Source organism: Paenibacillus sp. JT22N7 (genome assembly GCF_059383875.1).
This window is the reverse complement of sequence record NZ_JBXENY010000001.1, coordinates 346,029-403,013: the sequence shown is the minus strand read 5'-3', so window position 1 is coordinate 403,013 and position 56,985 is coordinate 346,029. Positions and strand designations below refer to the sequence as shown.

57 protein-coding genes, 1 tRNA gene and 1 pseudogene (2 of these 59 running past the window's edge) are annotated in these 56,985 nt (G+C 48.9%); 13 read left to right on the top strand and 46 right to left on the bottom strand.

Translation table 11 applies throughout. The annotated features are described in order from the left end of the window. The 6 genes and pseudogenes from AC50Y5_RS01765 to AC50Y5_RS01740 form a co-directional block, all read right to left on the bottom strand. On the bottom strand, positions 1 to 360 hold the start of the coding sequence (locus tag AC50Y5_RS01765; protein ID WP_056030035.1) for an AraC family transcriptional regulator. Its footprint begins 1,599 nt before the window's first position; the window shows 360 of its 1,959 coding nt (coding positions 1–360); the start codon lies at positions 358 to 360; the stop codon falls past the left edge of the window. Positions 361 to 507: 147 nt separating this feature from the next. After that, positions 508 to 939, bottom strand: a pseudogene (locus tag AC50Y5_RS01760) (DNA alkylation repair protein); the annotation flags it as partial. Positions 940 to 961: 22 nt separating this feature from the next. Continuing rightward, positions 962 to 1,504: a Crp/Fnr family transcriptional regulator gene (locus AC50Y5_RS01755; protein ID WP_494858035.1), complete on the bottom strand. Its 543-nt coding sequence runs from the start codon at positions 1,502 to 1,504 to the stop codon at positions 962 to 964. Next, positions 1,488 to 2,018: a PadR family transcriptional regulator gene (locus AC50Y5_RS01750; RefSeq protein WP_494858033.1), complete on the bottom strand. Its 531-nt coding sequence runs from the start codon at positions 2,016 to 2,018 to the stop codon at positions 1,488 to 1,490. The genes AC50Y5_RS01755 and AC50Y5_RS01750 overlap by 17 nt, the downstream gene beginning before the upstream one ends. A gap of 66 nt (positions 2,019 to 2,084) precedes the next feature. Continuing rightward, positions 2,085 to 3,242, bottom strand: coding sequence for a YhgE/Pip domain-containing protein (locus tag AC50Y5_RS01745; RefSeq protein WP_494858031.1), 1,158 nt, complete (start codon positions 3,240 to 3,242; stop codon positions 2,085 to 2,087). A gap of 204 nt (positions 3,243 to 3,446) precedes the next feature. After that, positions 3,447 to 4,322 carry an RNA polymerase sigma-70 factor gene (locus AC50Y5_RS01740; RefSeq protein WP_494858029.1) on the bottom strand — a complete coding sequence of 292 codons (876 nt, stop codon included), beginning with the start codon at positions 4,320 to 4,322 and terminating at the stop codon, positions 3,447 to 3,449. A gap of 245 nt (positions 4,323 to 4,567) precedes the next feature. On the opposite strand from AC50Y5_RS01740, the gene AC50Y5_RS01735 reads away from it, so the two are divergent. Continuing rightward, on the top strand, positions 4,568 to 4,888 hold the full coding sequence (locus AC50Y5_RS01735) for an ArsR/SmtB family transcription factor (RefSeq protein WP_056030054.1): 321 nt from the start codon (positions 4,568 to 4,570) through the stop codon (positions 4,886 to 4,888). Between the two features lie 94 nt (positions 4,889 to 4,982). Next, a complete protein-coding gene (locus AC50Y5_RS01730; RefSeq protein ID WP_494858026.1) occupies positions 4,983 to 6,062 on the top strand; it encodes a saccharopine dehydrogenase family protein in 1,080 nt (359 codons plus the stop codon). 1 nt (position 6,063) lies between these two features. Here AC50Y5_RS01730 and AC50Y5_RS01725 read toward each other — a convergent pair whose 3' ends face one another. The 19 genes from AC50Y5_RS01725 to AC50Y5_RS01635 all read right to left on the bottom strand — a co-directional run bounded on the left by AC50Y5_RS01725 (position 6,064) and on the right by AC50Y5_RS01635 (position 31,611). Beyond that, positions 6,064 to 6,720 (bottom strand): M48 family metallopeptidase, encoded by a 657-nt coding sequence (locus AC50Y5_RS01725; RefSeq protein WP_494858024.1) that lies wholly within the window; start codon positions 6,718 to 6,720, stop codon positions 6,064 to 6,066. Between the two features lie 3 nt (positions 6,721 to 6,723). Next, the gene (locus AC50Y5_RS01720; protein WP_056030063.1) at positions 6,724 to 7,200 is read right to left on the bottom strand and encodes a GNAT family N-acetyltransferase; all 477 of its coding nucleotides are present in this window, start codon (positions 7,198 to 7,200) and stop codon (positions 6,724 to 6,726) included. Positions 7,201 to 7,324: 124 nt separating this feature from the next. Further along, the gene (locus AC50Y5_RS01715; RefSeq protein WP_155972769.1) at positions 7,325 to 8,485 is read right to left on the bottom strand and encodes a PQQ-binding-like beta-propeller repeat protein; all 1,161 of its coding nucleotides are present in this window, start codon (positions 8,483 to 8,485) and stop codon (positions 7,325 to 7,327) included. A gap of 158 nt (positions 8,486 to 8,643) precedes the next feature. Beyond that, positions 8,644 to 9,855: a VWA domain-containing protein gene (locus tag AC50Y5_RS01710; protein WP_494858021.1), complete on the bottom strand. Its 1,212-nt coding sequence runs from the start codon at positions 9,853 to 9,855 to the stop codon at positions 8,644 to 8,646. Between the two features lie 3 nt (positions 9,856 to 9,858). Then, positions 9,859 to 12,168, bottom strand: a complete 2,310-nt coding sequence (locus tag AC50Y5_RS01705) for a DUF5682 family protein (protein WP_494858019.1) — start codon at positions 12,166 to 12,168, stop codon at positions 9,859 to 9,861. Then, positions 12,165 to 13,268: an ATP-binding protein gene (locus AC50Y5_RS01700; protein WP_494858017.1), complete on the bottom strand. Its 1,104-nt coding sequence runs from the start codon at positions 13,266 to 13,268 to the stop codon at positions 12,165 to 12,167. Before AC50Y5_RS01700 ends, AC50Y5_RS01705 begins: the two co-directional genes overlap by 4 nt. A gap of 59 nt (positions 13,269 to 13,327) precedes the next feature. Next, positions 13,328 to 15,115, bottom strand: a complete 1,788-nt coding sequence (locus tag AC50Y5_RS01695) for a HEAT repeat domain-containing protein (RefSeq protein ID WP_494858015.1) — start codon at positions 15,113 to 15,115, stop codon at positions 13,328 to 13,330. A gap of 29 nt (positions 15,116 to 15,144) precedes the next feature. Continuing rightward, positions 15,145 to 16,584, bottom strand: coding sequence for an SWIM zinc finger family protein (locus AC50Y5_RS01690; RefSeq protein ID WP_494858013.1), 1,440 nt, complete (start codon positions 16,582 to 16,584; stop codon positions 15,145 to 15,147). A gap of 170 nt (positions 16,585 to 16,754) precedes the next feature. Further along, positions 16,755 to 17,960 carry an MFS transporter gene (locus AC50Y5_RS01685; protein ID WP_494858011.1) on the bottom strand — a complete coding sequence of 402 codons (1,206 nt, stop codon included), beginning with the start codon at positions 17,958 to 17,960 and terminating at the stop codon, positions 16,755 to 16,757. 85 nt (positions 17,961 to 18,045) lie between these two features. Continuing rightward, entirely contained in the window at positions 18,046 to 18,597 is a 552-nt protein-coding gene (locus tag AC50Y5_RS01680) for a MarR family winged helix-turn-helix transcriptional regulator (protein WP_056030086.1), read from the bottom strand. Between the two features lie 163 nt (positions 18,598 to 18,760). Beyond that, complete coding sequence (locus AC50Y5_RS01675; RefSeq protein ID WP_494858009.1) at positions 18,761 to 21,328, bottom strand: winged helix-turn-helix domain-containing protein; 2,568 nt, start codon at positions 21,326 to 21,328, stop codon at positions 18,761 to 18,763. Between the two features lie 365 nt (positions 21,329 to 21,693). After that, entirely contained in the window at positions 21,694 to 22,404 is a 711-nt protein-coding gene (locus AC50Y5_RS01670; RefSeq protein WP_494858007.1) for a tautomerase family protein, read from the bottom strand. Positions 22,405 to 22,574: 170 nt separating this feature from the next. Then, a complete protein-coding gene (locus AC50Y5_RS01665) occupies positions 22,575 to 23,417 on the bottom strand; it encodes a YitT family protein (RefSeq protein ID WP_056030091.1) in 843 nt (280 codons plus the stop codon). Further along, a complete protein-coding gene (locus AC50Y5_RS01660; protein ID WP_494858005.1) occupies positions 23,414 to 24,883 on the bottom strand; it encodes an NAD-dependent malic enzyme in 1,470 nt (489 codons plus the stop codon). Before AC50Y5_RS01660 ends, AC50Y5_RS01665 begins: the two co-directional genes overlap by 4 nt. A gap of 76 nt (positions 24,884 to 24,959) precedes the next feature. Beyond that, entirely contained in the window at positions 24,960 to 26,363 is a 1,404-nt protein-coding gene (locus AC50Y5_RS01655) for an amino acid permease (protein WP_056030097.1), read from the bottom strand. Position 26,364: 1 nt separating this feature from the next. Further along, a complete protein-coding gene (gene aspA, locus AC50Y5_RS01650) occupies positions 26,365 to 27,795 on the bottom strand; it encodes an aspartate ammonia-lyase (protein ID WP_056030100.1) in 1,431 nt (476 codons plus the stop codon). 48 nt (positions 27,796 to 27,843) lie between these two features. After that, positions 27,844 to 29,289, bottom strand: a complete 1,446-nt coding sequence (locus AC50Y5_RS01645) for an aldehyde dehydrogenase family protein (RefSeq protein ID WP_494858003.1) — start codon at positions 29,287 to 29,289, stop codon at positions 27,844 to 27,846. Between the two features lie 45 nt (positions 29,290 to 29,334). Next, positions 29,335 to 30,375 carry a homoserine dehydrogenase gene (locus tag AC50Y5_RS01640; protein ID WP_056030103.1) on the bottom strand — a complete coding sequence of 347 codons (1,041 nt, stop codon included), beginning with the start codon at positions 30,373 to 30,375 and terminating at the stop codon, positions 29,335 to 29,337. A 12-nt stretch (positions 30,376 to 30,387) separates the two neighbouring features. After that, positions 30,388 to 31,611, bottom strand: a complete 1,224-nt coding sequence (locus AC50Y5_RS01635) for a cystathionine gamma-synthase family protein (protein ID WP_056030106.1) — start codon at positions 31,609 to 31,611, stop codon at positions 30,388 to 30,390. A 336-nt stretch (positions 31,612 to 31,947) separates the two neighbouring features. Between AC50Y5_RS01635 and AC50Y5_RS01630 the strand changes: the two genes are divergently transcribed. The 3 genes from AC50Y5_RS01630 (at position 31,948) to AC50Y5_RS01620 (ending at position 34,239) form a co-directional block, all read left to right on the top strand. Continuing rightward, the gene (locus AC50Y5_RS01630) at positions 31,948 to 32,595 is read left to right on the top strand and encodes a GntR family transcriptional regulator (RefSeq protein ID WP_494858000.1); all 648 of its coding nucleotides are present in this window, start codon (positions 31,948 to 31,950) and stop codon (positions 32,593 to 32,595) included. Positions 32,596 to 32,847: 252 nt separating this feature from the next. Next, positions 32,848 to 33,723 (top strand): LysR family transcriptional regulator, encoded by an 876-nt coding sequence (locus tag AC50Y5_RS01625; RefSeq protein WP_056030112.1) that lies wholly within the window; start codon positions 32,848 to 32,850, stop codon positions 33,721 to 33,723. Positions 33,724 to 33,777: 54 nt separating this feature from the next. Then, on the top strand, positions 33,778 to 34,239 hold the full coding sequence (locus AC50Y5_RS01620; protein WP_056030116.1) for an Lrp/AsnC family transcriptional regulator: 462 nt from the start codon (positions 33,778 to 33,780) through the stop codon (positions 34,237 to 34,239). A gap of 6 nt (positions 34,240 to 34,245) precedes the next feature. Here the strand turns inward: AC50Y5_RS01620 and AC50Y5_RS01615 are convergent, their stop codons facing one another. After that, entirely contained in the window at positions 34,246 to 35,457 is a 1,212-nt protein-coding gene (locus AC50Y5_RS01615; RefSeq protein WP_494857997.1) for an MFS transporter, read from the bottom strand. 377 nt (positions 35,458 to 35,834) lie between these two features. On the opposite strand from AC50Y5_RS01615, the gene AC50Y5_RS01610 reads away from it, so the two are divergent. Then, positions 35,835 to 36,569, top strand: a complete 735-nt coding sequence (locus AC50Y5_RS01610) for an EcsC family protein (protein WP_494857996.1) — start codon at positions 35,835 to 35,837, stop codon at positions 36,567 to 36,569. A 156-nt stretch (positions 36,570 to 36,725) separates the two neighbouring features. Here the strand turns inward: AC50Y5_RS01610 and AC50Y5_RS01605 are convergent, their stop codons facing one another. From AC50Y5_RS01605 to AC50Y5_RS01580, 6 genes are all read right to left on the bottom strand, one after another. Next, positions 36,726 to 36,932, bottom strand: a complete 207-nt coding sequence (locus tag AC50Y5_RS01605; RefSeq protein ID WP_494857994.1) for a helix-turn-helix domain-containing protein — start codon at positions 36,930 to 36,932, stop codon at positions 36,726 to 36,728. A gap of 10 nt (positions 36,933 to 36,942) precedes the next feature. After that, entirely contained in the window at positions 36,943 to 37,425 is a 483-nt protein-coding gene (locus AC50Y5_RS01600; RefSeq protein ID WP_494857992.1) for a DUF2975 domain-containing protein, read from the bottom strand. Between the two features lie 175 nt (positions 37,426 to 37,600). Continuing rightward, positions 37,601 to 38,068: a DMT family transporter gene (locus AC50Y5_RS01595; protein WP_494857990.1), complete on the bottom strand. Its 468-nt coding sequence runs from the start codon at positions 38,066 to 38,068 to the stop codon at positions 37,601 to 37,603. Continuing rightward, on the bottom strand, positions 38,068 to 38,793 hold the full coding sequence (locus tag AC50Y5_RS01590; protein ID WP_494857988.1) for a Crp/Fnr family transcriptional regulator: 726 nt from the start codon (positions 38,791 to 38,793) through the stop codon (positions 38,068 to 38,070). The genes AC50Y5_RS01595 and AC50Y5_RS01590 overlap by 1 nt, the downstream gene beginning before the upstream one ends. A 37-nt stretch (positions 38,794 to 38,830) precedes the next feature. Then, complete coding sequence (locus AC50Y5_RS01585; RefSeq protein WP_494857986.1) at positions 38,831 to 39,256, bottom strand: DMT family transporter; 426 nt, start codon at positions 39,254 to 39,256, stop codon at positions 38,831 to 38,833. 118 nt (positions 39,257 to 39,374) lie between these two features. After that, entirely contained in the window at positions 39,375 to 40,559 is a 1,185-nt protein-coding gene (locus tag AC50Y5_RS01580; protein ID WP_494857984.1) for an NAD(P)/FAD-dependent oxidoreductase, read from the bottom strand. Between the two features lie 228 nt (positions 40,560 to 40,787). On the opposite strand from AC50Y5_RS01580, the gene AC50Y5_RS01575 reads away from it, so the two are divergent. Both AC50Y5_RS01575 and AC50Y5_RS01570 read left to right on the top strand, forming a co-directional pair. Further along, positions 40,788 to 40,858, top strand: a tRNA-Ala gene (locus AC50Y5_RS01575). 77 nt (positions 40,859 to 40,935) lie between these two features. Further along, positions 40,936 to 41,079 (top strand): hypothetical protein, encoded by a 144-nt coding sequence (locus tag AC50Y5_RS01570; protein ID WP_155972772.1) that lies wholly within the window; start codon positions 40,936 to 40,938, stop codon positions 41,077 to 41,079. A 93-nt stretch (positions 41,080 to 41,172) separates the two neighbouring features. On the opposite strand, the gene AC50Y5_RS01565 is transcribed toward AC50Y5_RS01570, so the two are convergent. Then, positions 41,173 to 43,491 carry an ABC transporter permease gene (locus AC50Y5_RS01565; protein WP_494857983.1) on the bottom strand — a complete coding sequence of 773 codons (2,319 nt, stop codon included), beginning with the start codon at positions 43,489 to 43,491 and terminating at the stop codon, positions 41,173 to 41,175. A gap of 2 nt (positions 43,492 to 43,493) precedes the next feature. Continuing rightward, the gene (locus AC50Y5_RS01560; protein WP_056030144.1) at positions 43,494 to 44,198 is read right to left on the bottom strand and encodes an ABC transporter ATP-binding protein; all 705 of its coding nucleotides are present in this window, start codon (positions 44,196 to 44,198) and stop codon (positions 43,494 to 43,496) included. 235 nt (positions 44,199 to 44,433) lie between these two features. Here AC50Y5_RS01560 and AC50Y5_RS01555 point away from each other — a divergent pair, with 235 nt between their 5' ends. The 3 genes from AC50Y5_RS01555 to AC50Y5_RS01545 are packed head-to-tail and all read left to right on the top strand — an operon-like array spanning position 44,434 to position 46,382. Beyond that, entirely contained in the window at positions 44,434 to 44,820 is a 387-nt protein-coding gene (locus tag AC50Y5_RS01555) for a GntR family transcriptional regulator (protein ID WP_494857981.1), read from the top strand. Between the two features lie 7 nt (positions 44,821 to 44,827). Then, complete coding sequence (locus tag AC50Y5_RS01550) at positions 44,828 to 45,697, top strand: ATP-binding cassette domain-containing protein (protein WP_056030152.1); 870 nt, start codon at positions 44,828 to 44,830, stop codon at positions 45,695 to 45,697. Between the two features lies 1 nt (position 45,698). Beyond that, positions 45,699 to 46,382 (top strand): hypothetical protein, encoded by a 684-nt coding sequence (locus tag AC50Y5_RS01545; protein ID WP_056030154.1) that lies wholly within the window; start codon positions 45,699 to 45,701, stop codon positions 46,380 to 46,382. Between the two features lie 179 nt (positions 46,383 to 46,561). On the opposite strand, the gene AC50Y5_RS01540 is transcribed toward AC50Y5_RS01545, so the two are convergent. Continuing rightward, a complete protein-coding gene (locus tag AC50Y5_RS01540; protein ID WP_494857979.1) occupies positions 46,562 to 47,233 on the bottom strand; it encodes a TetR/AcrR family transcriptional regulator in 672 nt (223 codons plus the stop codon). 169 nt (positions 47,234 to 47,402) lie between these two features. Between AC50Y5_RS01540 and AC50Y5_RS01535 the strand changes: the two genes are divergently transcribed. Next, on the top strand, positions 47,403 to 48,371 hold the full coding sequence (locus AC50Y5_RS01535; RefSeq protein ID WP_056030160.1) for an aldo/keto reductase: 969 nt from the start codon (positions 47,403 to 47,405) through the stop codon (positions 48,369 to 48,371). Positions 48,372 to 48,454: 83 nt separating this feature from the next. Here the strand turns inward: AC50Y5_RS01535 and AC50Y5_RS01530 are convergent, their stop codons facing one another. The 6 genes from AC50Y5_RS01530 to nrdR all read right to left on the bottom strand — a co-directional run bounded on the left by AC50Y5_RS01530 (position 48,455) and on the right by nrdR (position 51,973). After that, positions 48,455 to 48,937: a DUF4261 domain-containing protein gene (locus AC50Y5_RS01530; protein WP_494857977.1), complete on the bottom strand. Its 483-nt coding sequence runs from the start codon at positions 48,935 to 48,937 to the stop codon at positions 48,455 to 48,457. 182 nt (positions 48,938 to 49,119) lie between these two features. Further along, positions 49,120 to 49,473 (bottom strand): winged helix-turn-helix transcriptional regulator, encoded by a 354-nt coding sequence (locus AC50Y5_RS01525; protein WP_046230239.1) that lies wholly within the window; start codon positions 49,471 to 49,473, stop codon positions 49,120 to 49,122. A 65-nt stretch (positions 49,474 to 49,538) separates the two neighbouring features. After that, positions 49,539 to 50,096, bottom strand: a complete 558-nt coding sequence (hxlB, locus tag AC50Y5_RS01520; protein ID WP_056030164.1) for a 6-phospho-3-hexuloisomerase — start codon at positions 50,094 to 50,096, stop codon at positions 49,539 to 49,541. 5 nt (positions 50,097 to 50,101) lie between these two features. Beyond that, positions 50,102 to 50,734 (bottom strand): 3-hexulose-6-phosphate synthase, encoded by a 633-nt coding sequence (gene hxlA / locus AC50Y5_RS01515; RefSeq protein ID WP_056030167.1) that lies wholly within the window; start codon positions 50,732 to 50,734, stop codon positions 50,102 to 50,104. A gap of 144 nt (positions 50,735 to 50,878) precedes the next feature. Then, on the bottom strand, positions 50,879 to 51,325 hold the full coding sequence (locus AC50Y5_RS01510; RefSeq protein ID WP_056030170.1) for a GNAT family N-acetyltransferase: 447 nt from the start codon (positions 51,323 to 51,325) through the stop codon (positions 50,879 to 50,881). A gap of 168 nt (positions 51,326 to 51,493) precedes the next feature. Further along, on the bottom strand, positions 51,494 to 51,973 hold the full coding sequence (nrdR, locus tag AC50Y5_RS01505) for a transcriptional regulator NrdR (protein WP_046230243.1): 480 nt from the start codon (positions 51,971 to 51,973) through the stop codon (positions 51,494 to 51,496). Between the two features lie 110 nt (positions 51,974 to 52,083). Here nrdR and AC50Y5_RS01500 point away from each other — a divergent pair, with 110 nt between their 5' ends. Next, on the top strand, positions 52,084 to 52,302 hold the full coding sequence (locus AC50Y5_RS01500) for an alpha/beta-type small acid-soluble spore protein (RefSeq protein WP_046230244.1): 219 nt from the start codon (positions 52,084 to 52,086) through the stop codon (positions 52,300 to 52,302). A 76-nt stretch (positions 52,303 to 52,378) separates the two neighbouring features. Here the strand turns inward: AC50Y5_RS01500 and AC50Y5_RS01495 are convergent, their stop codons facing one another. From AC50Y5_RS01495 to polA, 5 genes are all read right to left on the bottom strand, one after another. Beyond that, a complete protein-coding gene (locus AC50Y5_RS01495) occupies positions 52,379 to 52,921 on the bottom strand; it encodes a lytic transglycosylase domain-containing protein (RefSeq protein ID WP_331458039.1) in 543 nt (180 codons plus the stop codon). Positions 52,922 to 52,959: 38 nt separating this feature from the next. Beyond that, positions 52,960 to 53,559, bottom strand: coding sequence for a dephospho-CoA kinase (gene coaE / locus AC50Y5_RS01490; protein ID WP_056030176.1), 600 nt, complete (start codon positions 53,557 to 53,559; stop codon positions 52,960 to 52,962). Between the two features lie 17 nt (positions 53,560 to 53,576). Then, a complete protein-coding gene (locus AC50Y5_RS01485; protein WP_056030179.1) occupies positions 53,577 to 54,314 on the bottom strand; it encodes an MntP/YtaF family protein in 738 nt (245 codons plus the stop codon). A 140-nt stretch (positions 54,315 to 54,454) separates the two neighbouring features. Next, positions 54,455 to 55,312 (bottom strand): DNA-formamidopyrimidine glycosylase, encoded by an 858-nt coding sequence (gene mutM / locus AC50Y5_RS01480; protein WP_056030182.1) that lies wholly within the window; start codon positions 55,310 to 55,312, stop codon positions 54,455 to 54,457. A gap of 48 nt (positions 55,313 to 55,360) precedes the next feature. Then, positions 55,361 to 56,985, bottom strand: the 3' portion of a protein-coding gene (gene polA, locus AC50Y5_RS01475; protein WP_056030185.1) for a DNA polymerase I. 1,051 nt of this gene lie beyond the right edge of the window; only the last 1,625 of its 2,676 coding nucleotides appear in the window; the start codon falls outside the window, past its right edge; it ends in the stop codon at positions 55,361 to 55,363.

The window sequence follows — 56,985 nt, the reverse complement described above, 5'->3', positions numbered from 1 at the left end:
ATCGGGCTCAAACCCATATTGCATTTCAAAAGGGCTTCGGCGCTCCAGCAGCTGCCGAATTTCCCTCCAGCCAGAGAAAGCAAGCTTTGCCCGATAATACAGCAAATAAAATTCAAACTCTTCCTGGGCCTCGATTTCCAGCCGCATGCCCTTTGCGCCATGCAGCAAATAAAAACGCCGTGATTTATGAAATTGGCCGTCCAAATGCAAGCTCGCTGCACCTTTTACCCCATACAAAAAACCGCTAGCAGGAAAACGATAGTCGCCCAGACGCTCCCCCGCATTCATGACGATATGTCTGATATCAAATATTTTTACCGCTGTATGATTCCATACGGCTATATGCTCACCCAGCTTCACACTGCTTCTCCCCTACTGTAGCCAAACCGCTTTTCCCCCATTATAAATGATAAACCTTCTCAATAAAAGTTGAAAAGAATAGCATGTGCCCAATGCGCATGCTATTCATCAATACGATTCACCCGCTTCCTGCTGCGGGAGCTGTTATTATAGGCTGAGCAGGTTTCGTGTTGCCCTTGTTACAATCCGCTTCGTTTGCTTCGATTCGGACTGCTCCTGCCAACGCTTGCAAACCTGAAGCACCCAATCCGGATTCGTTTTGCCAGCATCATTCAGCCAATTGCTTACCGAATCCTGCACATATTTTGCCGGGTCGGAGCAAACAGCCTCCAATAGCGGCAAAACAGGAGCAGGCTCTTCCTTTAAAGCCGCAATATGCTTGGCCCATACGCCTACCGGGCGCGTCGCTTCAATGTCTAACCGCCGAATATGGGGATCGGCATCCGTTACCCAGCCCTTGAAACAAGCCAATGCTGCGCTTAATTCGCGAATAATGGGCTCTCTGACGGCCATCCAAGCGATTTCGCGCACGCCAAAATGAGGGTCTGCTGCATACGGACGGATGCCAGCCAATTTCTGATGCGAGAGCGAAAAGTTAATTTTAGTGAATTCGCCCGCGCTCGTAAGGCCTGAAGTCCTTGCCGAGCCGCATAAGCGCATGCAAAATTTTATCATGCAGGTTCCCGAGCGCCAAATGCTGCGTCAACTGGCTCATGCCGTTCAGGCGTTCGCTTAATACTTGAAGCAGTGATAGCATAAACCGGGGCCGATGCAGCAGAAAATTTTCAAATCGCTTCGGGTCCATTAAGCAAATATGGCTGTCTTCGGCCGCTTCAATGTAATGGTTCCGCGTACCAAACGAAATCATCGCCATTTCCCCAAATACATTGCCTTCGCTCAAAATATCCGAGGTGAACTGCTTGCCCTCCGCGCTAACCTGATACAAGCGCACCTTGCCCTTTTTCACAAAATAAAGTCCTTCGGCAAAGGATGTCGGCGTCTGAATAAATGTATTTTTCGGAAAAGGCGTAATGACGGTCAGCTCCTCCATCTCGATTAAATCTTCCATCGACAAGGAATGAAGCAGATTAAATTGCGACAAATATTGAATTTTATCCACGATGGGCCTATCCGCTTCGTACATAAACGAGCAGCTTCTGAAGCCAAGCGACGTCGCTCTGGATCAAATGGTAGGCATGGTCCGTCAGCAGCTCAAGCGGCTGCTGCTTGTCCTGCGGAATTTGCAGCGTATCCAGATCGGTTTCCTCAATCAGCCTGAGTTTAGCCTGGCGCTTGTCAATCGCTTCCTCGATCAAATAAGCCAGCTTGTGTTTATCGATCTTGTCCAAATAAAAAAGCGTAGCATATAAAGCCGTTATGCTCGTGACGTTCTGATAAGCGGCATAAATTTCGGTTTCCAGCGCTTTGAGGCCTTTATCTGTAATGCCGTAAGTCGTCTTTTCTGGACGATTATCCGATTGGACGACCTCAAGCTTTTGAATAAGCCCTTTTTTTTGCAGCACATCAAATTGGTAATATAGCGTTCCATCGTTTATGGGAATCGTATTGCCGAGCGACTTAAGCAGCCGTTTTTTTATATCATACGGATGGCTTTCCGCTTCGCTCAACGTTCCAAGAATAAAAATTTGCAAGGTCATTGCATCGCCTCCATCACTAGCTTAAAGGGCTGGCAAGCTGCTAATCCGCCTGCCAACCCTTTTATTTTACATGAATTGCGGCTGCGCTGCAGTCGTATTTTCCTCGGTCGTTGTTTTAACCCCTTTAAATTGGTGAATCAGCGTATTGATCAGCAGTGCTCCAACACCAATTAGCGCGAGCCCAAGCAAATACTTTGACGTCTGCCCCCCGCCGAAGAGCAGGTTGTAATCCAGCTGAATCGTATAAAACATCGGGGAAATGTAGCTGATGGCTTTGAACAAGCCTGGCATCATTTCCTGCGGCATCATCGCTCCGCCTGCGATGGTCTGCGACAGCAGCAGCGGCATATTAAGCAGCATGCCCGCTTGGCCGGCTAGCATGCAGAAGATGCTCGTAAACGAAATAGCGGTAAATAATTCAAGGGCGTGCACCATCCACACTTTTAGAAAAGTCTCGGCACCATAGCCATGAATGGAGAAATAAATAGTCAAGCCAATGAGCGGAACGATCAAGGCCAGCAGCGCATTAAGGCCCTGCAAACTGAAAAAGGCTTTCCATTTGCCAAGCTGCCCTTTCAACTGCTGCAAGGCGCCAACACTAATCATGGAATAAATCATGGCCCCAACATAACCAGCCATCGCCAGAAACATAGGTGCCATCTGATTGTGCATGCCGGCAGGCTTCGGGTTCGTCACAACCATATTAGGAGATACTTTGGTCATGACGCCTTCCACCGTCTGCTTCGCCTGATCTTCAGGCAGCTTCATATTTTGCAAAAGCCCTTCAAAGCTTTGCGTCTGAATTTGGGCAACCATTTTGCTGGAAATTTGGTCAGCCACGCTTTGCATCGCACTGCTTGTCGTAGCCGGATTAGAATCATTCATGAAAAAATCCAATTGGGTCTGTTCACCCGGCTGCGAAAGCTGCTGCGTGAAATTTTGCGGAATATGGACGATTAAATGGACGTTGCGATTGTCCAGCTCGGTTTTGGCCTGCTCCAGACTAAGCGTAGTATTGATATGGAATGGCAGCTGCTCTTTCAATTGCTCAACCATCTTCGCTCCGGTCTGCTCATCCTCGCTTACAATCGCCACCGTGAGATCAGGCAGGTTTTTCGGTACCGCACTGTACCCGTACATAAATATCCCGATCATCGCGATTTGATAAAAAACCATCATAAAAATGCCGCCGATTACGATTTTGTTTTTCAAAAATGCTTTCATGCTCCACTCCACCTTATACTTTATTTTATATACTTTAATTAGAGTAATTAATTCAGTGTATGCTGTCAATGTAAAAGGCTTCCATATTTTGTTCGGTATAAAGTATACCGCTAGCTGGTAATGAGCTTTCCCATCTCGGCAAGCCACGTGCCTGAACAAATAAAGAGACGGGAAGCGGCTGCTCCCCATCTCTTTATTTGTTCACTATAAGGCCTGCTGATTCATTCGCTCCAGCTTATCCGGATTGCGGATAATATAAATATTTTGCAGCAGCCCATTTTTCATATGGAGGAATACGGCGGAGGTTATGCGCGCTTGCTGCCTGAACATGATGGTGGTCTGGCCGTTCAGCTGCTTGATTTCGATGCTGAAGCGATCGTCCTCTCCTTCGCCTGCCTTGCGAATGATGCCCAGCAGGAAACGCGCCACATGCTCGCTCGTCTGGATCGGACGAATAGCGGCACTCACCTTGCCTCCTCCATCGGATAGCAGCATGGCGTCTTCAGCAAGCATAGACAGCACCGTATCGACCTTACCCTCGGACAAAGCTGCGAGAAATTGCTGCGCCCACTCGTCGCTAACTGCGCCTGCCCCCGCAAGCTCCTGCTCCGAAACGCCCATTTTTCCCCGGGCCCGGCTAAGCAGCTTGCGGCAGTTCATTTCACTTTTGCCCGTAATTTCCGCTATAGCGGCATAATCGAACGAGAGCGCTTCTCTGAGCACAAATACCGCCCGCTCGGCCGGAGATAGACGCTCTAACAATGCAAGCATCGCATAAGATAGCAGTTCACCGCGGATGATGGCTTCAAATACATCCTCAGCGTTCATTTGCAGCGGCTCGGGCAGCCATGGCCCAATATACTGCTCCCGGCGTTTGCGCGCAGATTTGAGCAGGTCATAGCAATGATTCGTCATCATTTTGCATAAATACGCCTTTGGCTCCTGCAGCCGCGCCGGGTCCACTCGCTGAAGCTTGATGAATACATCCTGAACTGCGTCCTCCGCGTCACATACCGAACCGGTTAGCTGATACGCCAGCTGGAATAAAAGATTTTTGTACCGTTCATAAAGCTCCGTCACTTCGCATGCCCCCATCTTTGCTTGCCTACACTACTTGTATCACTTGTATCGATCATATCAAGCGCACCATTTGGCGTCCACACGCTTTATTAAGCAAGCACCTTGTCTCCTGCAATCCATTTGCCCATATAACGAGGAGAGGCTGGTTTTTGTGACATTTTGTGTTGATTTGAATTTTTGTCTGAAATGAATTATACTTGGCGATATGTTTAAACAATTAAACCAAATAGCGGAGGAGTGGAGCCATGAGCGAATTTATCGGCAATCAGAAAGCGATTCACATTTTTGAAAGTTTAAGCCCTTATTTTCAAGGCTTGGGGGACCCTGTTCGCCAGCAAATTATATCGCTGCTAATCGATAAAGACAGTATGAATGTAACGCAAATTGCTGAGCATATTCCGATGTCGCGGCCTACCGTTTCCCATCATCTAAAAATATTGCGCCAGGCAGGGCTGCTTACCGTTCAGAAAAAAGGAACCGAAATGTATTATCGGCTTGAAATCAATGATGCGATTGCGCTTATGAAACAGCTTGTCCAATTCGTAGAAGAGGAATGCCAATGCTAGTGCCAATATGAGGCTAGCTTGCTGCCATTCCTTTTTCAAACGGCTATAGGTTGAATAACTTAAACATATAAACATTTAATCGGAGGTTCATTTTATGAATAGAAACAAGGTTCTTATCGTTGGGGGATATGGAGAAGTTGGCAGGCAGATCGCCCACATTTTACTTGAGCGGCATGCGAATTTGGAAATAGTATTGGGAGGAAGGTCACCGGAGAAAGCGAAAGCCTTCGAGTCTCAACGCGTACATACTGCCGTTGTAGATACGAATGCGGAAGATCCGCTCCAGCATGCAGGCGAGCATATTTCGCTCATCATTAGCGCAGTCAACGATTTGCAGGATAAGCTGCTTCTTGCTGCCGTGAGAAGAAAAATCCCGTTTATCGACGTGACGCGCTGGACGGAGCTATTCGAGCAGGCTTCTGCTAAATTGAGAAATGTGGAGCTCCACGCTCCTGTCGTGCTGTCTTCGGGCTGGATGGCAGGAACGGCCTCGCTATTCGCTATGCTGCATGCCGATTCGCTTGACAACGTAGCTGTCGATATCCATGCCCTCTACTCCCTGCAGGATAAAGCAGGCCCGGATTCTACCGCATACATGGATCGGATGACCATCCCCTTTCATATTACGGAAGCGGGGAGAAACCGGCTTGTCCATCCGATGACCGATCCGGTGAAGGTCCAGTTTCCCAATGGCTACAAGGCAAAATGCTATCGGCTGGACACCCCTGATCATGTGACACTGCTTAAGGCAAGCCATATTCATACAGCCAGCTTCCGCATCTCCTTCGACAGCAAAGCATCCACCTCTCTGCTTGTGGGACTCGTTAACAGCCGCATATGGAAGATGATCAGTGGAAAAAGGTTCCGCTCGTTCAGACAGCGTCTGCTCTACAATCCAGGTACCGGCAGCGCCCATCATGTGCTTATTCACCTAAAGGGACACGACCCTAATGGACGCCTGGTAGAGCGGCGAATCGCCATTTCGGACCCGCTTGGCCAGACTCACCTTACCGCTTTGGGAGCTGCTGTCCAAGCCGAGAAATTGCTGTTGATGCCTGAAAATGAACCGCTCGCCCCCGGCGTTTATTATCCAGAGGACCTGCCGGACTCGCGGATGGACAAGGCTGCGATTATGGGCTTTTTCAAACAATATGGCGTTCTTTTCTCCTACTAAATTAGAGCGTCATGAAGCTTCCGTATTTGGCCAAATACTGTTCCTTTTCTTTATAATCCGGCATAATGCTGCCTACGCGCCGCCAAAAGGAACGATCATGATTCATATGGAATAGATGGCAAAGCTCATGAATAATGACGTAATCAATGACATCAATTGGCGCCATCGCCAGACGATAATTGAAGGTCAAATGCTTAGTTGCGCTGCAGCTTCCCCACTTCGTCGTGGACTCTACGATTTCAACCGTTTTGGGCTTTACCTTCAGCTGCGCCTGATAAATAGGCAGACGTTCGCCAATTATTTTTTTGCAGCTTGAAAAATAAAACTTTTTGAGGTTTTTTCGCAGCTCCTCCTCTGTTAAACCGTTTGTCTCGATTAATTCATGCAGCAAATGCTCTTTGCCAAGGTAGAGAAATTTTTCTTTATCTTGGTATTGCTTCGTTTGGGGCGCTTTATTAGCCTCCCCAAGATACCGCGTCTGCTCCAAAATCCATTTGCCATGCTGCCCGACGGCCCGTTTAATGACCTCTTCACTTGCCGCCTTCGGCGCTTTAACCGTGATGAAGCCTGAAGGCTCGATCTGAATGGAGATTTTCTTTTCCCGATTGCCATATTGAACATGAAACGATATCGTATGATTTTCAAATTCAATGTTCATCGGCTAGTTATAGGTCATCCAGGCTGTCGTGCCGAGCACTTCAAAGTTTTGTTTATACCAGAAGTTCCGTGATTTATCCAGCGTGTACACATACATTCTCTTTTTCGGATATTTCGCTTTAAGCCAGTTGATAAAGGAAGCCGCATGGCCTTTGCCTTCATATTCCTTTAGCACATCGAGCGCTTCGATAAAAACAAAATCCTTTTTATTTTTAATGTCGATATAAAAGTCTTTTTCCAAATATTTTTCGTCATCGCTAAAATAATCTTTTTCCGCTTTTTCGATCAGCTGCTTGCCGCTCGCATATTCCCAGATGACGCCGTATCCGACCATCGTCTCGTCTGTTTCAATTATATAAATGTTTTCCGGCAGCTCCGCTTGGTCCTTCTGGCTCAATTCGCTTGCATGATAGGTCGTCGTAATCTCGCCGAGTGTGTTCTGCATTTCTTTATCAAATGGTTTCGCTATAATGCTAGACATGATTTTGATCTCCTTTTTGTCTGAAAGCTTATCTTCTAGTCGCTCTGACTCGTGACCGTTATCATACCATATTCGATGTATTGAAAAAATAAAAAAGACACGGAGTGCCCTTTCCGTGTAGATTCTATTTCAATTTATATTTAGCTATTTTATTTGCTTTTTTCAAGTGAGAAAATACAGTATTGTCATTATAATAAATGATCTCAGCATCAGTATCATTTAGTACGAACTCTTGAAGTACAGATAATTTTTTCTGATCAAGAACATATTGAGCTGTTCTAAGATTTAATAATATATTATCGTCTCCTGTAATTTCTGCTAATGGATATATCGGAATTTCAGTATTCAAATTACTAAATGTTTGCTTTGCTACAAGTCCCTTTGTATTATACAATGAGACCGTTTTATTTAAGTAAACCATATAATTGTCTCCGGCTGCAATGATCTCTGAGTTTCCTGGAATATCACGTCCCCACAACACCTTGCCTTTTGATGAAAGGGCTATGAGACGATTGCCTGTTTTGTTCAAATTAGCCCTAAAAATAATATTCCCATTAGATAACAGCAGAGAATAGCTTAGATCTGTATAAGAGCCTTGCGGAAAGTTATAACGAAAAACTCTGTTCATCGAAGAATTGTAGATATCCGCTTTAAAATCTGTAAAGGATGCCGAATGATTTTCTACTATAATTAAAGTATCTGATACTTTTGCAACAGTCCCTTTAATTAATTTTTTAAACAATTGTTTACCTTCCTTATTATATCCATACACCGTACTTGTTTCCTCTCCAGCTTTAGATGAAGTAGAAACGACATGCAGCAATGTGCCATCTTTCATTAAGTGCATTTTTCCTTGATCTGGAAGTCGAATCATCCAATTTTCTTTGCCGCTTGCATGAATTGAAAAGAGAACATTTTCCCATTCAAAGTAGGCGTACACCGTTCCATTGGGAGCGTATAAAAAAGAATTATCTGTATTAAAATAACCAATGCCCGCTTTATAAAAATGATATGTCCATTTAATTTTCCCTGTGTCTAAATCAACAGCCTTCAGAGTATCATAAGGCCATGCTTTGGTATAAACTTTTTCATCTTGCATATGCATATAAACTGTTTTTTTGTTGGGCAACACATGAATGTCCTTCTTTACTTCCAGATAATCAGAGCCAGTCCCTTGTGTCCATTGAGGAGCTGGCAACTTGCTCCACTTTTCTGCCGAAACGCTTGCACTGGATGATAAGAATAATAGGCAAGAAACTAACAGAGCAGCAATTGATTGTTTCATGGAAAACGCAACCTTTCGATCATCAATATTTGGCCCATTTCTTTCATTAAAAAAGAAAGAAATGGGCCAACTTTTATATACATAATACGACTATAAACTTTAGTAGATTTAAATCCCCATTTACAGAAACATATAGGCTATAGGCTGCCGCTTCAGCCTTACAAAGTCCCAATCCGCTTCGATAGCTCTGCCAAATCCTGTCCTTTCAGTGCGCCTTCCACAAGGTCTGGGAGCAAGGCGGGCGTACAGGCAAAGCACGGCGTGCCGTCGCGTGACAGCTGTTTCGCAAGTCCCTCGTCGTAAAATGGCTTGCCCTTGTCCGACAAAGCGAGCAGGCACATCGTACGCACACCCGATTCCCGCATTTCACGCATTCGGCGAATAAGCCCGGATTGATTGCCGCCTTCATAAAGATCGGAGACAATAATGAACAGCGTTTTCTTCGGCTCTTCAATAAATTGCTCACAATATTTGACCGACTTATGAATATCCGTCCCGCCGCCAAGCTGAATGCCGAACAGCATATCCACGGGATCGTTGGCACATTGCTCGGTCAAATCCACAACCTCTGTGTCGAATACGACTACTCTTGTATTTAGGGCTGGGATGCTGGCAAAGATCGAGCCGACAACCGAAGCCCAAATAATCGAATCGGCCATAGAGCCGCTCTGATCAATGTCGATAATGACCGTCCATTCCCTGCTTCGCTGCGCCCTGTCAAAATAATAAAATTTCTCAGGTATGATTACCCGCCGCTCCGTATCATAATGCTTCAAATTCCGCTGAATGGTCCGCTTCCAGTCGAGACCGCTCAGGGACGGCAGCGGCGAATGCTGCCTCTTGTTGAGCGCTCCCGTCACCGCGCGGCGAATATCGGTTTCCAGCAGCTTCACCAGTTCATCTACTACCGCTTTCACAAGCAGGCGCGCCGTATCTTTCGTTTTCTCAGGAATTTTCCCCTTAAGCGACAGCAGCGTGCCCACGAGCTGAATATCCGGCTTTACGGAGGCGAGCAGTTCCGGCTCGAACAGCAGCTGCTTCCAGCCTTTGCGTTCCATCGCATCATTTTGAATGATAGATACGACATCCTCTGGAAAAAACGATCTCACGTCGCCGAGCCACTTGGACAGGTTAAGCGATCCGTGGCCTGTACTTGACCCTCTTCCAGCTCCAGTGCCTGAGCCGCCCTTCGTACTGCCGGCCGCACCGCTTTCATCATAAATGGCTGCCAGCGCCGCATCCATAATAAGCTCCTCTTCCGTAAGAGCAAGCCGTCCGTCTTCGTTACAGCTAGCCAATTGGCTTTCCGCTTCTTGTCCCAAAATCAGCCGCCAGCGCGATACTGTATTTTCTTTCCGATTTTCCTCCATATGTTAAAGATCCTCAAAGTCAAAATCATTCAGATCGTCCAGCATTTTTATCTCTTCCTCCATTAGCTCACCTGTTATAATTTCTGCGGCCTGCTCCCCGCTTACTCCCCACAGCTCGCCCAGCAGCTCGCCGATCATCGTCTTCTCCCTTGAAGAGAAGGAGCTGAACGCTCTCCGTAAAAAGACAAGCGCCCGCTTAAACTCATCGTCCTGCAGCGAATTAATGTAATGGTTCAGCTGTTCCCACAAGCTTGTCCGTGAGAGCAGGCTGTAGCGATTGCGCATCGATAGCCCTTCAAACCAGCCTGCACCAAGATCAGCCGTAATGCCTGGGGAAAGACGCCGGGAAACTTCTGCAGCACACTGCTCCGCCGTAATCGCACCCCGTTCCATCAAAATAGCACAGGCGAAGCCGGATAATTTGGGATTTCGGTCATCCCGCTCCGATAAATGCAGCAGCTCTTGCACCCACTGCTTGTCGTCAATGATTTCACTATGATCCTGCGAAATGCGGTTGAGCTCGTTTATCGCCGTAATCATGCTGCCTGCCGCTTCATCATTGCAGCCCGCACCATCCAGCAAATATAAGGAGCCGCGGTGGAACAGCTGCTCCAGCAGCGGAATAAGCGGCTGTGTATCTACCTTGCGAATATCGCCATAGCCAATAATCATCGATAATCCCCGTGCCGCCGCTGCAATTTGCACGACATCGCGGCTGTCGGCAGCCAGCGTCTGCAGCACTCTGCTGCCCTCCTCCATCTGCGAGGTCATTCCACAGCAGCAGGAAACATGAATGAGCGCCGAAGCTTCTTCAATAGAGCGGCAGGCAAGAAGCTTCTCACGAAGCACATAAGCACACGCTACTTCAATCGTTTCCCCGAGCAGCGTCGCTTCCACAACTTGAATTTCAGCTTCCGGCGACCACTGGATGAGCCAATTTTCCGCCCAGGTTGCTCCTTCCTGACCGCTTGGCTGACTCTTCACAAAAGATATGCCAAGCAATAGCAATCGGTGGCATAAGATGGAACGGTTTAAGTCCAAAAAGGCAGCTTCCACTGAAGCGACCCTGCGGTTTTCTCTGAGATCAAGCGTTAGGGTGCTGGCGACCGTCGTCTTGTACTTCTCCAGCTTTAATCTTTTTAACTGCCGGTTCAAATCGTCTTGAATAGGGGTTTGGCTCACTCCCTCTGCCAAGCGGCCTATCGCCGTTCCCACGTCAACTCTTGCCAGCGCCTCAGCGACAGCAGATAACTCCCCATGCCCGAGCAGCGTTTGAGCAGCATCATGAAGATCGCGCAAAGTAGGCGCACTGCCGTCATGCAGTGCAGCGAGCGACTCTGCCATGCGTACAGCTTCAATCACCTCGGCGGTAGAGCGGTGAGTGCCCCCGCTCCTTACAAGTCTGGCAACCGAGGCGAGATAACGGTGTGGAAGCTGCTCCAGCATTCCGCCCTCCATCGCCTCCCACATCATTTGGAAATAGTGGGGCGCATCATTTCCGGCACCATAACCCGACATCGTCGACAGCTTATAATAAGAGTAAGGCATTAACGTATGCTTGGTGCTGCGGGATGGCAGTCCCGCTGCCTCTTCATCGCTCATCGCCGCTGTCAAATCCGCTAGTGCAGCAGCATGATAGGCGCCGCAGACGACCACGATTCGCTGGGGGTCATGACCTGCCGCAATCGTTTGCTGGATTTGCCGCCGCATATAAGACTCCCGTAATGCATTATAGGCATGCTCAGCCGGGTGCTCGCGCTGCTCCTTCGCCTCGCCAAGCTCGCGCATCTCCGCCGAAAAAGCGAGAATGGCTTCCCGGTATGCGCCGGGATTGGCATTATGCTCAAAGCTGCGCTCCCAATACATATCATAATCGCTCTCACCCGCAAGCTCGGCAATCCGGCTGTAAATGGAGCGTTTCTCCTCCCCTTCAGGTACAGCAGAAGGCTCCTTTCCCTTTGACCGGAGTGCATCCTGCAGCGCTAACGTCACGGAAGAAGGAAGGTCAATAAATGCCGCGGATGCGCCATGCTCCTTGGCCCATTTCATCGCCTGAAACTCCGGCGAATATACAGCGAAGGGCCATAACACCGTACGCACGGGAAGCTCTTCGGTAAAGGCTAATATGGCTGCGGGCAGTTCAGTAGCGGCATGTGTCAAGTGCTTGATCTCGCCAGTCGCATCCGAGGGGCCTTCAATAAGCACCGCCGTCGGCTCACGCTCATTCAGGTACTCAAGCAGCTGCTTCGCCCCGCCAGGAGACAAATGGCGCACTCCGAAAATAAACACCTGATCGTCAGCATTTACATTCACTCGTTCATCTCCTTGCACGCTTGATACAAATTCCGCCACTCCGCTCCCCGCTTCTTCATGACGTTGTCCAAATATTCCTTCCAGACGAGCTTGTCCTTAACATCATCCTTGACAATGGCGCCCTGCAGACCGGCAGCCAAATCGCTATCTGTCAGCTCCCCGCTGCCGAAGCTTGCGGCCAGCGCCATGCTGTTGGTCAGCAGAGAGATCGCTTCCGCAGTCGAGATGACACCTGCTGGCGATTTCAGCTTCTCTTTCTTGTCGAGCGTCATGCCGCTGCGCAGCTCGCGGAATATCGTAACCACCTTGAGCAGCGCCTCGTCTGCTGGAAGGGAAGCCTCCAGCTCATAGGACGCCGCAATTTCGCTGACCCGTTTTTTCACAATTTCAAGCTCTGTTTCTAGATCCGATGGTGCCGGAAGCACAATGATGTTGAACCGGCGCTTGAGCGCGGCAGACATTTCATTCACTCCGCGATCCCGGGTATTGGCTGTCGCTATAATCGAGAATCCTTTGCGGGCGCTCGTCTCTTTTCCAAGCTCGGGCACCGATATCGTCTTCTCGGAAAGGATCGAAATGAGCGCATCCTGCACCTCCGACGCACAGCGGGAAATTTCCTCAAAGCGGGCAATGCCGCCATCCTCCATCGCCCGCATAATCGGACTTTTCACAAGCGCCTCAGGCGTAGGCCCATTAGCCAGCAGCATGGCATAGTTCCAAGAATAACGCACCTGCTCCTCGCTCGTTCCGGCAGTTCCCTGCACGACGAGCCCGGAATTGCCATAGATCGCGGCTGCCAAATTTTCCGACAGCCATGATTTGGCGGTGCCCGGCTCCCCAATTAACAGCAAGGCGCGGTCCGTAACAAGCGTAGCAATCGCCATCTCAATTAAGCGGGTATTGCCGATATATTTAGGCGTAATGATTGTCTTGCCGGCTTTGCCGCCAATGATGAACGTCAGCACCGAGCGAGGCGACATTTGCCAGCCTGCCGGAATTTTCCCTTTGTCCGCCTTGCGCAGCGCCTCCAGCTCGTGACTGTACAAAACCTCTGCCGGCAGCCGCATCATATCCTGAAGCTGTTCTTGATCTGTTGTCATTCGTACATCTCCTTTAAGTTTAAATAGGCTGTTGAACATTCAGCGTTAGGGCAGCCCCCTTATTTTCGCAATAAGCCGATAATTTCTTCCAGTTGTCTCGCACAGTCATATCTATAGCTAGGAAGAATAGCTTCCAAACGGTCAGCATAGCTCTTAGGGAAATGAAACATCAAATGGAACAGATAAACGGAGAAGCTGTACAGGCTTTTGTCCTTTGAATCCTCCAAAATCTCCATCAACAGCTCGAGGCGCCGAGTTTCTTCCACTCCGGCATGCTCCAATCCTTTAAAAACATGCACGCCAATTGTATTTAAACCGCTTTTCTTCTTCTCTTTCCACTCTTGCAGGCTCTGCAGTAGAAATTCTTCTACCCTCTTGTGCCCGGGACGTGCAAAAACAGCGACCAGCTCCAAATGTTTACGATCGATGAGCCAGTCCAGCCAGCGGGCATCCCAAGCTTCAACCAGCGGCGCTGCAGTATTTATCTCCCCATTGTAGTAGTCATAGCTGCCTACCATATACTCCATCGTATCGAGCAGTTGGCGCTCGCGAGCGCTTGATGCTTTGGTGACGACCGATTTCAGCTTGCTCGCAGTAGAACCCACATAATGCATGTATACTTCCTCAGGAGGCAAAAGGCGCTTCGCCATGCGGAATGAATACGGCAAATAACGATGATTTTTGTGATCCAGCTCCTGCAGCAGGCTTAATACTTCCATGGAATTCGTTTGTTCCAAATATTGCGCTGCTTTGTCCAGCAGCGTGATCCAGCTTAAAGCGGTGAAACGGTCCGCTTCACGCACAATCTGATCATAAAGCTCCTCAAGCTGGGGCATGCGCACATATTCGAACGCTCTCAAAAACGGCTGGACTTTCGCCCACGCTTTATCGCTAGCCTTCTCATCCTTATTATTCACTGGAGCCTGATCCAGCTCTGCCCTAAACAGGGGAATAAGCCTTTCCGTCAGCGGCTCAGAGGGCCAGCTGTTGAGCGCTTCTGCCGCAAGCTCGATGTCTTTTCCAGAAAACGCCGCAAATAAACGCTCTGTGCCCTGCGCAGAAGCTCCTGCTGCCAAGGCGGCATAAGCCGCTTCACGAATGGGCTTCTTTTTGTCCAGCGTCCAGCCTATTAAGGCATCGGCATACTCCTCATGAGCGGCAAGACATTCAATGGCAGCGACCCTAATTTCATCTGCCCCATTCTCCGCCGCATCAAAGATGAGCTCCAGCTCCGCTGCACCACCTGCCTTATAAATAACACGCAGCTTGCGCACATCGCTTTTGCCGCCGGAACGGTTAAAGCATTGGATTAAATACGGAACTACCGCTGAGCCATAGGAGGGCAAAATTTTATCCATGGCAAATTCGGCCATTTCGGAATAGGGATCGTCCAGTGCACGTATCGCAAATGGAAATAGGCGCAAATCGTTGAACAGCCCTTCGGCAAAAGCATCGGTCACGATTTCGTAGCGGCCGCTGCCTGTCGTAGAAAGCGCCTTTTGCACCTCGGCCAGCTTGCGATAGGAGTAGCTTGTGGATAATGGAACCCCTCCGCCTGCCAGATCCAAAACCTCGCCATCCACCGCTGTATGGCCTTGCGTGTACAGCACGGAGCCTAGCAGCACGGCCAGCTCTTGCAGCTTCACGGATGCTCCCGTGCCTTCGGCTGATTCAAGCAGCGCTGCAATGCCCTCTCCCAATTTTTTGAAAATGGCTGCGCGTTCGCCTAGCTGCTCGAATTGCGGCAGAAGGCGCTTCAAACGAAAATCTCCCGCAGCCAGGTCGCTCCCGGCAATATAAAGCCTTCTTACCTCTTGATGAAGCTCTTGCAATAACGCTGTACTCATGGGTTGTCCCCCTAAATTGATAATAGAAGCTAGTATAAAAGCCGGGTTATATTTTCACCCTTTATGATAGTCAGCGGCTGGGCAACAAGCCGCCCTTGGTCCATCCGGTGCTCAAACATGACCAGAACGCAGCAGTCCTTCAGTTGAGTGTCATTCAGGTAAGGCAGCAGAGATACGGTGCCTTGCGGCAGCGCTGCAGCATCCTCCAGCACAAGCTGTCCTCCCGCTTCGTCTATTAGCGCAAACTGCCCGCTTTCGGTTGCTCCGACTTTGGCGGCGTGCAGCAGCATAACTGGCGACTTGTCGCCGAGCGGGTTTTTCAGCTGGTTCTTTACACGCTTGACCGCTTCTGCATAAGTACCGTTCGCCTTGGAAGATACGTTCGCCAAATCAGCAGCTGTCACAGCTCTCGGCACCATTTCCTCAAACCGCACCCGGGCATTCATATCTCCTGGATACTTGTACAAGGAAGGCACCTGAGCGACTTCAAAAAAGCTGTCGTCCTCGCGCATATGCTTTGCCGCTTTGCGGGGGCGATATTGCACGGTGCGGTGAATTTCGCCGCTAGCCGCTTCAAGCCAATAGCCGACATCTACAAACTCTTGTCGGGCATCATCGTCATAGCTGTAGAAGGCCAACTGCAGCAGCTCTGCTTGTTCTGTTACAAGGCCAAATTCCTTCAGCTCGGTTAACTGCCAGGCATGGCCCAGCCACTCCTCAATTGTTGACGTATGGTCCAGCGCAAGCTCCGGATCTTCCAGCTTGGAGAGCAGATAAGCTCGTCCTTTCTTGATAAAAGCATGCAGCCTGGTCAGTTGTTCCGCCGCATCGGTATAACTCGCTTCCCGGTCACGTTGATCGGCGAGCAGCAGCGCAAACCGCCGCAGCTCAACCTGCGCGCCCGACAAATAATAGTTGCCCAATTGCTTAACGTGCTCTTGGATAGCTTTAAGCATTTTGCTGTCGATGGTGCCAAGGCCGCTGCGAATGAGCGAAAGAATGAGCTTTTCCAGCACATCAAGCCCCTCTAACTGGGAAGCTATTTTTTTCTTCAGGGCTGTCTTGTTCACCTTCTTCGGTTTTGGCGGCTCATCACTATTTTCCTTTTGTGCTTTATTTTCAACGCGTTTTTCTGCTTTTTCGCGTTTGCTTATAATATCTTCAGGAATTGGCGCCACTTCAAAGGACAACCCATCCGTGTACGCGTATAATAAGCCTAAGCCATGCTTGCAAGGAAATTGGCGGCTAGGGCATGTGCAGCGAAAGGTCGGCTTCTCTGGGATGACAAAGTCAACCGAGCACTCATAGTTGGACTTGCCGCTGCCTGAGCATTGCCCAAACAATAGCTCCCCTGCCTCGGAACGGTTTAATTGCACAAAGCTGTTTTTCTTAACGAGTCCTTGCCCGTTCTTGATAGCCGCAGCATTCGGAGCAAGCGAATCGACATAGGATGCTGAAATTTCAAGCAAAAAAGATTCCTCCCTACTCATTTCCTATAATTTACTTCACATTCTATTATAAGACATTTGCTATTATTTTTGATAGAGCATTAGAATCTGAATAAATCATCTATTTTTAAATATTTTGTTATAAAAATAGGTCTTTCTACACAGAAAATATTGTAATTAATCTATTTTTACTATTGTTCATTATCACGTCGGATTAGGCACGCCGCCAGCAAGCCGATGCCGAGCACAAGCGCCAGTAGGAAGAACGTTATGCGATAACTGCTTATTTTCATGAAAAATAACGAAAGCATCGGCCCAAAGCTGGTTCCCGCGAACAAAATAAACGTATAGATGGATACGGCGATCCCCCGCGATTTCCCGCCTAACTGCCCAATCAGCGACACAAGTGACGGGACAGCGAGTGCTATTCCAGCAACAAATATGACGCTCATTACGATTAATAAGGGCAGGCTGCGCGCAAGCCCCAAGGATGCCAGTCCCGCAACCGCGAGCATGAGCCCGACTCGCAGCACCAAACGGACGCCAAGCCGTTTCGCAAGCGCTCCTGCGAAAGGGGAAACGAGCATGCCGACTACTCCTATGGCACGTACGTAAAGCAGCTCCTGTTTGCCTAGTCCAAAAGCCGGTCCGCTTAAATAGCTGCCCAGCACCGTATACATGCTCACGAAGGACATAAGCAGCACGAAAGCGACGATGTAGCTTAGCACCAAATAAGGCTGCTTCCACACGGTTCCCATTTCCCGCAGCGGTGCCCAAACGCTCGCATGCGCTTGCTGCGCATTCCCCTTCGGCAGCAGCGACTGTACGAGCAGTGCTGTCACGGTATAGACAACAGCAAGCAGCACAAAGACGGCATTCCAGCCATAATGCTCGCTTATTAGACTGCTCATGACTTGACCAGCGATTCCCGCGACCAGAAATCCGGTGCTAATAAAACCAATCGTCGTTACCCGTCTCTCTATCGGAAACATTTCCACAGCATATGCAAGTGCCACAGGCGAGAAGGTTGCAGCCGCAGCCCCCTGCAAGCCTCTAAGCACAAGGAGCCATGGAAATTGGTCAACTAAACCAATCGCCAATGATAGCACCGTTAGAGCGGCCAGCCCGATAACAATAATCTTTTTGCGGCCATACTTTTCGGATATTGCCCCATACAGCAGACAGCCTATCGCAAAGCCGAGCGAAAAAATGCTGCCTGCGGCGGCAGCTTGGGTCAGCGTTACGCTGAAATGCTCCGCGAATAGAGACAGCAGCGGCAAGGTAACATAGAGACTAGACATAACTGCCATACCGGACCAGCACAAAATCAAGGTCATAACGGAATAGTTGGCAGATCGAGCGGGTAGAGTGACAGATGAAGCATCTTTTTGTAACATACAGCACCTCTTTCAAAAAAATGATTGGATCCTTTATAAGGGTTCGCTAATTTAATTAGATTATCTAACTATTATCACAAAAAAATTATCTTCCCACCCCCAGTCTCTTTTCGATGCTTGCATTCAGCTTTACCATTACCTTGTCAAAAACCTGCTGTTCTTCCGGCTCAAGCCCGATTGGCAAAGATGAACAGGTCGACCAAAACACCGGCAATATTCGGCTCACTAAGTCGCGGCCCTCCGATGTAATGCTCACATGAATCATGCGGCGATCAATAGCGCTTTGTTCGCGGGCAATCCAGCTGCGCTTCTCCAGCCAATCCAGCAGAGCCGTTACCGAGGCTCTGCGAATGCCAAGCCGCTCAGCAAGCGCGGATGGCGTCACAAGCTCCCGGCCTTCATGCAGCGTTAGCAGCAGCAGCAGATCGAATTTGCTTTCGGTAATGCCAAATTCGGCTAAGTCGTTATCCATGACGTCCAAAATATGATCGCCTAGCCACAGCATAAGCAGTCCGATTGAAGCCGATTTCCGGTCCGTGTCCTGTGCAGCCGTAGCCTGCATGAGCTCCAGGTAGGGACTTGCTCCGAGCTTTGGCAGCTGCTCAGCCGTAAGCTCCTTATTATTTTTTCTAGCCATTGCGTACCTCCGCCTTTGCGGCTGCCTTGGTATCTCGTTTTTGCAAGGCAACGATTATAGTTAGATAATCTAATTAAATTTAATTTACGCTATTTTTTGCAAAAAGGCAAGGGCGTCTATGAAAAAATAAGCCTTGCCCCGCGGCAAGACTTTCAAATCCAATTTATGACAGAAAAATATTAGATTCCCTAGCAACCTGCAGCGCCTGGACGCGATTGCTCACACCAAGCTTTCTATATATGCTCTTAATATGCCACTTTATCGTCTCGCTCGCATTGCCGAGCTTGGCGGCGATTTCCTTATTTGCCAAGCCATCAGCAATGAGCCGCAGCACCCGCATTTCCTGTTCCGTTAAAATCATTTTCACCTGCTGCTTCTCTCCTGCTTCCACATTCAAAGCAAGAAGCAATGCCCTAACATAATCCAGCGTCACAACGGGCACCCGCTGCTCTTTAACGCTCTTATATGCATGTCTATTCCGTGTATAAGCGATTAGCAATAAGGCCATCCGTTCGCCTTCATCAATGAAGCTGCGAATGTAGCCTTCCGGCTCGGCAAGCCGCAGCGCTCCCTCCAGCTGTGCAAGCGCAGCATCCATCCGGCCCATTTGCTCAAAAATTAAGCTTTGCAAAATCATGCTTTTTATGCGGTCGCGAAGCCGGTCCTCCGTGCTTAATAGCTGAAGCAGCCGCCCTAGCAAATGCAGCGCATCGTCCGGCCTGCCGCAGGCAGCAAGCACTCTGGCCAATATGAGATGCTCAGGCACACGGCCTAGCGATACTTCGTCCGTATGCCGCATGCCGCAATGATGGAGCCAATTTTGCGCCTCTTGGATGAAGCCTTGCCGCAAAGCAAGCCGAGCTTGCTCCGCTTCAATTCGCAAATGGAACAATACCGCATCGGGAGAATCGATATGCGACTTTAGCTGCATGAGCAGCTCCGCGGCCCGCTCGCTATTTCCCTTAGCCTGCTCAATTTGTGAAGCGCTAACCGCTAATTGAATCATAATTCGGGCAAAAGGCTTAATATCGCCGCGTCCAAGTGCTTGATTCGCATAAAACGAAGCGTCATCCAGCCGATTCCATTCATAAAGCAATTTGCTGTACGACACGTTGAGGAAGCCGATAAACGGGTATTGTTTTTTATCCTCCCATGCTTTAATCCATCTCAGTAAAAATGCACCAGCCGCATGAAGATCGTTTATAAATGCCAAGTGGTCGTCAAAAGCATCATAGCCTTGATAGCGATTGCGTCCCATCGTTTGAAAAAAACTGCCCTCTGGCATGTATTGCTCCATTTGCTCCAAATATTCCGACGTCAACTTGAGGTCTTTATGTAAATAGGAAACGATGGAGCAAAAGAAATAAATGTTGCCCATTGCCCGCTTCCAATCCGCTTCATCTAATTGCTCTTTCAATAAAGCAAAGCGAATTCGGGCTTGCTCTATTTTGCGGAAAGCGGCTTTCCATTCCCCCACCCCGAGCAGAACCGAAATATAAAACATTTCAACCATCGGCTTATCTGCAAAGGTGCTTTCCGGCAAGACGGACAGCCATCTATTTAATACAACGCTTTTCGTTTGCATGAAAGCAATGAGATTTTTCTCTATTAAACGTACGGCATCGCTATACTGCTGGCCCTGCAGAAAATGCTCAACTGCCCCCTGCTCAAACCCCTGGCTCTCCAGCCATTGTGCGGCACGAATGTGCGCTTGCAGCTTTTTATCCGGCTTTTCCCTCAGCAGCAGCTGCTGCAAAAAATCCGAAAGCAAATGATGATACCGATACCAGCCACGCTGCTCGTCAAGCGGGATAATAAATAAATTCAATCGTTCGATTTTCTCCAATTGCGCCTGGCTGTTGGCACAGCCCGTTACCGCCTCGCATATAGAAGCGTTCAACCTTTGTAAAATTGACGTTTCCAGTAGAAAATCGCGCAATTGAATCGGCAGCTGACTAAATACTTCCTCCAGCAAATAGTCCGAAATATGATGATGATGCCCATTAAACTGCTCAATCGATTCCGGAATATTGCCGCTCTGCTTTAAGGAAATGGCAGCCAGCTGCAAGCCGCTGATCCAGCCCTCCGTCTGAAGGCACAGCAGCGCCACCTGTTCTTTCGTTAAATGCAGCTCTGTCAAATCGCGAAAAAAAACAAAGCCTTCCTCCAGCTCAAACCGTAAATCGGGCATCTTGATTTGATGAAATTCCCCTTTTGCCCGCAGCTTTGCTGTAGGAATGGGAAGTTCATTGCGGCTGGCGATATATATATGAATATGGGCAGGCAAGTGCTCCAGCAAATAAATGAAAGAATGCTGAATAGACGGCAGTTCAATAAATTGAAAATCGTCAAGAATGATGGAAAGCTCGCTATCCAAGCCGGCAAGCTCATTCAGCAGCATGCTCATCGCAGGCTCTGCGGATACCGATGGCCCTTTCTCTATCAAGGCTCGAAGGGAAGGAGCAAACCCGGCAACACGGGCTTGAATGGACGCTGTCACATAGCTCCAAAAGGCAATCCAATCATTGTCATGCACATCTAGTGAAACCCATGCCACAGGCGAGCTGCATAATCTCGCCCACCCGCTCAAGGCTGTCGTTTTCCCATAGCCGGCTTGTGCGGAAACGACGGTCAGCTTCGCTTTCATTCCCTCTTCCAGCTTGCTCATCAGCTTCGGCCGAAATACTAAAGGGCTGCGAATAGGAGGAATATGAAGTTTAATGCTTGCCATTACTTGCGGACACCTCCGAAAATGCCTATGTATCAATACCCATTATTTCAGGCCACCCCCTAGTATAGCAGAAAACAGGGCAATAAAAATACGGCACGTACTGTTTGACCAGTACCCGCCGTATTAGATAGGTTAGCTTATGAATTAACGATTATTGAGGTGTCCCACAGATGGGCAGCGTCTCTAAGTGGAGGCGTTGCCGCGATCTGCAGTATAGGCTGGCACCATTGGAGCTGAGCAGCTCGGCTGATGCCTTGAGAGGCAAAATGCGTCGTATTGTGTCACCGAAAAAAACAATGCTGTATTCTTGTTTATCATAATAGGAAGCAAGCGATTAGAAAATCCCCCGTTTGGGGGGGGGAGGATCAACTCGTTTCTTGAAACAGCTGCTTCGCTGCTTGGATAGCAGCTGCGGCACGCGGCCAGCCCGCGTAAAAAGCAAGATGGGTTAATGCCTCTACGACCTGCTCCTCCGTCAAGCCATGCTGCCTCCCTAGACGAATATGGAAGGGCAGTTGCTCCGTCGATCCGGCGGCCACTAATGCAGATATCGTAAGCAGGCTGCGTTCCCGAAGCGACAGCTGCTCTCTTTTCCAAACCTCTCCGAAGAGCAGCTCCTCCGAATATTGGACAAAAGCGGGCGCTATATCTCCGAACGTTTGCCGGACATTTGAAGCGATCGCTTCTGGAGGGTTAATCATTTGGGCGATCCCGCTGCCGAACGTCCAATCTTCCAGTTCCGTCCCGACGAGCATGATGAATACATCTTCCTCGCGAATGGCCAGTTCGCTCGCCAAACGCTGCGCTACCCTTTTATAAAAATGCTGCTTTTGCACCGTGCTTCTTCCAGATTTCAAAGTAATTTGGATAAAAAGCAACTCTTCGGTCCGCCTAATATTTAGATAATGGGGACTATAATAAAATTCGCTTGCCCGATGCCCATGGAATACTTGAAAAAAATCGTCCTCCGGCACATGGAAATGCTCCATAAGAGCACACATAATAACCTGACTAATGGCTGACAGCTGTGGCTCATCATATTTATTTTCCAAATAACTGACTCTGACGAATGGCATGCTGGCTTCCTCCTTCAATTGGATGCCCTCATTGTACGCCTTCCTCACTTATTTGTATAATTGAATAAAATCATATTCTTATTCAATTATACCGAATAAGATGGTTGGCTATTTATACAAGGAGCTGTTCAGCAGCAATTTGAAGGAAATAAGGCCTAGGCCTACAGCGCTCACTCTTTTTCCCGCAGCGAGTTGAACCCCTCTCCGAACACTTCGACGACGTCGTGAACGGTAACAAAGGCGTAGCGGTCCGTATCGTGGACCAGCTTTTTGAGCCGGCCTACTTCGGAGCGGCTGACGACGCAGTAAATAATTTTTTTCTCGGCATCGCTGTAACCGCCTTTCCCGTGGAAAAACGTCGTGCCTCGCTGCATTTCCGTGTGGATGCGGGCTGATATTTGATCGGCATGGCTCGTAATGATGATCGCCGCTTTGCCTCTTCCCGAGCCTTCCATGACGTAGTCAAGCACCCGCGTGCCCACGAAAACGGCCACAATCGTATACATCGCCCGTTCCCGATCCAAATAAATAAGCGACAGCACAATAGTGGCGCAGTCGAACATAAAAACGCTTCTTCCGACAGGCCATCCCCAATACTTTTTGAGCACCTGCGCCAAAATGTCCGTTCCGCCGCTCGTCCCGCCATACCGGAAAACAAGGCCCAACCCGACGCCGACCGTCACGCCGGCATATAAGGAAGCCAGCAGCAGATCGCTCATAACAAAATGAAAGTCCCGAAAGATGTATACAAAAAACGAGAACATCAACGTTGCAAAAACGGTATAAGCCAAAGAACGCCCTCCGAGCGCCTTCCAGCCAACAAAAAAAAGCGGGAGGTTAAGCAAAAAATTGGTTACCCCTGCATCCCAGCCAAACATATATTTCAGCAATAAGCTGGCTCCGGTAATACCACCCTCGGCCAGCCCGTTAGCTGCATTGAAATAGTTGATGCCAAAGCCCATAATCGCCGAGCCGACGAGGATGGCAGCACCATTTTTCAAATGCTCGTTCATGCAAATTCTTCCTGGAGCCGCGCTTCGGCCGCCTCGTTCGTGGTCTCTTGGCTGAGGCTCCGGCGCGCTACGCCCGACTGGTAGGCTGCGGCAATGACGGCTTCCCGCACTTTTTCCACAACATGTTGGTTAAATACGCTTGGAATAATGTAGGACTCATTCAGCTCCTCTTCCGTAACGACGGAAGCGATCGCGCTTGCCGCGGCCAGCTTCATCTCCTCCGTAATTCGCGAGGCGCGGCAGTCGAGGACGCCGCGGAACAAGCCCGGGAAGCAAAGCACGTTGTTGATCTGATTCGGGTAATCCGACCTTCCGGTCGCCATCACGCGGACGTACGGCTCCGCTTCTTCCGGCGGAATTTCCGGCGTCGGATTCGCCATGGCGAAAACGATCGGATCGCTAGCCATATTTTGTACATCGTCCACACGGAGCACCTTAGGCCCGGACAGTCCGATGAATATATCGGCGCCGCGGATTACCTCGCTCAAAGCGCCGCTTCGGCCTTCGGGATTCGTATGCTCGGCAAACCATTGCCATGCAGGATTGTCATAGTTTTGCCCCCGCACGATAGCACCTTGCCGATCCACGCCGATAAGGTTGGTTACCCCGGCGGCCAGCAGCATTTTGGTGCAGGCGATGCCCGCCGCTCCGATGCCGCATACGACTACCTTGCAGCGGCCTAGCTCTTTTTTCACCACTTTGACGGCGTTCAGCAATCCTGCTAGCAGGACGACCGCCGTCCCATGCTGGTCATCATGGAAAACGGGGATATCCAGTTCCTCGATCAACCGGTTCTCGATTTCAAAACAGCGCGGCGACGAAATATCCTCCAGATTGATGCCGCCGAACGTCGGCGCGAGCGCTTTGACAATTTGAATAATTTCTTCGGTGCTCTGCGTATTCAGGCAAATGGGAAACGCGTCCACACCGGCCAATTGCTTAAACAGCATCGCTTTGCCTTCCATAACCGGCATCGCCGCCTCCGGCCCGATATTGCCGAGTCCGAGCACCGCAGAGCCGTCGGAAACGACCGCAACCGTGTTGCGCTTGATTGTCAGCGAATGCGCTTTTCTCGGGTCCTCGTGGATTGCCATGCAAACTCGCGCCACGCCCGGCGTATAAACGCGCGACAAATCCTCGCGGTTTTTGATCGGCATTTTCGGCACCATTTCGATTTTCCCGCCGAGATGGATCAGAAAGGTTTGGTCGGAAACATGCAAAACTTTGATGCCTGCCATTTTTTTGACAGCGCTTACAATAGAGTCGGAATGCTTATGATCGCTCACGTGAACCGTAATATCCCGAATCGTCGTCGCTTTGCCGGATTTCGCGACATCGATCGCGATAACATCCCCGCCGGCATCGCCGATCGCTGTCGCGATCTGCCCAAACGTCACCACATCCTTGGCGATTTCCAGCCTAATAATAATACTTGTGCCTCCACTTACACTCGCCTTTACCGTCATTTCCGATCACTCCCAGTCCACAAATTGCCGCTGCTGGAATCGGCCGCGTTCCAACCGATCCAAAGAGCTGCTCCATTTATTGCGCAGGCGGCGTCGCCGCTGATTTTTTGTTTTTCAAATAATAAATAAGGTAACACATGACGACGAAAGGAACTCCGCAATACAAAGCGATGCGCTGAGCAGGATCGAAATACAATCCTATGCAGGACGTCAGACAGAGCAGGAACGCCGCAATGGGCACATAAGGGTACAGCGGAGTCCGATATTTCAAATCCTGAAGCCTGCCGCCCTCCCTAAGAAACTGCCTGCGGAACATAAATTGCGAAGCGACGATGCCCATCCATACGGCTACGACGGCGAACCCGGAGATGGCGATCAGAACGACGTAGACGGTATCAGGAGCAATCACACTGGAGAGCAGGGACAGGCAGGAAACCAGCATGCTGATGATCAGCGCATTCAACGGTACGCCACTCGATGTCACTTTCCCAAGCCACGGGCTGATCATTTTTTCCTGGGAAAGCGCCCAAAGCATCCGCGTCGAAGCATACAGTCCCGAATTGCCCACCGACAGCAAAGCGGTCAAAATGACAAAGTTCATAATGTCGGCCGCATACGGAATGCCGATCTTGTCAAATACGAGAACGAATGGACTTTCGATAACTCCCGCTTCCTTCCACGGGATAAGCCCGGCCAGCACGATAATCGCGCCGACGAAGAAGATCATCGTCCGCCAAACGACTGTGCGGATGGAGCGCGGAATGCTGACGTCCGGATTTTCCGTCTCCCCTGCGGTCACGCCGATCAGCTCGGTGCCGGAGAAAGCGAAATTGACGGATATCATGACGAATAATACCGGCAGGAAGCCGTTTGGAAATAACCCGCCCTGATTCAACAGGTTAGAGAACATCGGCGCCGAGGCGTTGCCTTCCATCGGAATGAGCCCAAACATGGCCGCTCCGCCAAGCCCAATGAAAAGGATAATAACAATGACCTTAAAGCCGGCAACCCAAAACTCGGATTCTGCAAAAAATTTCACGGATAAAGCATTTAAAGCAAACAGTAAAACGGCGAATATCGCACTCCAAATCCAAACCGAGATATCAGGGAACCAGCGCTGCATCAGCAGACCCGCCGCCGTAAACTCCGATCCGACCGTCACGACCCACGTCAGCCAATAAAGCCAGCCGATAGTAAAACCCGTAGCAGGCCCGATAAATTTGGTCGCATAAGCCGGGAATGAACCTGTAACCGGCATCGCCACGCTCAATTCGCCCAGACAAAGCATCACTAGATACATAATCAGCGCGCCGACCAAGTAAGCAAGCACGGCCCCTCCCGGTCCGGCCAGGTTCAACGTATAGCCTGTGCTTAGAAAAAGTCCCGTTCCGATGACGCCGCCAAGTGAAATCATGAAAATATGCCGGCTTTTCATCGATCTTTTCAATGTGTGCTGCTCGTTCTCGCCAATTTTGCTCATCCTATTTCGCTCCCTTGTCGAAGTTTTCGAGATACTCAAGGCCCGCAATTCCAGGGGTTGTCATTTCAAAGGGATTTAATATAACATCTAGCTCTTCGGGGGTCAAAAGATTTCTTTCCAGACATATTTCCTTGATCGTTTGTCCGGAATGAAGCGCTTCCTTTACTAGCCTGGCAGCGGTTTCATAACCGAGATGAGGATTCAGCGCCGTCATGACGCCGAAGCTTCGTTCCACGTGCAATCTGCAGGTTTCCTCATTCGCCTGAATGCCTTCCACGGCCTCGCGCAGGAAAACGTTGAGCCCGTTGCGCAGGATGAGTAAGGATTGGAGCAAATTATGGGCCAAGACCGGCCCCATCACATTCAGTTCAAGCTGGCCCGCTTCTGCAGCCAAGCAAATCGTATGATCGTTGCCGATCACCTGAAAGGCGATCTGGTTGACCATTTCCGCCATGACCGGATTAACCTTGCCCGGCATAATCGACGAGCCGGGCTGCTTGGGAGGGAATTGAATCTCTCCCAGTCCGGCTCGAGGTCCCGAAGCCATAAGCCTGAGATCATTGCAAATTTTAGACAGATTTACCGCCATAATTTTAAGCGCCGCAGAGAGCGCCGTAAAGGCGTCCGTATTTTGAGTTGCGTCCACCAAATCATCCGCCGCGGTTAAAGGAAGTCCTGTCTGCTCAATCAAATTCCGCACGGCCAGCTCGCTGTACTTCAGATTGGCGTTGAGCCCCGTGCCGACAGCTGTCGCGCCCAGATTAACCGTCAACAATCCGGCTGCCGCCGCGGTAATTCTTGCAAGGTCCCTGCCGATTACGCGGGAATAGGCGCCGAACTCTTGTCCCATCCGGATCGGAACCGCATCCTGCAAATGGGTGCGCCCCATTTTCAGAACATCGTCAAACTCCTCCGCTTTCCGCGCAAACCCCGCCTCGAGAGCCGCGACAGCGGCCAGCAGCGGTTCGGCGAGCCGGTAAGCGGCGATGCGGATCGCCGTCGGAACCGTATCGTTCGTCGATTGGGACATGTTGACGTGATTGTTCGGCGAGCAGTGGAAGTAATCGCCTTTCCGCTTGCCGAGCCACTCCAGCGCCCGGTTGGCCAGCACTTCGTTCATATTCATATTGATGGAAGTACCCGCACCGCCCTGGATGGCATCGACGATAAAATGCGCCGACAGCTTGCCCGCAGCCGCCTCCTCCGCAGCCTGCACAATCGCGGAACCGATCGTTTTCGGCAGCATGCCGGTTTCCATATTGGCCAATGCCGAGGCCTTCTTGATCTCGGCCAAAGCCGTCATCAAATGCGGGCTAACCGGGGTTCCGGTAACCGGGAAATTTTCGGTGGCCCGCAGCGTCTGAATGCCGTAGTAGGCTTCGGCGGGTACCGCCTTTTCACCGAGAAAATCATGTTCGATACGCACTGACATGTGGATCTCTCCCCGAAGTCATCTTGGTGGAATACAAGTTCGTTTCATTTATTTCGACATCTGAAAGCAGACCACTTTTGGCTCGGTCATCTCGTGAAGCGCGAAGGCAACGCCCTCCCGGCCAAGTCCGGAGCCTTTAACGCCACCGAAAGGCATGGCGTCAATGCGGTAATCCGAGCTGTCGTTGACCATCACGCCGCCAACGTCAAGCTTGTGAACGGCGGTAAAGGCATGCTCCAGATTTGCCGTGAAAATTCCTGCCTGCAGCCCGAAATCGACGCTGTTGGATTCGCGTATTGCCGTATCCAAATCAGGCACGCTGAAAATCGTCACGACGGGACCGAACACTTCCTCTTTCACGACTTTGCACGTCTTCGGAACGTTGGCCATAACCGTCGGCTCCACGAATGCACCGCGGCGCTGGCCGCCGCACAGCAGTTCTCCGCCCTGCTCTACCGCTTCCCGAATCCAGCTCTCCACGCGCTTCGCTTCTCTTTCGTTGATCATCGGGCCCATGTCCGTGTCCTCTTCCAACTTGCTGCCCATGCGGTACAGCTTCGTTCTGGCGACGAATTGGGCGACAAAGGATGCGTACATCGCCTCCTGCACGTAAATGCGCTGCACGCCCAGGCAATTTTGGCCCGCCGCCCAGAATGCGCCGGATACGGTCGCTTCGACCGCGTCGCTAATATTCGCGTCGTTCAATACGATAGCCGGGGAGTTGGAGCCGAGCTCCATGCCCATTTTTTTTAGTCCGCCCTTTTGCATGATCGCTTTGCCTGTCGTCAGCCCCCCGGTAAACGAAATCATTCTGACATCGGGATGCGTCACCAGAGCATCGCCGATTTCGCTGGCATTGCCCGTTACGACCGATAAAATTTTGGCAGGCAGACCCGCCTGATCAAAAGCTTCCGCCAGCATCAGCGCGCTAAGCGGAGTCGCAGGCGCAGGCTTTACAATAATCGCGTTGCCTGCGGCGATTGCCGGGCCGACCTTGTGCGCAACCAGGTTCAGCGGATCGTTGAAGGGCGTAATCGCCCCGATGATGCCAATCGGAAAACGGTAGTAGTAGCCGAAACGTTTTTCACTGCCCGGCATCTGGTCGAATGCGATCGTCTCGCCATGCAGCCGTCTGGCCTCCTCCGCGCTGATGCGCAGCGTCTCCACGCATCTTCTGACTTCCTTCCGCGCTTCTTTGATCGTTTTGCTGCCTTCGCGGGCAATCGTCTTCGCGTAGTCTTCCTTATGCGCGTCCACCCAGTCGGCTGCGCGGTTCAGAATGGCGATCCGCTCATGCGTCGGCAGCTCCGAGCTCAGCCGGAACCCTTCCTTCGCCTGTTCGATGGCATACAGCATGTCCGCCGTCGAGGCAGCGGGCACGGTCGCGATCAGGCTATCGTCCTGCGGATCGCGGACTTCCATCAAGTTCTCGCGCAGCACCCATTGTCCGGCCAAATACATCTTGCTTTTCTTTTCCATAGTTTCCATAGTCATTGTTTACACCTCATCCTGGTTGTTTAATTTCTATGATTGCAGAAGCTACAGTTGATTGCGGTGAATGTTGATCAGATCAATCAAAATCGAAAAGCCTGTTTCCTTGCGTCCGGCTCCGGCGCCCATCAGCGTGATCGGCCCGGCCAAATCGCAATCGTACGTAACGGCATTCAATGCGCCGCCGACGCCCGCCAGCGGATCGCTGAGCGGAATCGCCTCCGGCCCTACCTTGGCGATGACCTCCTCGCCGTCGCGCCAGCAGCGTGCGATCAGCTTCCAGCGCTTGCCTTCCTGTTTGGCGCGCTCCATATCTTCCCGGGTCAGCTTGCTGATCCCTTCGCAGGCAACGTCCTCCCTTTCCAGAGGCACATTCATCACGATATTGCTCAAAATCGTAATCTTGTACTGCGCGTCATAGCCTTCGACATCGCTGGTCGGGTCCGCTTCCGCATAGCCTAGTCCTTGCGCCTCGGCAAGCGCGTCCGCATAGCTCATGCCCTCTTCCATCCGGGTCAGCATATAATTAGTCGTCCCGTTCAAAATGCCCTTGATCTCGTTGATCCGATTGCCCGAAAGCGCGGTGATTGGCATGCGGAGCGCAGGCGTTCCGCTCATGACCGTTCCTTCGTACCCCCAGCGAACGCCGTTTCTGCGAGCAAGCTCCGACAGCTCCTGATAAGCAAGCGCGACCGGGCCTTTATTGCTCATCACGACATTTTTCTTGCATTTGAATGCGGCGCGGCAGTGATCGATCGCCGGCTGGCCCGTCTTCACATCGGTAAAAGTCAGCTCTACAATCGTATCGGCATTCGTTTCCTGAATCGTCTTGAAACTGTCCCAGCCGCGGTTTAGCCCCGGCTCTTCGGGGTAGGCGTCGAGCCTGCCCGTTTCTTTTACAGCCCGCAGCGCTTCTACGATATTCAAGCCGTCCGGATGATACAAAGAGCCTTTCATCATGTCCGAGATCGCGACAATTTTCGCCTGAAACCCGGTATCGCTGTGTAATGCCTTGCTTTTCTCTTCCAATATTTCCGCCAATCCCTGGCCTACGACACCAAAGCCAAGCAGTGCAATTTTGAGTTCCATATCGATCTCTCCTTATAGGTTATGGATGCTTAAAGGCATCTGCGATTCTACATAGGCTAGCGCTTGCGACAAGTCGGCGATCAAATCCTCCGTATCCTCGATGCCGACAGAGATGCGCAGCAGGCCTTCGGAAATGCCCAGCGCCTGGCGCTCTTCCAGCGTGCATTCGACATGGCTGGTCGTTCTCGCCGGTCCGTAAATCGTTTCAACGGCGCCAAGATTGCCTGCCCGGTTCGCATACTGGAGCCGCGGCAGCAGCAGCTTGATCGTTTCCATTTCCCCTTTGAGCACAACGCTCAAAATGCCGCCAAAGCCGTTCATCTGCTTTTTTGCAATATCATGATGCGGATGTGTCTCCAGACCAGGATAGTTGACGGACTCGACAAGCGGATGTTTTTGCAAAAAGCGGGCGATCTCCATGGCGCTTTGCGCCTGCTGGCGGACGCGGAGCTTAAGCGTTTTCATCCCCCGCAAAATCAGATAAGCCGCCCACGGATCGAGGTTCGCCCCGTGAATTTCCCGGTAGTGGTACACCTTCTCCATCAAAGCTGCGGACCCGCACACGACGCCTCCGAGCACATCGGCATGGCCGCTTAAAAATTTGGTGGCACTGTGAATGACGAGATCGACGCCGAGCTTCAGCGGATTTTGATTGATCGGCGTTGCGAACGTATTATCGACCATCACCAGCGCGCCGACGGCTTTCGCCGCTTTGGCCAAACGTTCGATATCGGTAATTTTCAGCGTCGGATTCGTCGGCGACTCCAGGTAAAGCACGCTGCAGCCCTTGGCAATCTCGCGCTCGATCTCCTCATGATCACCGGTATTGCACAGCACTGTTTCTACATGAATTTGCGGCAAAAATTCCGTGAAAATTTTGTTCGTTCCGCCGTAAGTGTCCTTGACGGAGACGACGCGGTCGCCAGGCCGCAAAAACGTATAAAGCGCGCTGCTGATCGCCGCCATGCCGGATGAAAAAGCGATAGCCTCTTCCGCCTCTTCCAGAAGCCGCACCTTTTCTTCCATCGCCCGGACGGTCGGGTTCGACATCCGGTTGTAGGTATATCCCGGTTTGTTCCCCAGCGCCACTTCCTGCCATTCGTCAACGTCGCTATAGTCGTAAGCTACGCTGAGCACGACGGGAACCTGAGTGGATCCGAATACTCGGAAATCCTTCTCCCCGCCCCATACCGCTTTTGTGCCTATTCGCGCATTGTTATCGATGTGTTCACGCATTGCTTTCTCACCCTTTGCTATTGTTCATAGATTCTAGGAAAACTTTGCTTGCACCATTATTAATTGTATATTGTATACAACATATGACGCGATTGCTCCTTTTGACAACGGTATGAATGCCTCTTGATCAATTTTGTATTTTGTATACAATATACAATATCCTTGTTTATGTTTCTGATCATATCATGCATTCTTTTGAAAATCAACAAAATTATGAAGCGCTTTCAAAATGGCCTCGCCGCTTGATCAAACCCTATGACAATGGTACTATGAATCATAGATTTCCCTGCAGATACTGGAAACCGCATTTTTCATTCGTCCTAAAGGAGCGCTACAATGACCATCAAAAAGTACCAGTCTTTAAAAGATCATGTGTACAATTATATAGCAGAAAAAATTCAAAACGGCTCTTTGCTGCCTAATCAGAAATTGAACGAAGCCTCCATTTGCCAAACGCTGGGGGTCAGCCGTACTCCTGTCCGGGAAGCATTGATTCAGCTGGCCTCGGAAAATTTGCTGGAAAACTTGCCCCGCCGAGGCTTCATCGTCAAAGAGCTGGATACGAAAAAGAAGCTGGATGTTTTTCAGGTCGTCGGGGTGCTGGATGCGCTTGCCGCCACTTTATCCGTTTCGCATTTAGACGAAGACGATATCGCAACGATGGAGCGGCTGGTTGAAAAAATCGACTTGGCGATCCAGCAGCAAAATTATACCGATTACCAGCATTGGCAGAACGATTTCCATAATGTTTACTTATTGAAATGCAACAACAGCACCTTAATTGAAATATTGAAATCGCTGCAAAACAGCTTTATCCGGCAAATTTACTTAAGCGAGGACAAGCTGCGGCTGTTTTCGGTATTATCGCAAATGAATGAGGAGCATAAGCAGATTATTCAGCTTTTCAAAGAAAGAGATTCTGCAAAGCTGGACGAGTTTATTAAAACCGTGCATTGGAAAATTGATTACCTCGATATGATATAAACGGCTAAAACCAGTAGACGAGACGCTTGTCCGTGTACTGGTTTTTTCGTTTTCCTTCGGGCTGCGGGTCGCAGTACCGTTTTAGCCCTTTACGCTGGCGATTCGCGAGGAAGATGTTTTCATCATGCTCGTCATCAATTGGATGTCCCTATTGTACGCCTCCCCGTTTATTTATATAATTGAATAAAATAATAACCTAATTCAGTTTTACCGAATGAGATTATTAGCTATTTATATAAGGAGCTGTTCAGCATGGATTTGAAGGAATTAACGACGTTTCAAACGATTGTTCAAGAAGGAAACTTTTCTAAAGCCGCCCTCAAGCTGCATTATGCCCAGTCTACCGTCACTAATCAGGTTCAGCGGCTGGAGAAAGCGCTTGGCATTCAGCTGTTCAAACGGGGCTGGGATGCCGAGCTTACGGCCTCCGGGCAATTGTTCGCCGCCGAGGTAGACAAGCTAATTGGACATTGGCATTATGTAGCGGAGCAGGCGAAGGCTTTGCAGGAAGAAGAAATCGGGACGGTCAGCGTAGGCGCGTTAGAATCGCTCGCAAAGCAGGTACTGCCTGCTTCACTCCGGCGCTTCCAGGCGCAAAAGCCTCGTGTTTCCTGCCATTTTGTTATAGGCAATACCGACACGCTGTCGCGTGCAGTGCTGCAAGGCGGGCTCGACTTTGCCATTTGCGGGGAGCCTGCTGATTCGACTTCCTTTCGCTTTGAGCCCTTGTTCGAGGAAAAAATCGCCTTTGTTGCAGCGAATGACCATCCCCTAGCGAAAAGGGACGGCATAGATTTTGCTGAGCTGCTTGCTTATCCTTTGCTAATTGGGGGAAGTACATGCCTTTATTATTTGCGATTATCCAAGCAGTTTTCACGCTATGACGAATCCCCCCTCCTGCATACGGTCAGCCAAATTTCTGCAATTCCAGCATTTATCCAGCAGACAGCCGCTATAGGCGTTGTTCTTGCTTCGACAGAGCTGGCGCCAAATCTGGTTGCCCTTGATGTAAAGCTCAAGGATGCCTCCATTCCCATCGGCTTGCTGCAGCTGCGCAATGAGAGTTATGCGGCGACCTCCAAGCATCAATTGATGCAATATATCAAAGAGGAGCTGTCACTTGCTTAAAGTAAGCTTATAGGTTTATGATAGTCATACAAATGGCTAAAGGAGGCATTTTTCGTGGATCATGTGGACAAACAAATTTTATTCCATTTGCAAAATCAAGCGAGAATTTCCATGACGGACCTTGGCAAAAGTGTGGGCCTGTCCCAACCGGCTGTAACGGAAAGAGTCAGACGGCTGGAGGAAAAAGGCGTTATCGAGGAATACCGCACGATCATTTCCCCAGAAAAAATCGGCAAGCCCTCCATCGCCTATATGCTGTTTCAGACGCGGGATTGCCATGCCTTTCTTGATTTTGTCCATACCTCTCCCGATGTCATGGAGTGCCACCGCATCAGCGGCCAGCACAATTACTTATTGAAAGTGATGACCGACTCTACCCGATCCCTTGAAGAATTCGGCAATCAATGCGATAAATATGGGACGTATACGATTTTGATCGTCATGTCGTCCCCCATTGATCATAAGCTTCTAATCCCTGTTCTTGCGGAAGCACAGTACCTCACGGATTTAGGCTGATGCTACTCAGCCTCTATTCGAACGGAAACCATGCTCCTTGGCAAGCCAGGCGATGAGCAGAGCGATGATTACCAGCAAGGAAAGTACCCATGGGAAAGAAATAACACCCAGCGTTTCAAGCAAAAGCGCACCGATTAATCCACCCCCGCCAATCGCCAAATTCCAGGCCGTCACCAGCATGGATTGCGCCACATCTGCATGATCGCCAGCGGCTTCGGCCACCGCTGTCTGCAGCAGCGTCGCTGCCCCGCCAAATGTCAGCCCCCACAATGCAATGGCTATATAAATGATCATCGACTCGCTGCTGCCTATTCCCAGCAGAATAGAGGCGACGGCGAAACCCGCGAGGCTTATTAAAACCATAGTCCGCAGCATACGGTCAATCAACAGGCCAATAAGTATGATGCCCGCAACCGATGCCATTCCAAAAACTAGTAAAACAACATCAACGCGCTCCACAAGCCCGACCATAGCCAAATAGGGCGCTATATACGTATAAAGAATGTTATGTGCAAGCATCCAAGCCAGAACGACGGCTAAAACGGGCCTTACTCCCGGAATTGTCATTACGTTGTAGAGGGAACGTTTCTTGGCAGAAGGTTGTCCTGCAAAGTCGGGCATCTTCCACATCATCCACAAGATGAGCAGCATAGCAAGCAGCGACATGATTCCAAAAACAAACCGCCAGCCCGCAAATACACCAAGAAAAGTACCCGCCGGAACTCCCAGTGCAAGCGCAATTGGCGCCCCAAGCATCGCTACCGCCATGGCGCGGCCCTTCAGAGCATCAGGCACCATGCGGCGAGCATAGCCAGCTGACATGCCCCATAATATGCCAGAGCTTACACCCGCCATAAAACGGGCAATCAAGGTCAGCCCATAACTGGAGGAAAACGCCGTTACGCTGTTGAACAGCAAAAAGCCGAACATACATAGCAGAAGCAGAGGCCGTCTACGCCAATTGTTCGTAGCCGCGGTCAAAGGAATGGCTGTCAATAATGTTCCCAGCGCGTACGCGGTGACCAGTTGGCCGGCAAGCGACTCTGAAATATGGAGTCCCCGTCCGAGTTGCGGCAGCAAACCTGCGGGAATCGTCTCGGTCAGAATACAAATAAATCCTGCCATAGCAAGCGCTAATAATGCGGCCCATGGCAAACGATCAGTAGCTGGGGTACTCGCTGCCGCTCGGCGGGCAGAAGTAAGTTGATGCTTGTTCAATGTAAAAACACTCCCTTAATAATAGGTTCACTCGTCAGCAAAGCCATCCATCGTTTTGCTGATTTAAGTTTACATATTTAAGAGCTTGATTTACATGCAATGAACAAGGCATACTTGTTATTTTTCAAAGGAATTGCATTTAATTGCCCTTCTCTGCCGTTAATTTAAAAGCGTATCCTCATCCAGCTCTTAATAAAATCGCCGTAATGCCCATTAATGCAAATTTTGCTGGAGCTAGGCGAAATCAAGGAGAAGCTTGTGCTTAGAATTCAACGCGCCCACGACTTTGGTCGGGTGCCGCCACCTGCCGCAGTCTGTTCCCAATCGCGGCGTTCTCCGATACAATATAGCCACATATGTTGGAGGAGCGATTGAAAATGAATTACGAACAGAAAGTACACAACGAAATTGCCACTTGGGAGCGCCAGTTGTTCAAGCCTCCCAGTTGGTTGGAGAGAACCTCGAAGACGATCGGCAAGCGAATCAACGACTTGATTCCACCCAAGGTTCACAACGTCATGACGGCCACCATAAAATCCATCGTGCGGACAGCGTTGTTCGGTGCGGAATATACGCCTCAGCGACCGGTGCAGCGGACTCTCTCTCTAGAACTCGCCGATCAAGAAGCGAAACGTTTATTTTCCTTATACCAAAAAGTAGCGACTGCCGAAGGAGCAGGCACCGGGGCGGGCGGCATTGTGCTTAACGTCGTGGACTTCCCTGCGTTAATCGCGATTAAGATGAAATTTTTGTTTGAATTGGCTCATAACTACGGGTATGACACGAAAGATTTTTCCGAGCGCGTTTTCATTCTTAAGGTGTTCCAAATGGCTTTCTCCGGACCCGAACAGCGTGCGAAGCTGCTGGACTCAATTAAGCATTGGGATACTGAAAAGGAACGGGGGTTCTCGGATACCGATTACTCCAAAAACATGGACTGGGAGACGTTCCAGAAGGAATACCGCGACTCCATCGACTTTCGGAAAATGCTGCAGATGGTGCCGGGGATTGGAGCGGTGGCGGGCGCTTGGGCGAATTATACCATTCTCGAGGAGCTAGGCGAAGCCGCCATGAACGCCTATCGGTTGCGCAGATTGAGCGAGGGCCAATAAAGCATGTTGATTGATTGTCAGCATCGCAGCCAAGCCATTGACCGGCTGCAATGCTGCTCCTTGATTGTTCAACTGATGTGTCTCGCTAGCGAAGTGGGGCTGTAGCATCGTTCCCCTAAGTTCAATAAAGTCGATTATTTCTCCAGCTTTTTAGTTTTAGTCGTTTTTATATTCTAAAATATCGCCAGGCTGACATTCTAATGCTTTACAAATGGCCTCTAAAGTCGATATTCGAATCGCTTTTGCCTTTCCATTTTTCAGTATAGAAAGGTTTGCCATCGTTATTCCAACCCTCTCCGAAAGCTCTGTTACGCTCATTTTCCTCTTCGCCAGCATTACATCAATATTAATGATTATCGCCATTTCATTCACCTCAGACCGTCAAATCATTTTCTGATTTTATATCAATAGCCTCTTGCAAAAGCCTCTGGAGAACTGCAGCAAACACAGCAATCACCAATGAGGCAAAAATGATGACCAGTCCGATTCCCATGAAGCCTGGGGGATCGACTTTCTGCGCGATCAGATAGAAGAATGGCATGCCTGCCACATACAGGCAGCTGATTAGGATTGCACAAAATTTTATGTTCTTTAAAACACGTACAGATAATTCCGAGAAAGCTTTCTTGTGGTCAATATAGCTTAACAGTTTTAAAGCTTGAAACAGTGCAAAGTAAAAAGGGATCGCTGCTGCATATAAATCGATGCAAAAGAGATATTTCAAATAAGCATGATCTGGATATGACTCTGCTATAAAATTCGCAATTTCCGGCACCAAAAATACGCATAAAGCAAGAACTGGAATGCCCATGAAAATAACCGCTGCCTTTAAAAAGAGTGTTGTTCCTCGTTCCATAAGAAGCCCCTCGCTTAGCATTAAATTTAATTCGACTTTAACATAATATTTATCGTTTTACAATAAAAATTTCATCTTATTTAATATATTTTTGTTGTTTTAAAGGATTCATTTTCAAACCAAAAAGAGCATTCCTCTTTGCAGAGAAACGCTCTATCAATCCTATTGCAGGAGGCTAAGCCGCCTCAGTCACTTTCTGACGTTCACGCTTACTACCAAATTTCAATACAAAAATACCGCCGATAATGACCAATACGCCCAGAAACTTGTTGACTGTAAACGGAACCTGCTCCAGCCCCATCCAGCCAAGCGAATCCCATAATAGGGCAAATAAAACCTCCGACGTCATGACAATGGCAATCGCGATCGTCGGGCTAAGCCGCTTCATCGCCTGCACGAGGCTCATAACTACACCTACCCCGATCAAGCCACTGAACCAAAACCATGGCTGCATCCCCTGCCATGCAAACAGCTGCTTCCCTTCCAAAATAAAGCCAATGGTCATTGAGGCCAGAAACCCGAGTCCCAATACGAGCGTTGTGGTCGCCCACGTTCCTGCCCGCTCATTTACCTTGCTGTTAAAAATCGCCTGTATGCTGACGAGCGCGCCCGCCATTAGCGAAAACAATATGCCTGTCATCATTAGCCCTGCTCTCCCTTCTGATCCGTTATTGTGTAATTATGGTGATTGGCCCTTTTGCTTAAGGCATCCTTATTTTTAATGACAATCCATTGCTTCGTGCGCTCCACAAGGCCTTCCTCGCAAAACTGCCGAATGACCCGGTTCAAGTGCCTGTAGCTGGTGCCAATCAAATTAGCGACATCCTTCAAATTGTCTGTGCTGAGCTCCCCTTTAAATTGCGCATCGGATTCATCATAGGAGACCGACAGCAAATAGCTTGCCAGGCGTACTTCCACAGGCTGCATCACATTCAAGCTCATGGAATTGGATTTAAAATAAAACTTCCGCGTAATTTTCTCCAATAAAAACCGCAGCAGCGGCGCATAATCCCTTCCATGCTTATCCAGCCAGCGATGCTGAACCCCAATCATAATAACCGGAGATACAGCCGCTACAGTATTAAGAAACTCCGTCCCGCGAATATATTCCACATCGCCAATGACCTCAAGGGGCGTCTTAAAGGAAATAATGAGCGTCTTTCCCTCCGCCGAGTTCGTATATACTTTAATTTTCCCCTTCACCAGCACAAACATATACTGCGGCATCTCTCCTTGGCCGCAAATGAGCTCCTCCTGTTCAAAGCTGTACAAGCTCAAATAAGGAAGCAGCGGCTCATTAAACACGGCCTCCAGCTGATGCAGCTGCAAATAATGTCCCAGCAGCTCGCGATCTTTGATTTCAAGCATTTCCCCACTTCTTTCATGGCTTAGCTCGCCTTCGGCATCAGCCCTTTAATAAAAACACGCCGCTGATCATCATGCCAATGCCGATCAATTGCGACACCGTTATCCTTTGCTTCTTCAAGCCGAAAAAGCCATTCGTCTCTATTATAACCGTCATGCCGAGCTGGGCAATCAGCAGCATCGATACCATGAGCGTGACGCCGATCTGTTGAATAGCTGTTACATTGCTGAAAATAATAATAGCTGCAAAGGAGCCGCCTGCCAAATAGATAGGCTTCACCTGCTGAAATTCACGCCATTTTCCGGCACCTACGCTCATCAATATAATGAAAGCCACGATAAAGCCAGTAAATTGGGTAAGTGTTGCGGCCTGCCACGTTCCGATGCTTCCGCTTATTCGGGTATTCGCTATTCCCTGCAGCGTAATACATGCCCCTCCTAATATCGCAAACAAGATCCCTTTCATGAGTGCTCTCCCGTCCTCTTCGTTTCCTTAATTAAACGGCAGAACACCGCATATTGGAAAGGACATATGTCCTGAGCAAGAAAAAGAGCAGCTTTATGAATACATACGTATGCTTGATTTACTTAATGGAGCTGGCTATATTCCATGTATATTGTTTAATTCGATAGGCCATTTTCCCAGTAATTATGATATCAATTCCCCATTTGTGCACCCATGTTAATCCTTTTTCCGGCCCTAGTCCGATGCTAAAGCTATCCATATAGCCGGTATGCCGAGGAGCAGTTCTTCCTTCAAGATCAGCTGCTATCACTTTGCCAAGCCTTACCGCTTGCGGAATAGCCTCCTTGCAGGTCATGCCATCTGAACGGCTCGTATCCGGATCGATTACTTTCGCACAATCCCCAATGCTGTATATGCCGCTGGCAGCGTTAACCCGATAGCTTGCATCAATGTTTACAAACCCGTCCTCTGTTGTCGGCAAGCCCAGCTGTCTTAAAACTGGGTTTGGCATAAGGCCTAATGTCCAAACGCATAAGCCAACAGGCAGTTCTTCTCCACTGGCCAAAAGCAAGCGCCCGCCTGCCTCTGACAGCACTCGGCTTCCATGAACGACTGCTACTCCGTTATTCGTTAACAGCTGCTCCAGTTTCGAGGCCACTTTGCCTGGTCCATTCAAAAATAATCTTTCGTGTGCATTAAACAAGCGAATGTGTACTTGATGCGGATTTAATCCCAGCTGCTCCGCATCTGCCCGCACATAATGGGCTAATTCAGCGGCCGTTTCAATGCCGCTTATGCCAGCTCCCGCTACAGCAATCGTCATAAGGCACTCTCGTTCGGCCGGATTGGCTTCAATTGCGGCCCGCTGTAAATTAGCACGCCATGCTGTCCGAATGTTCACCGCATGTTCCAGCGTAGCAAGCGGAAATCCGCCTTTTTCCTCGTCGAGCTGGCGGATGATACTGCCAATAGCTACTACAAGCACATCGTAGCTTAGCTGCTGCTCCTCCCCATTTGCATTCCGCAGCAGCAGTTGTTTCTCTACCTTCTTAATTTCAGTAACCGTTGCCTCAACAAGCTCAACACCTTCAGGAAACATTTGGGCAAGTGGTATACAAATATTTTCGTCTGTTACCGCTGGCTTAAATAGGATAACCTTACGCAAGTGATAGCTATTTTTGTCAATTAATACGAATCGGATAGACTGGCTTCTTTTAACGTTAATTAAATTTTTGCGCAACTCCTTCATCGCATGAATACCCGCATATCCCGCTCCAATGACGACACAGGTCAACGTTTCCATTACAACCACTCCCTTTATGTTCGTTTGCTTATTTGCATGTATAACGACAAGGGAGTTTTTTTTGTGACACAGATCCGTTTTGTAGGTCTGGGCTTTTTTGCTATATTTTTATTTCCAACTACCTTGCGCGGAGTGACTGTTCTATGTATAATAATAAAAGTGTCACTCGGGGCCTTAGCTCAGCTGGTAGCATGTTATGCTGGCAGTAATGGGGTCAAAATTGCAAACGGGGCTATAGTTTAGGGGGAAAATAGGTCGCTGGCAGCGATCAGTCCGCGGTTCGATTCCGCGTAGCTCCATATATCTTAAACACAAACGGCAGAAATGCCGTTTTTTTTGCGTTTATTTTGTTCTATTCATGAAAGAAGGGAAAAAAATGAATAAAGAGACAGCCGAAAAAAAGCTGTTCTATTTGGACGGCATTAGGGGACTTGCAGCATTGGCCGTAGTAATTTCGCACTGCGTTAAATGGATGACCGCAACAAAGATTAGGACATCCCATGATGGATTTACGATGTAGACGAAACCAATCCCATAGGCTCCATACAAAAAACGTCACCACATATCGCGGTGGCGTTTTTTTGAATGGAATGCTAACAGCGCACCCGCTGCACTATTCGATACTTTTCAAAGATTCAATCATATTGATTCGTGACACTTTTCTTCGAAGCAGCAAGCTCGAAAGAATCGTGAGCCCGAATGCAAGAATAACAGATTTCAGCATGACGAACAAACTTATTTGATCCGGGATTTGCTGATGAGTGCTGGAAAGCCCCATGACAACGAGGTCATACATATAGCCACTGATTGGTAACGCTACAAGTACCGCAAAGGCGGTGAGGATGATGTTTTCAAAGAAAATTAATCGGTTTATTTTATGCTTGGGATAGCCTAATACCTTTAGGGTGGCCATCTCACGGTTTCGTTCATAAATGTTTATGGAAGATATCGTATAAATGGCGCCAAAAGAAAGAACGACGGCACTAATGATAAACATGATAAACATAAAACTATTTTGCTTCAAAATAAATTCAGCCGATTTCTTAAGATCATTTTTATCTTCAAATGCATCTACCTGCTGAGTTTGTTCAAAAAATTGGCGAATGCTTGTAAGGCTCGTGGAGCTGGTTTCCACTAATAGCGAGGTTGGCTTGTAGGCGATGCCAAGGCTCTCGAGATAAGCTGTCGTGCAATAAAAGGAAGGATTTGCATACTGGTTGGTTATTTTTACAACCTTCATATCGACTGTTTTATTGGCAAACGCTGACTCGGTGAGCTTGAGTTGAATGGTATCGCCTTCCGCAATCTTATAGTGGTCGGCATACGATTTGGGTACCAGCACACCATTGTCTTCCAAAGCGATTCGATTGTCATCTTCATCGAAGAAAGTAATGAGATTGTTTTCTTTTTCCGTTACCACTAACGTAGCATTTTCGTTATCGCCCTTTATGAATTTTACTGGAAAGGTGGATAGACCATAACTGCTTTTAACGCTGGAGGGCAGTTGCAAAGTATCCAGGGCTGCTCCTTTCTTGAAATCGACTTTTAAATCATAGGTATTCACCTCAGCAACCTGGTCAGCTACCTTTTGCAAGGAAGTTTGAGTACCGAAAGCAGTAATCAATAAAACCGTGCTCACCACTACACCAATGGAGCTCGCTAACGCTTTTTGTTTATTTAAAAATATATTTCTTAAAATGAGCTTGTAGCTGTAGGGAATACGACCCCAAATCCTCGGAATTCGTTCGATGAGCAGCTTTTTCATTTTTAGGGGCGGTTTTGGGCGCATTGCCTGGGCTGCACATTCTCGAAGTATGGCTTTGCTGCTCAAATAACTGGCCAGCATTCCAAATGCACTCGAAAACAGGATAGGTGGAATTACAGAGAAGAAGGAAAGCGAGAATGTAATGTCAGGCAGCGAGTAGGAATTTGCATTTGACGCCCTTACTAATGGAATAAATACATTAGCGGCAATGACGCAACCAAGAATGGAGCCTATGATCCCTACCAGTATCGGGTATCCCATATAATGAAGCATGATGTTTCTGTTTTTTATACCTAATGCCTTCATGATACCTACTTGGTTTCGTTGAGAATCAATAATTCGCGACATAGTGAGGAATAGGATAATCGCTTCAATTATAAAGAGAACCAACGGAATAACACTGCTCATCAATTGATTGTTTTTGATCGTTTGTTGGAGTTGAGAATAATTGAATGATCGCTCTTTACTCATATGTTCGACATAGGAGAGAGACTTGGATTTTGCTTCAATGGCTTGACCCAACCGGTCAATGTTGAAGCCTTCTTCAGCATCAACCAAGATCTCATTATAGTACAAGCTGTCTGTGAGTCGTAGTATTCCCGCTTCAGCCACATACGCAAATCCATTTGCTTTATGATCTTGGATTTCGTTCTTTTTGGCATATTCCACGTTCTCGCCCAAGCCGCTAATGGTGAATGTCACATTTTTGTCCTTCACATTTAAATTTAGCTGCTCTCCGATTCGGTACTGATGCTCTTTAGCATAATGGGAATCTAGCAAGATTTCATTGTTATGCGACGGAATCCTGCCCTCAATCATCAAAGGTGTATTGATTTTATTGTTTACAGGGATAGAATGGACCTTTAAGGTCGCTTTCGTATTTTCAAAAGCTTGCGTCGCATTGAAGCTGTACCGTCCTTCGATTTTGTTTATACCTTGGATTTTGCTTAATTCCGCCAAGTCCTGACTTGTAATGTGGTTGTAATAGACATTCAGGTCGCTTAAATTATGCTCTTTAAAATAAGCCTTCGTGTAATGATTAAGATTATCGCTTAACGTGATCAGTCCCGCATAGAAAAAAGCGCCCACTGCAATTACCAACACAAAGGCGAAAAATTGCCCGATCGATTGTTTGATGTCCCTTAATGACTTTTTAAATAACTTCATCCTTACCACTCGATCCCTTCAACGCTTTGTTTGTTATGATTCACCGTAATGCTTTCGATCCTTCCGCTTTTCACCTGAATGATTTTATCCGCCATTGGAGCAATCGCCGTGTTATGTGTGACCAACACAACACATTTCTTCGTTTCCTTGTTCAAATCTTGAAGCAGTTTTAAGACGGCCTTCCCTGTAACGTAATCCAAAGCTCCAGTCGGTTCATCACAGAGTAGAAGCAACGGATTTTTAGCGACCGCTCTCGCTATCGCAACGCGCTGCTGTTCCCCGCCAGAGAGCTGGGAAGGAAAATTTCGTATGCGGTCCCTTAGTCCAACCTTATATAAAATGTCTTTGGCATCGAGATGGTTTTGACATACTTCCGTGGCAAATTCAACATTCTCCAGCGCATTTAAATTCGGAATCAAATTATAAAATTGAAATACAAAGCCAACATTTTCACCGCGATATTCAGTTAATTTTCTTTCGCTCAACCTTGTAATTTCTTCATTGCCAACAAACACTTGACCTGAAGTAGCGTTATCCATACCGCCAAGGATATTCAGAATCGTGCTTTTACCGGCGCCGCTAGCACCAAGAACAACGACAAATTCACCCGCATTTATGGAAAAGTCAACACCATTAAGAGCCTTGATAGGCACTTCGCCTATTTTGTATTCTTTCGTTACCTTTTTGAATTCGATTAAAGCTCCCATTTTTACAGCTCCCCATATCGTATTGGATTATACTTTCCAAATACTCTATTGGCCAGGTCAGGCCCTAGGTATATTGGTATGTTACTAATGTAGTATACTATAATACCGGATTGGATAACTGTCAATAACCGGAGCAGTTGTAAAAAAAGTTGCCCGTTGTTTTCTCCTGCGTTTGTTTGTTGACAATTGTTTGTACATAAGATATGGTTTGCTACTAGATGGGAAACAAACTACGATGCTGAGTGGTGAGGCAATGAACGTCACTTTCGACGATAAGCAACCAATATATCAACAGGTAGCTGATATAATTGAAGACGATATTCTGAACGGAACCTTTCGAGTTGACGAGCAAATTCTTTCCGTGGCTCAGTTTTCTCAGCTGTTTCAAATTAATCCAGCGACCGTAGTCAAGGGGATTAGCCTGCTCGTAAATGAAGGTGTTATGTACAAAAAAAGAGGGCTTGGCATGTATGTCTCAACGGATGCGAGACAGAAGATTCAGAATCGGCGAAGAGAGCGTTTCTATAAGGAGATGTTGTCCAATCTGCTGATCGAAGCCGACAAACTCGAGCTGACAACCGGCGATATCGTAGACATGATCAAGCAGTTGAGAAAGGATTGAACGCATCGTGAGCATCGTATTGAGTTGCGACAAATTAATTAAAAAATACGGTCGAACTTACGCCTTACGGAATCTGGATCTACAGCTGGAAGAGAACGTCATTTATGGCTTGCTCGGGCGAAACGGCGCTGGCAAATCGACGTTGCTTAACTTAATCGCAGGCGGAATCCTGCCGAATGACGGCACAATTGAGGTAAGAGGAAAAAAGCTGGGCAGGGGAGAACTTCCGAAAGATTTCTGTTTCGTACCGGAGAATAACAAACGCTTCGGAGGAGCGCGAGTGATCGAAATTTTGCAGTTTGCTGCGAGTTTTCATCCCAATTGGAATTGGACATTAGCTCATAAGCTGCTCCAAACGTTTCGGCTTGATCCGGACAAAAAAATCAGACAGCTATCAAGAGGCGCGGGTTCACTCGTAGGAAACACCATTGGTCTGGCCAGCCGGGCACCATTGACATTATTCGACGAGCCAGTGCTCGGACTTGATTTTTTGATGCGTGAAAAGTTTTACAAAGAGTTAATGGAAGATTACGCAAACTACCCTCGAACGATTTTACTGTCTACGCATTTAATTGACGAAATCGTCCCTGTCGCAGAAAAAGTTTATATCATTGAAGATGGCTCCATTCTGCTTCATGATGATTTGGATCAAATACGAATGGCGGCTTTTTCTATTCGGGGAAATTCGGAAGCAGTGAAATCGTTCACAGCCGGGAAACGCGTACTGTATACGGAATCCTATGGCCACGGCACACTTGCCGCTATTTATGAACCGTTGAACGATAAGGACATGCAGCAGGCCCTCATGATGGACATTTCGATTGAAAATATGTCGCTTCAAAGGTTTTTCTCGTATTTGATCGAAGGAGGTCACTAAAGTGGGGGCATTGACCGTTCATCTAAAGGCAACCTATTTGCAAATGAGGATTTACATCTGGTTTATCATTATTTTAACTGTGCTTGGCAGACTGGCGGAGTTTATTGTTAACCTTCTTGTTAACAATAGTGGAGGTACTATCCTTTCGGCTGGCAACATGCTGATTCTCATTTTGCTTCTTTTGGCTATCGTGCTGCCACTCAGTTATTACAAACGCATCGTACAATTAGGAGCAAGCCGAAAGCAATATTTTTGGGGACTTCAATTCGTCTTTGCTGTCTGGGCAGCAGTGCTCGCTTTGCTTAATTCTTTGTGGACTCATGTTGAAGTAAATGTGCTCCAGGATCACGAGAGCACGGTTGGTCTTATAGAAGCATTTCATTGGGATGATTTTGGCTTGGCAGGTTCTTTTCTCTACCAAACCGTTTTTTATTTGATGGCGATGGCGCTGCTAAGTATGCTGATCTCCGGTTACTACCGCTTTACCGGCTGGCTGCTATGGGCTCTGATCGCTGCGGCGATCCCGGTTGGAACGTCGATTCCATCGCTGCGCGTTCATGTCGTCTCTTTTTTCAAAGCCCTATTATTCAATGGCTCGTTATTGGCGGGCGTTGGATTTAATCTTATTCTTTTCCTCACTTTCGTGGCAGGCGGCTGGCTTTTTACGAGGGGAAGAACGCACTGAATCATAACAAGTCCCGCTTCGAATTAGAAGAGACATTGAAGAGGCATATCCCCTCCCTAGACTGCATATAAAAGAAACGCCACCAACGTCATCATACAACGTTGGTGGCATTTCTTTTATATGGAATGCCTTGGAGCGAACCCCCGGGGTTTATTCCACGCGCACGGAGCGCCACTCCCCTATTGCCTCGACAGCTTTTGAACCATCTGATTCAAAAACAAATCCATCTCCGAACTATTTTCTAAGTTTACGAATTCAGATTTTATGATTTGGTGTCTCATCACTTTGTAATAATCGGATAATGCCTGCTTCAGCGATAAATGATGGAGCATCAGCAGCTTGGGATCAATCATTTTCCTAAGCATCGTGTCCATTTGAATAAGGAGAATAACGGAATTCAGACGCTGAAACACATCATTTTCCATCCCCCTGTCAAAAAACTCCCTCACCTGTTCATTGCGCAGCTCAACCTCATTTGAAAGCCTGTCATATAAGTGTGGATACAGGCTGCTTAACTCCTGCAAGAAAATATCGGACAAGTATACCGCCATCAGCAAAGACTGCTGAAACACTTTATCAAAGGATTTGGCATAGGACAAATGATCGGTCAAGGTCCAGTCCTGCACCATGTCCGAAATATATGCCACGTAGCGACCTACAACCGCTTCAATGATCTCATCCTTGGAAGCAAAATATTTATACATGGTCGCCTTGCTAATATCCATATATTTAGCTGCATCATCCATCTTCAGCGAGGAAAATCCGTTTTTTTGCAGCACGGGTATAATCTTTATAATTAGCTTTTGGATCGTTTTATTTCTCTTCTCCAATGAAGGGGATTTCGTATCCATGGGGTAAAGCCTCCTAATTCTTCATACCTCGAATTATAACCCAATCCCACAAAAATTTGAACAATGTGTACTAATTGAACTTTTTTAGATTATTTAGTTTACTTTTTAGCTTTTCACGTGCTATTGTTATCTTCAAGAAATGTAGAAATAAAAAGGAGGCTTGAACACCATGGAAGCTTTGGCATTGGGTAGTCAAGGACTGCAAGTATCCCGTTTGGGATTAGGATGTATGGGAATGTCCGAATTTTATGGGGCAACGGATGAGTCAGAGTCTTTAAGCACGCTAAGTCACGCTCTGGAGTTAGGCATTACGTTTTTTGATACGGCGGATATTTACGGTTATGACGAGGACGGCATCGGTGCAAATGAAAAGCTGGTTGGCAAAGGGTTAAGGACGCATCGTCAAGCTGTGCAGATCGCAACGAAATTTGGCTCTTTACGCAATAAAACGCAGCATCTAGGCTACAATGGAACGCCGCAGTATGTGAAGCAAGCCTGTGAGGCTAGTTTGCATCGCTTGGGCACGGACTACATCGATCTGTATTACTTGCATAGAGCAGATCCTAATGTTCCGATTACAGAGACGGTTGGAGCCATGGCTGAGCTTGTGAAAGAAGGAAAAGTCCGCTATTTGGGCCTGTCAGAAGTAACCTCTCAACAATTGGCCGATGCTCACGCTGTCTTTCCCATTACAGCCGTTCAAACGGAATATTCCTTATGGTCCAGAGAGCCTGAACTGGGTATTTTGAATGCTTGCAGAGAATTAGGGGTCGGTTTTGTCCCCTACAGCCCGCTTGGAAGAGGATTTTTGACTGGCACTCTCTCAAGTCGAAGCCAACTGGCACAAGACGACTGGCGCATGTATAATCCCCGGTTTTCTGAAGAGGCATTCGAACAAAATAGGAAGATCGTCCAAGGGATACAGCTGCTCGCCCAGCAAAAAGGAGTGACTCCCGCCCAAATCGCACTGGCGTGGGTAACCGCGCAAGGAAACGATATCGTTCCGATTCCGGGCACAAAGCGTGTGAAATATTTGCAGCAAAATGTAGAGGCATTATCCATCCGCTTAACATCTGAAGAGCTATCCAGCTTGAATGAGCTTGCTCCTGTCGGCAGCACCTTTGGCAGCCGTTATTAAGCATGACAGGCTCATCATATTGAAAATGGATTAAACGCAAAGACGCCAGCCTTAACGGCTGGCGTCTTGTACAAGCTGCTGCATCAGTCTTTTCTGTCGTTGCTTCCCCCTTGCATACCGGCATAATAAGGCTCTCCCGGATCAAGGTCGAGGACGACGCGTCGTGGTGCGGCAAGAGCATATTGATGCTCACAGCGCCAGCGTATGTCCTCGGTTCCGCCGACCGTCTCTCCATCGTTGATAACATCCCCATTTTCAAATAAATAATAGGCGATATTCCCAAAATTTTGGGCTACCTCGTTAGGGTCTAAATCATAAAAGTGGCACTGCACATCCGGAATGCCGATTGCTGCAAGCCCTAGTGTATCCATTAACCATTCCTCGCGCTCGCTAGCTGTTCCCCCTACATTATAGAAGCGAAAATTCATCGCACCGTACAACAAATTACCTTGCTCCAACATATCCAAATAGACGTTCGGCTCAACCAGCTTATCGCTCTCCTCTTCAAGAACCTGTTGCTCTTCCGGGCTTAGATCTTCAAACTGCTCATCCACATGTGTAGTCAACCATCAGCCTCTCCTTATATTCAAATATAAATGCTCGATATCATTTTATTTTAATAGGAAACACAGCCATGAACAACTTCACCAATTATAGGTTCCGATTTCAAATCAAAAAAAAGGCCGAAGCCAGAAGCATCCTCTGCCCCTCACCCCAGCCTTCCTTAGCTATCAAGCTGCTATTGCCGCTATTTCCATACGACTTCCTCGCCGTAGTTTTTGCCCCAATCGTACATCATGCGCAGCACAGGCATCAGGCTTTCGCCGTAAGCCGTTAACGTATATTCCACTCGCGGCGGAACCTCCGCATACACTTTGCGCTCAACCAGCAAATCCTCCTCCAGCTCGCGGAGCTGATTCGTCAGCATTTTCTGGGTGATATGGGGAATCATTTTCTTCAGCTCACTGAAACGTTTCGTTCCTTCAAGACCAAGATGCCACAATATGATCAGCTTCCACTTGCCCCCAATGACGGCCAGCGTAAGCTCCTTCTCGCAGTTGATTTCACGTAAATTAATACGTTCCTTTAATTCCTGAGCCATATCCATTCCCCCTCCTTCCCAGTATACATGATGAAGCAGCTTCCAGCTATGCTGCGCGCCACCTGCTACTCCAGATTCGCGTGATTGCTGTACATGGTGTTGCCGCTAAGCCCTTTCTTCTCCATCAAGCTAAGAATAACCGCATCATAGAAAATTAGAAGGCCTTGTTCAAAAAGAGAAGCCATCGGCTGCACGGTCTGCTTGGCCCCATCCTGCTCTTCCTTCGCCGCAGCTTGCAGCGTTACGACGATATGCGCCGCACGTCCAAGCGCCGACTCTGGATTCGTCGTAATGACAGCCAGCTTGCCGCCGAGCGCCTCCGCCTTTTGTGCCATCGCAATGAGGCTGCTCGTCCCGCCTGAGCCCGAACCCAACACAAGTACATCGTCTTTGCCGAGTGCACGCGTCACCGTCTCGCCAGCCACATAAGCGTCAAAGCCCATATGCACGAGCCGCATTGCAAAAGCTTTGCCCATCAGGCCTGAGCGTCCAGCGCCTGAGACGAAAACACGCGGCGCGCGCATAATCGCATCAGCCAGCTCGCCTGCGGCTTCATCCGGAATGAGCTGCGTCAGCCGCTCCAGCTCCTGTACGATTTCTCCTGCAAGCTGACTAATACGCATCAGCTTTAGGCCTGTTTGATCCACTGCTGCATTTGCGATGCAGTTGCGGATTTATTTTCAACACCCGTAATTCCGCCGCCTACGATAACCAGATCAGGCTTTGCCGAAATAACCTCTTGCAGCGTATCGATTTTGATGCCGCCTGCGATTGCGGTTTTAGCTTGTTTTACAACACGCTTGATCGCTGCCAGCTCTTCGAAGGAGTTTTTGCCTTCTGCCTGGTGATCATAGCCGGAATGGACACAAATATAGTCTACCCCAAGCGCATCAATTTCTGCTGCACGGGCTTCAATATTTTTCACATTAATCATATCGACCATAATTTTGTTGCCCTGCTTGCGAGCTTCTTCAACCGCGCCCCTAATGGTGGAGTCGTCGGAAACACCAAGAACGGTAATAATGTCCGCACCCGCTTCGGAAGCCTTCATCACTTCATAGCCGCCAGCGTCCATAATTTTCAGATCGGCCAGCACTTTGAGGTTAGGGAAAGCTTCTTTAATCGCTTTTACCGCATGCAGACCCTCGTTGATAACGATAGGTGTTCCGATTTCAACGATGTCGATAAACGACTCAACCTCTTTGACCAAAACCTTTGCTTCCTCAATGTTCACCAAATCAAGCGCCAATTGCAATTCCATGTATACGCACACTCCTTCATCAAATGTTGGAAATTGTTAACCTTGCTACAGGTTTTAGTCTAGCCCCTTTCCGACATTTGAGGAAGTACGCACTTGAAAGTGGTGTAGTTACTTGAAGGATACTATTGCGGTTTATCAGGCTTTCTAGACAATTGTATAGTTCACCCAGCTGCCTTGAACCGCATCCATTTTAGCGAAAAATTGTTGGGCCCGCTTATTTTGCGGAGCTGTTATCCAGAACATATGAGCAAAGCCTTGCTCCTGTGTGTACGTTCTGCATGTCAAAAATAGCGCTTCCTCCACTTCCGTATCCCGATACGGCTCCAGCAGAAAAAAGTCATTCATTAGCGTAATCCGCGCTGTCTTCATTGTACTAATCGTAAAATATAAAGTAGCAAAGCCAATCAGCTGCTGCTCCTTCTCTACGACAAACTGGATACCGCCCTGCTTTTCCAGCAGCTGCTCAATTAATTGATGAATTTCTGGTGTGCCCGGCCAAGGATTTTGATAGAAGCCTACGATATAGTCGTGCATTAATTCGGTCAAGCTGCCGATATCCTTCTTTTCCGCCAGCCTAATTTTGAATGACATATAAAAAAACCTCCCTTTCAACAATGAATAATTATACACTTAACTGTTTTAATATTCAACTCACTATTGTTTAAGGCGTTCTAACGCAAAAAAACAAAAAAACAACGCCTGGAGCGGCGCTGTTTTCTCCAATCTATTCATACCGCTGCTTCGGAAGCAGCATTAGATTTAATCCTTCATTCCATTGGGTGAGCTGTCCTTCGACAGCAGACTGCTAAGCTCCTTCATGAACATATCAATGTCCTTGAACTGCCGATAAACAGAAGCAAAACGGACATAAGCTACTTCATCTACTGGATACAGCTGTCCCATCACCAGTTCGCCAATGACACGGCTCTCCACCTCGGCGTGTGCAGTTGTGCGCAGCTCCTTCTCTACCTCAGAAACGACAACCTCCAGCCTTTCAGCGGGCACGGGGCGCTTCTCGCAAGCACGGATTAAACCACGCAAAATTTTATCACGGCTGAACTCTTCACGGCTGCCATCCTTCTTGATGACAACGAGCGGCGTTTCCTCAATCATCTCGAACGTCGTGAAGCGGCTTTTGCATTTCTCACATTCCCGGCGGCGGCGAATGGACTTGTTCTCGTTAGCGGGACGCGAGTCCAGCACCTTCGTTCCGGAGTAGTCGCAATATGGACACTTCATTCTCTTTTCCTCCCTTCTAAGCTATCCCTAAAAATTACCAAACAATCCCTGTAATGAAGTTCGGATTTTCGCACATAATACTTTTACCAACCGCGAGGAGGTGAACACACATGAGCGCAAACCGCAGCAGCAACCAACTGGTTGTACCACAAGCGACAGCAGCACTCGACCAAATGAAATTCGAGGTTGCTCAAGAGCTTGGAATCGCGATTCCACAAGACGGTTACTACGGTAACATGGCTACAAAGGACGCTGGTTCCATCGGAGGGTACATTACCCGCCGTCTGGTACAAATCGCTGAGCAATCCCTTGCAGGGGGCTCCCATTAATAAATAGCTCTTGTAATAACAGACAGCTTTGGCTGCTTAAGTCCTGAAGTGACGAGCAGCCAAAGCTTCTTCCTGTTTACGGCTCAAGTTCCGGGTACAAGTCTTTGTACTTATTATAATACTTCACAACCTTTTGTACATAATCGCGTGTTTCTTTATATGGAATTTTAGCGGCTTCTTCGAACGTGCCGTCCCATTCCCCCGAATCGAGCCATTGCCGGACTTTACCTGGTCCTGCATTGTAGGCAGCAATGACAACGATATTATTTTCATCAAATTGTTTGTGCAGCGAAGCCAGATACCATACCCCCAGCTCGATGCTCACATCAGCACGATTGCGCAGCGTCTCCTCTGTCACCTGCTCGAAGCCTGCCTTCTCGACAATCCATTTGGCGGTGGTCGGCATAATTTGCATCAGTCCGAGCGCACCTTTCTTCGAAACTTTGCCCGTCTGGAAATTCGTCTCCGCTTTAATAATGGCCGCCACCAGATGGGGATCAACCTGATAGCTAATGGCACTTGCCCGAATATCGGCCTTATAATCAATAGGATAGAGCTTCTTGAGCATCCATGCGGGCTGAGCGACAATAATGACAACTATGATAATAAATAATAGCAAAAACAGCCTTCTACGAGCGACCTTTCTTCTCTTGGCCCTCAGCATGTATGACCCATGCTCTGCCAAAACGCCTGAACCTGCTCCCTCGTCTGCGTCAGCGTTCCACTGTTGTCGATGACCCAATTAGCTCTGCGCTTCTTCTCTTCCATGCTCAGTTGCAGCCCCATGCGCCGCCTTGCTTCCTGCTCATCTACGTTGTTGCGCGCCATCAGGCGCTCCAACTGGATATGCTCTGGCACATACACAACAAGCACGCCTTCATATAAATGGTCCTGCTCCGTCTCATACAGCAGCGGAATATCAGCAACGACCAGCTTGCCTGGATGCTGCCGTTCATAGTCAGCCATTCGCTGCTGCATCGTAGACCGAATAGCCGGATGCAAAATCGCCTCAAGCTGCCCCAGCTGCGCTTTATTATTAAATACGATTTGGCCGAGCGCTGCCCGATCAAGTGTACCGTCTTTATGTAACACAGCTTGTCCAAACGCAGAGGCGACCGCCGCTAGAGCGGGCTCCCCTGGCAAAACAACTTCCCTTGCTACCTGATCGGCATCCACCAGCAGCGCTCCAAGCTCCACTAATAGGTGGGCAACGGTGCTTTTTCCAGTAGCAATGCCGCCGGTTAATCCGATCCTCATGCCCTTCCACCTCATCTTTACAGCAGCTTTGATATTCCAATCATAATAAGCAAAATGCCTGGCAGTACCGCCAGCGCCTGCATGCCCTTCCAATGCGAGAAGCGAAAGCCGAAGCTGATGCCCCCTAGCAAAAATAGGGCGCTAGCCGCAGCAATCACAATCGCTGTCAGCAAAGCAGGCAAACCAATCATCGCGGCCCCGATTCCTGCGCCGAAAGCATCGAGCGATAGCGCTACGCCGAGCATAATCGCCTCGGAGGCGGAAATCGTGCCCGACTTATCAACGTCAGCAGCCTGCGGTGTCCGTAAAATCTGAATGACAAGCCCAATGCGTTTCAGCTCAACAATCACAACGAGCACCGGATGGCTTGCCTCCGCAGCGTTTGTTTCTACTGCCGCCAGATCGGAACGATCCTCTGAAACCGGGCCGCTAGCACCAGAAGCGGCAGACGCATTTTCCACATCCACCTTCTTGCTTTCATGGCGATTTCGCCGCAGCTGAAGCAGCGCCCAACAGCCAATACCCATCAGCACGATGGCGCCAATCAAGCTTGCCGAGCCTGGCGACAAATAATTGGCGATAACGCTGCCTAGCTTCATAGACAATAAAATGATCAGGCCTGAACAGCACGCGATAATCAGCACGGACAGCAACGGGATGCGAATGCGGCGCAAACCATACGTAATGCCAACACCGAAGCCGTCCACGCTCACAGCAAAAGCGAGCACGATCAACGAAACCAGATGCAAAGCCAACCCTCGTCACTCCCTGCATACGCAGGTGCCCCGATTTCACCCTACAGGGCATCTGCCTATTGTTCTTCACAACAGCATATGCAGATGCATGCCTAGGGTGAATGACTACATCATGGAGGGCTTGGCTTTAGTTATCGCGATTAGCCGGCGCTTTGCTCGCCTGCTTGCTCCGGCGCCTTCTGGCAGCTAGGGCAAATATGCGTGCCTCTGCCTCCAACAACAAACTTTTCAATGGCTACTCCGCAAACCGGGCACGGCTCGTCCTTTCGGCCATAAACGAGCAGCTGATGCTGGAACATGCCCATCTCGCCTTGCCCATTTACATAGGATTTGATCGATGAGCCGCCCGCTTCCACCGCTTTGCCAAGCGTCGAACAGATTGCTGCATGCAGCTTATCCCATTCTCCGGCAGTAAGCGAGCTGGCGCTCCGCTCAGGATGGATACCCGCTTGAAACAGTGCCTCATCTACATAAATATTGCCCAACCCGACCACATATTCCTGATTGAGCAGCAGCGGCTTGATTTTCGTAGAGCGCCTTGCCAGCTTGGCATGCAACACATCGCGAGTAAATGCAGGCTCAAGCGGCTCGAGGCCCAGCTTATTCAGCGGCGGCAGCTCAAACTCCGTGCCCGGCGTGAACAAGTGCATCGTGCCAAACTGCCTGACATCTTTATATCTTAAATCCGTTCCATCCTCAAAATGGAACAGGACATGCGTATGAAGCTCGATGGGCTCATCGCTTTGAAATAATCCATAGCGGCCTTCCATGCGCAAATGCGATACGAGCACAAGCCCGTCCATGACGATACGCAAAAACTTTCCGCGCCGCTCGACCGTCTCGATTGTCATGCCGACGAGCGCATCCTCAAATTGCTCCGGCACAGCCGGACGCTGAATAATGCGGGGCAGCCGCACCGTAACCGATTTAATCTTTTTTCCTGCAACAAGCTCAATTAATGTTCGTCTAACCGTTTCTACCTCTGGAAGTTCCGGCATTGCATCTCACCTCAACGTCTATTATACCTGATTTCCGCTCCCAGCGGGTTATTTCGCTTCATACCAGTTCGCTCCAAAACTGACGTCCGCCTTAAGCGGAACATCGAGCTTGATGGCGGATTCCATCACTTCAGGAAGAAGTTTCTTCATCTGTTCCAGCTCATCCTCTGGCACCTCAAATACCAATTCATCGTGTACTTGGAGCAGCATGCGGCTTTTGAGCTTCAGCTCGTGCAGCTTCTTATTCATATGCACCATCGCCAGCTTAATAATGTCCGCTGCTGTGCCTTGGATCGGCGAATTCATTGCGGTGCGCTCTGCGAAAGAGCGTTTATTGAAATTCGAATGATTAATATCCGGCAAATACCGCCTGCGATCGAGCAAAGTCGTCACATAGCCTTGCTTCGCCGCCTCGACTTTAATCCGATCCATAAACGACTTCACGCCTTTGAAGACGCCGAGATATTGCTCAATAAACCGACCGGCTTCATTTCGCGTAATGTTCAGGTTGTTGGACAGCCCAAAGTCGCTGATGCCATACACAATGCCGAAATTGACCGCCTTCGCCGAGCGGCGCATATTGGAATCCACCTGATCCTCGGTTACGCCAAATACGTCCATCGCCGTTTTTGTATGAATGTCCATGTCCTGAATGAACGCTTCCTTCATATTCTCATCGCCGGAAATATGGGCGAGCACGCGCAGCTCAATTTGCGAATAGTCTGCTGCGAGAATGGTCCAGCCAGGCTCGGACGGAACGAATGCTTTGCGGATTTTGCGGCCCTCTTCCAGACGGATCGGAATGTTTTGCAAATTCGGGAATTGGCTGCTCAGACGGCCTGTTGCCGCTATCGTCTGGCGGAAATACGTATGGATTTTGCCTGTCTGCTCGCGAATCTCCTTGAGCAGCCCTTCCACATAGGTGGATTGCAGCTTCGCCAGCGTCCGGTAATGCAAAATCAGCGGAACAATTTCACTGTATGGCGCCAGCTCCTCGAGTACCTCGGCATCTGTCGAGTAGCCCGTTTTCGTCTTTTTCCTCGCGGGCAAGCCCAGCTTCTCGAACAGCACCTCGCCCAATTGCTTCGGCGAATTCAAATTAAATTCCATACCCGCCTGCTTGTAAATTTCCGTCACCAGCGTCGTAAGCTGACGCTCCAATTCGCTGCCAAGCATCTCCAGCTCCGCCTTCTCGACGCTGATGCCCTGATGCTCCATCCCCGCCAATATAACGGAGAGCGGCAGCTCCAGCTCTTCATACAAGCTGAGCATGCCTGTTTCCTTCAGCTCGTCGCGCTGCAAAGGCGCCACTCTGCGCACCGCATCGGCTTTCGTTGCCAGATGCTGATACAGCACGGCCGCAGCTGGTACTTTAAGCTTCGCTCCTTTGCCGTATACCGACTCATCGCTAGGCACAGCTGGCTGTTCGTAGCGATGGGTAATGCCGGAGAGCAAAAGGCTCGATTCCGTCGGATCAATCACATAAGCAGCCAACTGGACATCAAAGCTCACGCCGCTCAGCGTGATGCCCGCCCACTTCAAAGCCAGCTCCACTTTATGCGTATCAAAGCCGACCTTCTTCTTGCTAGGATCAGCGAGCCAGCTCCGCAGCGGCTCTGCGAAAGCTTCCTTCAGCGCGGCGAAAGGCAGCGCATATGCCGCTTCGGCGTTTG

What these genes read in the sequence shown, in the direction of transcription:
- AC50Y5_RS01510 (WP_056030170.1), bottom strand. Translation starts at nt 51,325, where the DNA reads ATGTCATTCAAAATTAGGCTGGCGGAAAAGAAGGATATCGGCAGCTTG.
- AC50Y5_RS01630 (WP_494858000.1), top strand. Translation starts at nt 31,948, where the DNA reads ATGACCATCAAAAAGTACCAGTCTTTAAAAGATCATGTGTACAATTAT.
- AC50Y5_RS01625 (WP_056030112.1), top strand. Translation starts at nt 32,848, where the DNA reads ATGGATTTGAAGGAATTAACGACGTTTCAAACGATTGTTCAAGAAGGA.
- hxlA (WP_056030167.1), bottom strand. Translation starts at nt 50,734, where the DNA reads ATGGAATTGCAATTGGCGCTTGATTTGGTGAACATTGAGGAAGCAAAG.
- nrdR (WP_046230243.1), bottom strand. Translation starts at nt 51,973, where the DNA reads ATGAAGTGTCCATATTGCGACTACTCCGGAACGAAGGTGCTGGACTCG.
- AC50Y5_RS01695 (WP_494858015.1), bottom strand. Translation starts at nt 15,115, where the DNA reads ATGAGTACAGCGTTATTGCAAGAGCTTCATCAAGAGGTAAGAAGGCTT.
- AC50Y5_RS01600 (WP_494857992.1), bottom strand. Translation starts at nt 37,425, where the DNA reads ATGGAACGAGGAACAACACTCTTTTTAAAGGCAGCGGTTATTTTCATG.
- AC50Y5_RS01665 (WP_056030091.1), bottom strand. Translation starts at nt 23,417, where the DNA reads ATGAACGAGCATTTGAAAAATGGTGCTGCCATCCTCGTCGGCTCGGCG.
- AC50Y5_RS01525 (WP_046230239.1), bottom strand. Translation starts at nt 49,473, where the DNA reads ATGGCTCAGGAATTAAAGGAACGTATTAATTTACGTGAAATCAACTGC.
- AC50Y5_RS01560 (WP_056030144.1), bottom strand. Translation starts at nt 44,198, where the DNA reads ATGGGAGCTTTAATCGAATTCAAAAAGGTAACGAAAGAATACAAAATA.
- AC50Y5_RS01540 (WP_494857979.1), bottom strand. Translation starts at nt 47,233, where the DNA reads ATGGATACGAAATCCCCTTCATTGGAGAAGAGAAATAAAACGATCCAA.
- AC50Y5_RS01610 (WP_494857996.1), top strand. Translation starts at nt 35,835, where the DNA reads ATGAATTACGAACAGAAAGTACACAACGAAATTGCCACTTGGGAGCGC.
- AC50Y5_RS01745 (WP_494858031.1), bottom strand. Translation starts at nt 3,242, where the DNA reads ATGAAAGCATTTTTGAAAAACAAAATCGTAATCGGCGGCATTTTTATG.
- AC50Y5_RS01655 (WP_056030097.1), bottom strand. Translation starts at nt 26,363, where the DNA reads ATGAGCAAAATTGGCGAGAACGAGCAGCACACATTGAAAAGATCGATG.
- AC50Y5_RS01710 (WP_494858021.1), bottom strand. Translation starts at nt 9,855, where the DNA reads ATGGAGGAAAATCGGAAAGAAAATACAGTATCGCGCTGGCGGCTGATT.
- AC50Y5_RS01500 (WP_046230244.1), top strand. Translation starts at nt 52,084, where the DNA reads ATGAGCGCAAACCGCAGCAGCAACCAACTGGTTGTACCACAAGCGACA.
- AC50Y5_RS01715 (WP_155972769.1), bottom strand. Translation starts at nt 8,485, where the DNA reads ATGAAACAATCAATTGCTGCTCTGTTAGTTTCTTGCCTATTATTCTTA.
- AC50Y5_RS01720 (WP_056030063.1), bottom strand. Translation starts at nt 7,200, where the DNA reads ATGTCTAGCATTATAGCGAAACCATTTGATAAAGAAATGCAGAACACA.
- AC50Y5_RS01660 (WP_494858005.1), bottom strand. Translation starts at nt 24,883, where the DNA reads ATGACGGTAAAGGCGAGTGTAAGTGGAGGCACAAGTATTATTATTAGG.
- AC50Y5_RS01565 (WP_494857983.1), bottom strand. Translation starts at nt 43,491, where the DNA reads ATGAAGTTATTTAAAAAGTCATTAAGGGACATCAAACAATCGATCGGG.
- aspA (WP_056030100.1), bottom strand. Translation starts at nt 27,795, where the DNA reads ATGTCAGTGCGTATCGAACATGATTTTCTCGGTGAAAAGGCGGTACCC.
- AC50Y5_RS01730 (WP_494858026.1), top strand. Translation starts at nt 4,983, where the DNA reads ATGAATAGAAACAAGGTTCTTATCGTTGGGGGATATGGAGAAGTTGGC.
- AC50Y5_RS01645 (WP_494858003.1), bottom strand. Translation starts at nt 29,289, where the DNA reads ATGACTATGGAAACTATGGAAAAGAAAAGCAAGATGTATTTGGCCGGA.
- AC50Y5_RS01755 (WP_494858035.1), bottom strand. Translation starts at nt 1,504, where the DNA reads ATGTACGAAGCGGATAGGCCCATCGTGGATAAAATTCAATATTTGTCG.
- AC50Y5_RS01735 (WP_056030054.1), top strand. Translation starts at nt 4,568, where the DNA reads ATGAGCGAATTTATCGGCAATCAGAAAGCGATTCACATTTTTGAAAGT.
- AC50Y5_RS01570 (WP_155972772.1), top strand. Translation starts at nt 40,936, where the DNA reads ATGAATAAAGAGACAGCCGAAAAAAAGCTGTTCTATTTGGACGGCATT.
- AC50Y5_RS01605 (WP_494857994.1), bottom strand. Translation starts at nt 36,932, where the DNA reads ATGGCGATAATCATTAATATTGATGTAATGCTGGCGAAGAGGAAAATG.
- AC50Y5_RS01535 (WP_056030160.1), top strand. Translation starts at nt 47,403, where the DNA reads ATGGAAGCTTTGGCATTGGGTAGTCAAGGACTGCAAGTATCCCGTTTG.
- AC50Y5_RS01640 (WP_056030103.1), bottom strand. Translation starts at nt 30,375, where the DNA reads ATGGAACTCAAAATTGCACTGCTTGGCTTTGGTGTCGTAGGCCAGGGA.
- AC50Y5_RS01700 (WP_494858017.1), bottom strand. Translation starts at nt 13,268, where the DNA reads ATGACAACAGATCAAGAACAGCTTCAGGATATGATGCGGCTGCCGGCA.
- hxlB (WP_056030164.1), bottom strand. Translation starts at nt 50,096, where the DNA reads ATGCGTATTAGTCAGCTTGCAGGAGAAATCGTACAGGAGCTGGAGCGG.
- AC50Y5_RS01685 (WP_494858011.1), bottom strand. Translation starts at nt 17,960, where the DNA reads ATGTTACAAAAAGATGCTTCATCTGTCACTCTACCCGCTCGATCTGCC.
- AC50Y5_RS01590 (WP_494857988.1), bottom strand. Translation starts at nt 38,793, where the DNA reads ATGCTTGAAATCAAAGATCGCGAGCTGCTGGGACATTATTTGCAGCTG.
- coaE (WP_056030176.1), bottom strand. Translation starts at nt 53,559, where the DNA reads ATGAGGATCGGATTAACCGGCGGCATTGCTACTGGAAAAAGCACCGTT.
- AC50Y5_RS01555 (WP_494857981.1), top strand. Translation starts at nt 44,434, where the DNA reads ATGCTGAGTGGTGAGGCAATGAACGTCACTTTCGACGATAAGCAACCA.
- AC50Y5_RS01585 (WP_494857986.1), bottom strand. Translation starts at nt 39,256, where the DNA reads ATGAAAGGGATCTTGTTTGCGATATTAGGAGGGGCATGTATTACGCTG.
- mutM (WP_056030182.1), bottom strand. Translation starts at nt 55,312, where the DNA reads ATGCCGGAACTTCCAGAGGTAGAAACGGTTAGACGAACATTAATTGAG.
- AC50Y5_RS01750 (WP_494858033.1), bottom strand. Translation starts at nt 2,018, where the DNA reads ATGACCTTGCAAATTTTTATTCTTGGAACGTTGAGCGAAGCGGAAAGC.
- AC50Y5_RS01670 (WP_494858007.1), bottom strand. Translation starts at nt 22,404, where the DNA reads ATGCCATTCGTCAGAGTCAGTTATTTGGAAAATAAATATGATGAGCCA.
- AC50Y5_RS01675 (WP_494858009.1), bottom strand. Translation starts at nt 21,328, where the DNA reads ATGGCAAGCATTAAACTTCATATTCCTCCTATTCGCAGCCCTTTAGTA.
- AC50Y5_RS01680 (WP_056030086.1), bottom strand. Translation starts at nt 18,597, where the DNA reads ATGGCTAGAAAAAATAATAAGGAGCTTACGGCTGAGCAGCTGCCAAAG.
- AC50Y5_RS01725 (WP_494858024.1), bottom strand. Translation starts at nt 6,720, where the DNA reads ATGAACATTGAATTTGAAAATCATACGATATCGTTTCATGTTCAATAT.
- AC50Y5_RS01635 (WP_056030106.1), bottom strand. Translation starts at nt 31,611, where the DNA reads ATGCGTGAACACATCGATAACAATGCGCGAATAGGCACAAAAGCGGTA.
- AC50Y5_RS01580 (WP_494857984.1), bottom strand. Translation starts at nt 40,559, where the DNA reads ATGGAAACGTTGACCTGTGTCGTCATTGGAGCGGGATATGCGGGTATT.
- AC50Y5_RS01595 (WP_494857990.1), bottom strand. Translation starts at nt 38,068, where the DNA reads ATGATGACAGGCATATTGTTTTCGCTAATGGCGGGCGCGCTCGTCAGC.